This window comes from Variovorax sp. MPBD4-3 (assembly GCF_058809745.1).
The window spans coordinates 86,946-141,810 of sequence record NZ_JBXASW010000001.1 but is presented as its reverse complement, the minus strand read 5'-3'; the positions used below and the strand labels follow the sequence as shown (position 1 = coordinate 141,810).

Annotated in this window: 52 protein-coding genes (1 of these 52 running past the window's edge); 30 read left to right on the top strand and 22 right to left on the bottom strand. The window is 68.2% G+C overall.

Features of this window, described 5'->3' with window-relative positions; genetic code table 11:
• Positions 1–1,512: the 5' portion of a LamG-like jellyroll fold domain-containing protein gene (locus AC1RVW_RS00615; protein WP_493197378.1), read on the bottom strand. Its footprint begins 552 nt before the window's first position; the window shows 1,512 of its 2,064 coding nt (coding positions 1–1,512); its start codon is at positions 1,510–1,512; its stop codon lies beyond the left edge, outside the window.
• Positions 1,513–1,759: 247 nt separating this feature from the next.
• Here AC1RVW_RS00615 and AC1RVW_RS00610 point away from each other — a divergent pair, with 247 nt between their 5' ends.
• The 3 genes from AC1RVW_RS00610 to AC1RVW_RS00600 all read left to right on the top strand — a co-directional run bounded on the left by AC1RVW_RS00610 (position 1,760) and on the right by AC1RVW_RS00600 (position 3,914).
• On the top strand, positions 1,760–2,206 hold the full coding sequence (locus AC1RVW_RS00610; protein WP_155742584.1) for a hypothetical protein: 447 nt from the start codon (positions 1,760–1,762) through the stop codon (positions 2,204–2,206).
• A gap of 70 nt (positions 2,207–2,276) precedes the next feature.
• Positions 2,277–2,600 carry a hypothetical protein gene (locus AC1RVW_RS00605; protein WP_081269536.1) on the top strand — a complete coding sequence of 108 codons (324 nt, stop codon included), beginning with the start codon at positions 2,277–2,279 and terminating at the stop codon, positions 2,598–2,600.
• 177 nt (positions 2,601–2,777) lie between these two features.
• Positions 2,778–3,914 carry a hypothetical protein gene (locus AC1RVW_RS00600; protein WP_493197376.1) on the top strand — a complete coding sequence of 379 codons (1,137 nt, stop codon included), beginning with the start codon at positions 2,778–2,780 and terminating at the stop codon, positions 3,912–3,914.
• A 12-nt stretch (positions 3,915–3,926) separates the two neighbouring features.
• Here the strand turns inward: AC1RVW_RS00600 and AC1RVW_RS00595 are convergent, their stop codons facing one another.
• The 6 genes from AC1RVW_RS00595 to mltG form a co-directional block, all read right to left on the bottom strand.
• Entirely contained in the window at positions 3,927–4,607 is a 681-nt protein-coding gene (locus AC1RVW_RS00595) for an ankyrin repeat domain-containing protein (protein WP_106934495.1), read from the bottom strand.
• Entirely contained in the window at positions 4,604–5,410 is an 807-nt protein-coding gene (locus AC1RVW_RS00590) for a TatD family hydrolase (protein WP_237674258.1), read from the bottom strand. Before AC1RVW_RS00590 ends, AC1RVW_RS00595 begins: the two co-directional genes overlap by 4 nt.
• A gap of 87 nt (positions 5,411–5,497) precedes the next feature.
• Entirely contained in the window at positions 5,498–5,884 is a 387-nt protein-coding gene (locus AC1RVW_RS00585; RefSeq protein ID WP_081269532.1) for a PilZ domain-containing protein, read from the bottom strand.
• Positions 5,881–6,894, bottom strand: a complete 1,014-nt coding sequence (locus AC1RVW_RS00580) for a DNA polymerase III delta subunit-related protein (RefSeq protein WP_493197374.1) — start codon at positions 6,892–6,894, stop codon at positions 5,881–5,883. Before AC1RVW_RS00580 ends, AC1RVW_RS00585 begins: the two co-directional genes overlap by 4 nt.
• The gene (gene tmk / locus AC1RVW_RS00575; protein ID WP_493197372.1) at positions 6,891–7,562 is read right to left on the bottom strand and encodes a dTMP kinase; all 672 of its coding nucleotides are present in this window, start codon (positions 7,560–7,562) and stop codon (positions 6,891–6,893) included. The genes AC1RVW_RS00580 and tmk overlap by 4 nt, the downstream gene beginning before the upstream one ends.
• On the bottom strand, positions 7,559–8,581 hold the full coding sequence (mltG, locus tag AC1RVW_RS00570; protein WP_081269529.1) for an endolytic transglycosylase MltG: 1,023 nt from the start codon (positions 8,579–8,581) through the stop codon (positions 7,559–7,561). Before mltG ends, tmk begins: the two co-directional genes overlap by 4 nt.
• Positions 8,582–8,694: 113 nt before the next feature.
• Between mltG and ygfZ the strand changes: the two genes are divergently transcribed.
• Together ygfZ and AC1RVW_RS00560 are read left to right on the top strand one after the other, a co-directional pair.
• The gene (gene ygfZ, locus AC1RVW_RS00565; RefSeq protein ID WP_493197370.1) at positions 8,695–9,630 is read left to right on the top strand and encodes a CAF17-like 4Fe-4S cluster assembly/insertion protein YgfZ; all 936 of its coding nucleotides are present in this window, start codon (positions 8,695–8,697) and stop codon (positions 9,628–9,630) included.
• Positions 9,631–9,773: 143 nt separating this feature from the next.
• Positions 9,774–10,667 carry a hypothetical protein gene (locus AC1RVW_RS00560; RefSeq protein WP_493197368.1) on the top strand — a complete coding sequence of 298 codons (894 nt, stop codon included), beginning with the start codon at positions 9,774–9,776 and terminating at the stop codon, positions 10,665–10,667.
• A gap of 21 nt (positions 10,668–10,688) precedes the next feature.
• Here AC1RVW_RS00560 and AC1RVW_RS00555 read toward each other — a convergent pair whose 3' ends face one another.
• Together AC1RVW_RS00555 and AC1RVW_RS00550 are read right to left on the bottom strand one after the other, a co-directional pair.
• On the bottom strand, positions 10,689–11,564 hold the full coding sequence (locus AC1RVW_RS00555; RefSeq protein WP_493197366.1) for a YbgC/FadM family acyl-CoA thioesterase: 876 nt from the start codon (positions 11,562–11,564) through the stop codon (positions 10,689–10,691).
• A complete protein-coding gene (locus AC1RVW_RS00550; RefSeq protein WP_493197364.1) occupies positions 11,561–12,541 on the bottom strand; it encodes an alpha/beta hydrolase in 981 nt (326 codons plus the stop codon). Before AC1RVW_RS00550 ends, AC1RVW_RS00555 begins: the two co-directional genes overlap by 4 nt.
• A 135-nt stretch (positions 12,542–12,676) precedes the next feature.
• Between AC1RVW_RS00550 and gbd the strand changes: the two genes are divergently transcribed.
• The 10 genes from gbd (at position 12,677) to AC1RVW_RS00500 (ending at position 27,910) form a co-directional block, all read left to right on the top strand.
• Positions 12,677–13,813 carry a 4-hydroxybutyrate dehydrogenase gene (gene gbd, locus AC1RVW_RS00545; RefSeq protein ID WP_106934487.1) on the top strand — a complete coding sequence of 379 codons (1,137 nt, stop codon included), beginning with the start codon at positions 12,677–12,679 and terminating at the stop codon, positions 13,811–13,813.
• A 139-nt stretch (positions 13,814–13,952) separates the two neighbouring features.
• The gene (locus AC1RVW_RS00540) at positions 13,953–16,295 is read left to right on the top strand and encodes a type VI secretion system Vgr family protein (protein ID WP_493197362.1); all 2,343 of its coding nucleotides are present in this window, start codon (positions 13,953–13,955) and stop codon (positions 16,293–16,295) included.
• An 8-nt stretch (positions 16,296–16,303) separates the two neighbouring features.
• Positions 16,304–16,738, top strand: coding sequence for a hypothetical protein (locus AC1RVW_RS00535; RefSeq protein ID WP_493197360.1), 435 nt, complete (start codon positions 16,304–16,306; stop codon positions 16,736–16,738).
• Positions 16,739–16,756: 18 nt separating this feature from the next.
• Positions 16,757–19,396 carry a DUF2169 family type VI secretion system accessory protein gene (locus tag AC1RVW_RS00530; protein WP_493197358.1) on the top strand — a complete coding sequence of 880 codons (2,640 nt, stop codon included), beginning with the start codon at positions 16,757–16,759 and terminating at the stop codon, positions 19,394–19,396.
• Positions 19,393–20,529 (top strand): pentapeptide repeat-containing protein, encoded by a 1,137-nt coding sequence (locus tag AC1RVW_RS00525; protein WP_493197356.1) that lies wholly within the window; start codon positions 19,393–19,395, stop codon positions 20,527–20,529. Before AC1RVW_RS00530 ends, AC1RVW_RS00525 begins: the two co-directional genes overlap by 4 nt.
• Complete coding sequence (locus AC1RVW_RS00520) at positions 20,526–21,278, top strand: DUF3540 domain-containing protein (RefSeq protein ID WP_493197354.1); 753 nt, start codon at positions 20,526–20,528, stop codon at positions 21,276–21,278. Before AC1RVW_RS00525 ends, AC1RVW_RS00520 begins: the two co-directional genes overlap by 4 nt.
• 32 nt (positions 21,279–21,310) lie before the next feature.
• Positions 21,311–21,697, top strand: a complete 387-nt coding sequence (locus AC1RVW_RS00515; RefSeq protein WP_019652627.1) for a DUF4150 domain-containing protein — start codon at positions 21,311–21,313, stop codon at positions 21,695–21,697.
• A gap of 155 nt (positions 21,698–21,852) precedes the next feature.
• Positions 21,853–23,133 carry an HlyD family secretion protein gene (locus AC1RVW_RS00510; RefSeq protein WP_493197352.1) on the top strand — a complete coding sequence of 427 codons (1,281 nt, stop codon included), beginning with the start codon at positions 21,853–21,855 and terminating at the stop codon, positions 23,131–23,133.
• Between the two features lie 140 nt (positions 23,134–23,273).
• Positions 23,274–24,476 (top strand): hypothetical protein, encoded by a 1,203-nt coding sequence (locus tag AC1RVW_RS00505; protein ID WP_493197350.1) that lies wholly within the window; start codon positions 23,274–23,276, stop codon positions 24,474–24,476.
• Positions 24,464–27,910 (top strand): efflux transporter outer membrane subunit, encoded by a 3,447-nt coding sequence (locus AC1RVW_RS00500; RefSeq protein ID WP_493197348.1) that lies wholly within the window; start codon positions 24,464–24,466, stop codon positions 27,908–27,910. The genes AC1RVW_RS00505 and AC1RVW_RS00500 overlap by 13 nt, the downstream gene beginning before the upstream one ends.
• 3 nt (positions 27,911–27,913) lie before the next feature.
• Here the strand turns inward: AC1RVW_RS00500 and AC1RVW_RS00495 are convergent, their stop codons facing one another.
• The gene (locus AC1RVW_RS00495) at positions 27,914–28,222 is read right to left on the bottom strand and encodes a YciI family protein (protein WP_493197346.1); all 309 of its coding nucleotides are present in this window, start codon (positions 28,220–28,222) and stop codon (positions 27,914–27,916) included.
• A gap of 77 nt (positions 28,223–28,299) precedes the next feature.
• Here AC1RVW_RS00495 and AC1RVW_RS00490 point away from each other — a divergent pair, with 77 nt between their 5' ends.
• Positions 28,300–28,773 (top strand): GNAT family N-acetyltransferase, encoded by a 474-nt coding sequence (locus tag AC1RVW_RS00490; protein WP_493197344.1) that lies wholly within the window; start codon positions 28,300–28,302, stop codon positions 28,771–28,773.
• Here the strand turns inward: AC1RVW_RS00490 and AC1RVW_RS00485 are convergent.
• The 3 genes from AC1RVW_RS00485 to AC1RVW_RS00475 all read right to left on the bottom strand — a co-directional run bounded on the left by AC1RVW_RS00485 (position 28,742) and on the right by AC1RVW_RS00475 (position 31,930).
• Positions 28,742–29,725 carry a tripartite tricarboxylate transporter substrate binding protein gene (locus tag AC1RVW_RS00485; protein WP_493197342.1) on the bottom strand — a complete coding sequence of 328 codons (984 nt, stop codon included), beginning with the start codon at positions 29,723–29,725 and terminating at the stop codon, positions 28,742–28,744. The genes AC1RVW_RS00490 and AC1RVW_RS00485 overlap by 32 nt on opposite strands.
• A 101-nt stretch (positions 29,726–29,826) precedes the next feature.
• Positions 29,827–31,236 carry a sensor histidine kinase gene (locus AC1RVW_RS00480; protein ID WP_493197511.1) on the bottom strand — a complete coding sequence of 470 codons (1,410 nt, stop codon included), beginning with the start codon at positions 31,234–31,236 and terminating at the stop codon, positions 29,827–29,829.
• Complete coding sequence (locus AC1RVW_RS00475; RefSeq protein WP_081269512.1) at positions 31,229–31,930, bottom strand: response regulator transcription factor; 702 nt, start codon at positions 31,928–31,930, stop codon at positions 31,229–31,231. The genes AC1RVW_RS00480 and AC1RVW_RS00475 overlap by 8 nt, the downstream gene beginning before the upstream one ends.
• A gap of 180 nt (positions 31,931–32,110) precedes the next feature.
• Here AC1RVW_RS00475 and AC1RVW_RS00470 point away from each other — a divergent pair, with 180 nt between their 5' ends.
• From AC1RVW_RS00470 to AC1RVW_RS00450, 5 genes are read left to right on the top strand one after another with little or no spacing between them, the layout of a single operon-like run.
• Positions 32,111–33,262: an efflux RND transporter periplasmic adaptor subunit gene (locus AC1RVW_RS00470; protein ID WP_493197340.1), complete on the top strand. Its 1,152-nt coding sequence runs from the start codon at positions 32,111–32,113 to the stop codon at positions 33,260–33,262.
• Complete coding sequence (locus AC1RVW_RS00465) at positions 33,255–36,350, top strand: efflux RND transporter permease subunit (RefSeq protein ID WP_493197338.1); 3,096 nt, start codon at positions 33,255–33,257, stop codon at positions 36,348–36,350. Before AC1RVW_RS00470 ends, AC1RVW_RS00465 begins: the two co-directional genes overlap by 8 nt.
• 20 nt (positions 36,351–36,370) lie before the next feature.
• Positions 36,371–37,888, top strand: a complete 1,518-nt coding sequence (locus AC1RVW_RS00460; protein ID WP_493197336.1) for an efflux transporter outer membrane subunit — start codon at positions 36,371–36,373, stop codon at positions 37,886–37,888.
• Complete coding sequence (locus tag AC1RVW_RS00455) at positions 37,885–38,268, top strand: RidA family protein (protein WP_285410527.1); 384 nt, start codon at positions 37,885–37,887, stop codon at positions 38,266–38,268. Before AC1RVW_RS00460 ends, AC1RVW_RS00455 begins: the two co-directional genes overlap by 4 nt.
• Positions 38,265–38,660, top strand: coding sequence for a hypothetical protein (locus AC1RVW_RS00450; RefSeq protein ID WP_285410528.1), 396 nt, complete (start codon positions 38,265–38,267; stop codon positions 38,658–38,660). The genes AC1RVW_RS00455 and AC1RVW_RS00450 overlap by 4 nt, the downstream gene beginning before the upstream one ends.
• Here AC1RVW_RS00450 and AC1RVW_RS00445 read toward each other — a convergent pair.
• The 6 genes from AC1RVW_RS00445 to AC1RVW_RS00420 all read right to left on the bottom strand — a co-directional run bounded on the left by AC1RVW_RS00445 (position 38,624) and on the right by AC1RVW_RS00420 (position 44,693).
• Positions 38,624–39,709: a phospholipase gene (locus tag AC1RVW_RS00445; RefSeq protein ID WP_493197334.1), complete on the bottom strand. Its 1,086-nt coding sequence runs from the start codon at positions 39,707–39,709 to the stop codon at positions 38,624–38,626. The two genes, AC1RVW_RS00450 and AC1RVW_RS00445, sit on opposite strands and share 37 nt — an antisense overlap.
• Positions 39,706–40,119, bottom strand: coding sequence for a type II toxin-antitoxin system VapC family toxin (locus AC1RVW_RS00440; protein WP_493197332.1), 414 nt, complete (start codon positions 40,117–40,119; stop codon positions 39,706–39,708). The genes AC1RVW_RS00445 and AC1RVW_RS00440 overlap by 4 nt, the downstream gene beginning before the upstream one ends.
• A 7-nt stretch (positions 40,120–40,126) precedes the next feature.
• Complete coding sequence (locus tag AC1RVW_RS00435) at positions 40,127–40,384, bottom strand: type II toxin-antitoxin system Phd/YefM family antitoxin (protein ID WP_081269504.1); 258 nt, start codon at positions 40,382–40,384, stop codon at positions 40,127–40,129.
• Between the two features lie 63 nt (positions 40,385–40,447).
• Positions 40,448–42,823, bottom strand: coding sequence for a Tex family protein (locus tag AC1RVW_RS00430; protein WP_493197330.1), 2,376 nt, complete (start codon positions 42,821–42,823; stop codon positions 40,448–40,450).
• Between the two features lie 80 nt (positions 42,824–42,903).
• Complete coding sequence (locus tag AC1RVW_RS00425) at positions 42,904–43,890, bottom strand: sensor histidine kinase (RefSeq protein WP_493197328.1); 987 nt, start codon at positions 43,888–43,890, stop codon at positions 42,904–42,906.
• Between the two features lie 8 nt (positions 43,891–43,898).
• Positions 43,899–44,693 (bottom strand): LuxR C-terminal-related transcriptional regulator, encoded by a 795-nt coding sequence (locus AC1RVW_RS00420; protein WP_081269501.1) that lies wholly within the window; start codon positions 44,691–44,693, stop codon positions 43,899–43,901.
• 381 nt (positions 44,694–45,074) lie between these two features.
• Between AC1RVW_RS00420 and AC1RVW_RS00415 the strand changes: the two genes are divergently transcribed.
• From AC1RVW_RS00415 to AC1RVW_RS00380, 8 genes are all read left to right on the top strand, one after another.
• Positions 45,075–45,764 carry a hypothetical protein gene (locus AC1RVW_RS00415; protein ID WP_081269500.1) on the top strand — a complete coding sequence of 230 codons (690 nt, stop codon included), beginning with the start codon at positions 45,075–45,077 and terminating at the stop codon, positions 45,762–45,764.
• A gap of 80 nt (positions 45,765–45,844) precedes the next feature.
• On the top strand, positions 45,845–46,708 hold the full coding sequence (locus AC1RVW_RS00410; RefSeq protein WP_493197325.1) for a hypothetical protein: 864 nt from the start codon (positions 45,845–45,847) through the stop codon (positions 46,706–46,708).
• Positions 46,709–46,724: 16 nt separating this feature from the next.
• Positions 46,725–47,051, top strand: a complete 327-nt coding sequence (locus tag AC1RVW_RS00405; RefSeq protein WP_081269552.1) for a hypothetical protein — start codon at positions 46,725–46,727, stop codon at positions 47,049–47,051.
• A 49-nt stretch (positions 47,052–47,100) separates the two neighbouring features.
• A complete protein-coding gene (locus AC1RVW_RS00400; protein WP_493197323.1) occupies positions 47,101–47,616 on the top strand; it encodes a hypothetical protein in 516 nt (171 codons plus the stop codon).
• Positions 47,617–47,672: 56 nt separating this feature from the next.
• Complete coding sequence (locus tag AC1RVW_RS00395) at positions 47,673–48,038, top strand: GIY-YIG nuclease family protein (protein ID WP_493197321.1); 366 nt, start codon at positions 47,673–47,675, stop codon at positions 48,036–48,038.
• Positions 48,035–48,451: an AsnC family transcriptional regulator gene (locus tag AC1RVW_RS00390; protein WP_493197319.1), complete on the top strand. Its 417-nt coding sequence runs from the start codon at positions 48,035–48,037 to the stop codon at positions 48,449–48,451. The genes AC1RVW_RS00395 and AC1RVW_RS00390 overlap by 4 nt, the downstream gene beginning before the upstream one ends.
• 112 nt (positions 48,452–48,563) lie before the next feature.
• Positions 48,564–49,121, top strand: a complete 558-nt coding sequence (locus tag AC1RVW_RS00385) for a DUF2239 family protein (protein WP_106934462.1) — start codon at positions 48,564–48,566, stop codon at positions 49,119–49,121.
• Between the two features lie 41 nt (positions 49,122–49,162).
• Positions 49,163–50,536, top strand: a complete 1,374-nt coding sequence (locus AC1RVW_RS00380; protein WP_172839892.1) for an MATE family efflux transporter — start codon at positions 49,163–49,165, stop codon at positions 50,534–50,536.
• Positions 50,537–50,564: 28 nt separating this feature from the next.
• On the opposite strand, the gene AC1RVW_RS00375 is transcribed toward AC1RVW_RS00380, so the two are convergent.
• Positions 50,565–51,041 carry a VOC family protein gene (locus AC1RVW_RS00375; protein ID WP_493197317.1) on the bottom strand — a complete coding sequence of 159 codons (477 nt, stop codon included), beginning with the start codon at positions 51,039–51,041 and terminating at the stop codon, positions 50,565–50,567.
• Positions 51,042–51,167: 126 nt separating this feature from the next.
• Between AC1RVW_RS00375 and AC1RVW_RS00370 the strand changes: the two genes are divergently transcribed.
• On the top strand, positions 51,168–51,695 hold the full coding sequence (locus tag AC1RVW_RS00370) for an HD domain-containing protein (RefSeq protein WP_493197315.1): 528 nt from the start codon (positions 51,168–51,170) through the stop codon (positions 51,693–51,695).
• Here the strand turns inward: AC1RVW_RS00370 and AC1RVW_RS00365 are convergent.
• Positions 51,692–53,164 carry a flavin-containing monooxygenase gene (locus AC1RVW_RS00365; RefSeq protein ID WP_493197313.1) on the bottom strand — a complete coding sequence of 491 codons (1,473 nt, stop codon included), beginning with the start codon at positions 53,162–53,164 and terminating at the stop codon, positions 51,692–51,694. The two genes, AC1RVW_RS00370 and AC1RVW_RS00365, sit on opposite strands and share 4 nt — an antisense overlap.
• 16 nt (positions 53,165–53,180) lie before the next feature.
• A complete protein-coding gene (locus AC1RVW_RS00360) occupies positions 53,181–54,761 on the bottom strand; it encodes an MFS transporter (RefSeq protein ID WP_493197311.1) in 1,581 nt (526 codons plus the stop codon).
• Between the last annotated feature and the right edge of the window lie 104 nt (positions 54,762–54,865).

Sequence of the window (54,865 nt, the reverse complement as noted above, 5' to 3'; positions counted from 1 at the left end):
GTTGGTCTGCATCAGTCGATAGCCCGACATGCCGGCCGCATTCACGATGCGGTTGTCCACGCGCAGTGCCTTGGCCTTGAAGCTGGGCTTGAAGCCGTCGTCGTCCACCAGCGACCCCGCGGCGGCGTCCACGGCCCAGGGCGCGAGCGTCGATGCGCCGGTCTTGACGTCCAGGGCGGGCAGCGCGTCGAGCGGGTAGTAATTGACCAGGCCGTTGAGCAGCGACGGCGGCAGCGGCACAGGCTTGACGGCGGTGATGGCGAGCGAGGTGTCGCCCGCGACCACCGTGTAGAGATAGCTGAAGTTGCTGTCCTTCACGCCTTGGAGGGTGTCGGTGAACGTCGTGCTGGCCGCCGGCAGGGTGGCGACCGGCTTGCCGTCGCGCAGGATCTGCACCGGCACATTGGTGGTGCCGGCGAGCTTCCAGGAGAGCTCGACGCTGTCCCTGTCGGCACCGATGCCGGCGGAAAGCTCGCGGATGCTCGTGGCGCCTTGCAGCGCAATGCCGCTCCACGCGTAGTTCGCCGGTGCCGGCGTCACGCCCAGGTGGCGCAGCACGGTCGGTGCGATGTCGGTGGCGGCGGCCAGGCGCAGCAATGTGCCGTCGGTGGGCGCGGCCGTGTCGACCGCGGGCAACGCCGGGAGGGTCTTGTTGCTGGCAATGAACACGGTCTTGTCGGCAATGCCCTGCAGACCGGCGCTGGTGCCGAACGCATCGAGCCCGTGGCCCGTGGTGAGGATCACCAGCCAGTCTTCCTTGGAGTCGTTCGCGGTGCGTTGAGAGATGCGCGCGAGCAGCTTGCCGACGGCGGCGGAGGTGTCGGAGATGGCGCGTTGATAGTCCGCGCCCTTCAGGCCGCTGTTTGCAACCACGGCGGCTGGCGCGCCGTATTGCGCCACCAGCAGGTCGTAGCCGGCGTCGATGAGTTGAGAGGTGCGCTCCGTCACGCAGGCATCGGCGCCCGCGCAGTCGACGGCGGCGTCGATTGCGCCGGGCTCGTTGCCCAGCAGAGCAGGGTAGAGCGCATTCGCGGTGACCGCGCCGGTCTTGTAGCCAGCCGAGGCGTTCTGCTTGGCGACGGCGAAGATCGAAGGCGCGAGCTTGGCGTCGATGCGCTGGGCGGCGCCGTTGCCGCGCACGCCGTGGCGATTGGCCCAGGTGCCCGTCAGCAGCGTGGCCCACCCCTGGCTGTCAAAGGTGGGTTGCTCGCTGAGCGTGCCCACCATGCCGCCGGTCCATGCGGGAGGGATGCGAAGCGACTGCAGCGCGGGCACCTTGCCCTGTGCGACTGCATCGCGCAGCGCCGCATGCGTGAGGCCGTCGATCTCCACCACCAGCGCCTTCGGGCCGCTCTTGCCCTGGTTGGCCGAGGGAGCCGGCGTGCTGCCGGAGACCGGCGGAATGAATGCGCTCCCACTGCTCGCGCCGCCCCCGCCGCAGCCGGAGAGCAAAAAGACGGTGGCGGCCCCCAAAGCCGCAAGCCCGCCGCTTGCGGTCGTTCCTCTGATCATGTCGTTCCCTCAAAAAGTTGAAATTCGTCCGCGACCTGAAGTGCGTTTGCTCGTGCTTGGGCGTGAAACTGTTGTTTGCATAAATTGCCACAAACACAAGGAATGCCACCGATATTGCGATTGCTAGGTGACATCTCGTTGACAATGTTTGCGGGGCTAGTCGCCTGGCGTGCGCCATAGATGGCGGTGCCGCCGCGCGCTTTTTTTGCGCGCCGTCCTACGCATGGCAGAGGCGGCAGAAATTCAGATGGCACTCATGCAAGGCTTTCTGAATCGCGCGCTACAACTTCTTCAGCAACTGGCATATGCCCGTGTGTTGTGCGAGTTCCATCGCATTCAGGACCTGCGTTGTCAGGCGTCCGATATCTGCAGCCACGGGTTGGTGACGGCGCAGGAACGACTGGCGGCCTGCGAACAGCGCCTGGACGAGTTCCAGCAGACGCTCGACAACAAGGACAAGGTGGCCGCCATACGCCTGGCGCGCGCGCTGTACCTGCGCATGCTGCTTGGCAGCGCCAACAAGCGCCTGCAACCGTGGAGCGACGGGGAAGACATCACAAACATGCCGCTGTCGCACATGTTCGAATGGATCTCGCACGACTTCGAACGGCTTGAACTGGCCGCGCTGGAAGATGCAATGACGCCGGCAGAGATCGTGATGTATGCGCGCTCGATCGAAGGCGTGCACGGGTAAATGGAGCGTACGCTCGGCAAGCGTAGAAAAAAGGTTTCACCCTTCACTGGATTTTCGGTAGAGTCTTTCGATGCCCACCGTACTTTCTTTCCCCGCACAAGCGCGCGCGGAAGAACTCGCCTCGAGTCTGGAAGGCTGCAAGGTCCTCGAGGTTTCGTTCGCCAACGGCCCACCGATGCCGGCGATCAAGGGCGGATGCTTTCAGTTCGCCACCGTGTTCAAGGCGTTCGGCGGTCAATGGAACCATGCGCGGAAAGTGCATGTTTTCTACGACTGGAGCGCGGTTGCCGCGTCGCTGGAGGCGGCGCTGCGCAGGCAGGTGGATGGCGCAGAGGGCTCAGAGCAGGACAAGCAATGGGATCAGGATTCGGGACTTCGGGTCAGGGCAGGCTGAACCTGCCAGAAGCGGGAAACCGCTCGTCCACTTTATTTAACATAATGCACATTGTGTGAATTGAAGATACCCGACGTTCCAGCACAACAACCCACATGAACATGGGACTTTCGTCTCATGCGATCCCCACGCATCCCACCTAGCATCGACCATCCCCCAGACCCTTGGAACTTTTTGATGCTCGACATTCCACAGACCGCGTTCGATGAAGTGGGCAAGAACCTGTCCCAGTACTACGAAAAAGAAATGGCGGCTGGCGCCCGTGTCCTGTTAGACCGCATGCGCACCAAGGACTGGGGCGTGGTGAGCGCGGCCTTCGCCCAGAAATCCGACATGGTCGAGCGCACCTGGGATTCGTTCCGCGCCAAGTCCAACGAGAGCTTCAGCGTCCCGTACAAGAAAAAGCTGACCGTGCTGCTCAGCGAGTACTGCGGCAACACCGCCGACGTGCAGCGGCTGGTGGTCAAGGGCGTGGCGGCCCTGGCCCGGGCCGGATTGGGCAAGATTCCGATTCCTGGCGCTTCGGTCCTCAAGACGCTGGTGACCAAGAGCGTCGGCGCTGGCGTCTCCGCGGTCAGCGGCGTCGAAGGCGGGATCGACGGCTATCTGCACGGCAAGAGCATCAGCGAAGCCGACACCGTGCTCACCAACCGCGGCAACCAGGAAACCGCCGCGCTCTTCCGCGACGACCGCGAGGCCATGGAGGCCGCCGAAGCTGCGATGAAGCAGTACAAGCACATCGCCAACCTGATCAACTCCATGCCGGACCAGATCACCGACCTCAACGACGCGGTGCTGTACCCAGGCGTTGCGGCTAAAGTGCGCATCTCCGCTTCGGACTTGCGCCAGCAGCTGATCAAGATCACGACCTTCGTGGAAGGCATGCAGATGCGCGCCGAGCGCGTCGCGGAGCTGATGCACAAGGACTCCGACCAGATCGCGGCGCGCATGGTCGACGTCGCCAGAGACGTGGTGCTGAACGCCTACCACTCGGCCCGCGCCGATGGCAGGCAGGCCTTGTCGGGCACGGCCGCCAAGGGCAAGCCTTACGAGTACGTCGCCCGGCCGATGCTCAAGCCGTTGTCAGGGTCCGAAGGCGGCATGACCCAGCTCGCCAACCTGGTCGCCTATGCACTGGCCCTCGGACAACACGACGCACTGGAGATCTCGCAGCCGACGCTGGTGAGTTCGTCGAACCCCGCCGTGCCGGTCGGCCGCCCGCGAAGCAACGCGGTGGTTTCGATCGGCGGATATCGCCCGCCGGTGCCGCCAAGGCCGGTGCCGCCTCCCCTGCCCCCGCGGCCGATCAGATAAGCCCTCAGCCGCTCACCACTTGCCGTCCTTCGGCACGGCCTTGGGTGCATTGGCTCGGGCGCTGGCTGCCGCGGTGATCATCGAAGCGGCCTCCGAGCGGCTCGCCTTGTTCGCGAAGTCGACCGCCGTCATGCCCAGCTGGTTCTTCATGGTGATGTCCGCGCCCTCGTCCAGCAGCAGCTTCACGGCGTCGTTGGAGCCGTACATGGCCGCCATCATCAGCGGCGTGGTGCCATTGGGCGACTGTGCGTCGATGAACGCGTAGTTCTCGAGCAGCAGCTTCATGATGGCGATCTGGCCGCTGCTGGCCGCGTAGTGCAGCGGCGTCCAGCCGGTCTTGTTGACGGCTGCGTCGCGCTTGAGCAGTTGCGCCACCACGTCCTGCTGGCCCTTGATCGCGGCCAGCATCAGCGGGGTTTCGTCCTTGGGGCTGGCGATGTCGACGTTGGTCTGCGGCGCGTCGATCAGCACCTTGATGACCTTCGGCGAAGGCTCGCGCAGAGCGATCAGCAGGCCCGTCTGTCCATGCTCGTCCAGCGTGTTCGGGTCGAAACCGCGCTGAAGCAGATTGCGCACGCCGCTGGCGTTGTCGCCGCGCACGGCCCGGAAGAAGTCTTCGAAAGAACCTGCATGTGCCGCAAAAGATGCAGCAATGACAATGAGATAAATCGATTTCTTGAAGTAGTTTTTCATGATTTGACTTCCCTGAACAATGTTTCGAAGTTGTCGCTCGTGGCCTTGGCGACGGCTTCCACCGGCAGCTTGCGCAGCTCGGCGATCTGCTGCGCCACGTAGGGCACGTACGACGGGTTGTTGGTCTTGCCCCGGTACGGCACCGGCGCCAGGTAGGGGCTGTCGGTCTCTATCAGCATGCGGTCGAGCGGCACGAAGGCTGCCACGTCGCGCAGGTCCTGCGCCTTCTTGAAGGTCAGGATGCCGGAAAACGAGATGTAGAAACCCAGGTCGAGCGCGGCGCGCGCCACTTCGGCGGTCTCGGTGAAGCAATGGAAAACGCCGCCGGCCGCCTTGCCGGCGCCATCCTCGCCCTCCTCCTTGAGGATCGCCAGCGTGTCGGCCGAGGCTTCGCGCGTGTGGATCACCAGCGGCTTGCGCGTTTGCTGCGCGGCACGGATGTGCACACGGAAGCGGTCGCGCTGCCATTCCATGTCGGAAATGCTGCGGCCGCCCTTGCGCTCTTCCATCTGGTAGTAGTCGAGGCCGGTTTCACCGATGGCCACCACGCGCGGGCGGGCCGACAGGCGCACCAGGTCTTCGACCGTGGGCTCGGCGATGTCCTCGTTGTCGGGGTGCACGCCCACGCTGGCCCAGAAGTTGTCGTAGCTGGCCGCCAGGGCCTGGACGTCGTCGAATTCCTCGAGCTTGGTGCAGATGCACAGGGCCCGGTCGACCTGCGCGGCGGCCATGGCTGCGCGGATCTGCGGCATCTGGTCCGCGAATTCGGGAAAGGTGAGGTGGCAGTGGGAGTCTGTGAACATCGGAAATAGGAAGGTGCGCGGCACCGGCCCGGGTTGTGGGAGACGGTGCCGTGTACGGAGTTCCGCGTCACGAGGACGGCGGGGAACTCAAATGGTTTGTGTCGGACGGTCGGAGGCCATGGAGCCACCCAGCGCCGCTTCGATGCGTGCCTTGAGCTGGCGCGACTTCTCGTCGGAAGGAAAACGGATGCCCACGCCCGGAGCACGGTTGCCGGCGGCACGCGGCGGCGTGATCCAGGCCACCTTGCCCGCGACGGGGTAGCGCTGCGGGTCTTCGGGCAGCGTCAGCAGCACGTAGACGTCGTCGCCCAGCCGGTATTCGCGCGAGGTCGGAATGAAGATGCCGCCCTCCGCGAACAGCGGGATGTAGGCCGCATACAGCGCGCCCTTCTCCTTGATGGCGAGCTGGATGACGCTCGGCCGGGCCGGTGATGGGGCTGCTGCGGGCGCAGCGGAGGCGGCGGGTTGGTTCATGTTCGACGAGCGGCAGAGTTTAGGGTCGTTCGCGCTTCGCTCACAAGCGCTTCGAGCATGAGGCCCGCGTTGAACGGATGTTCCGCGGTCCTTGCGGCACTGGCCAGGGACTTCGACCAGCGCGCCAGCGCCAGCCGCGAAGGCGCCGCCGGCAGGTCGGCCGCGTCGAAAAACCGGGGTTCGGCACCGTTGCCGACCGCCATCAGGTCGTGGCAGAGCTTCTGCAGCGCGCCCACGGCCTGGGCCGGCGCGTGGTCGGCCAGCGCGCCCACGTCGCCGCGCGTCATGGCCTTGGGCAGCAGCGACCAGGCCTTGGGCGACTGGCCGGAGCGGGCCAGCTTCAAGGCATCGCTGGGCCGGCCGCCGGCCGCGCGCAGCAACGCCGCGGCATCGGCGGCGGGCACGCCCTGCGCCGCCAGCCACGCTTCGGCCTCCGCGGTTTCCGGCCACGGCAACGTGAAACCCAGGCAGCGGCTGCGGATGGTCGGCAGCAGCTGCCACGCTGCTTCGCTGGCGAGCACGAAGCGCACGTCGCCCACGGGCTCCTCGAGCGTCTTCAGCAGCGCGTTGGCGGTGATGTTGTTCATGCGCTCGGCCGGGTACACCAGCACCACCTTGCCGCGGCCCCGCGCGCTGGTGCGCTGGGCAAAACCGACCGCGTCGCGCATCGCCTCGACGCGAATCTCGCGGCTGGCCTTGCGCTTCTTGTCGTCGATGTCGGACTGGGCTTTTTCGTCGAGCGGCCAGCCGAGCTCCTGCATCGCGACTTCGGGCATCAGCACGCACAAGTCGGCATGGGTGCGCACCTCGATGGCATGGCAGCTCGCGCAGCGGCCGCAGGCGGTGCCTTCGTCCGTCGGCTGCTCGCACAGCCAGGCGGAAGCCAGCGCCAGGGCCAGTTCGTACTGGCCGATGCCGGACGGGCCCTGCAGCAGCCACGCATGGCCGCGCTGGCGCAGCAACTCGGCCAGCGGCCGGCCGAGCCAGGGAGACAGCATCTGCGTACTCATCGTGCGGTTCCGCCCAGCGGCAGCAGAACGCCGCGCGCCAGCAGTGCGGTTTCGACCTGCTGCCAGACCTGGTCGCGCGCCTGGCTGGCGTCGATGCGCACGAAGCGCTTGGCATCGGCGGCGGCACGGTCCGCGTAGCCCTGGGCCACGCGGCGGAAGAATTCGACCGGCTGGGCTTCGAACTTGTCCGGCACGCGCGCCCCGGCCAGCCGCTGCGCGGCAATTTCGGGAGCCAGGTCGAACCACAGCGTGACCTGCGGCTGCAGCAGCGTGGACGCGGGCAGCGCCGCCCTCCCCGCCTGCACCCATTGTTCGAGCGTCGACAGCACGGCCGCGTCGAAGCCGCGGCCCGCGCCCTGGTAGGCGAAGGTGGCATCGGTGAAGCGGTCGCACAGCACGACGTCGCCGCGCGCCAGCGCCGGCTCGATGACCTGCGCGACATGGTCGCGGCGCGCCGCGAACACCAGCAGCGACTCCGTCAGCGGGTCCATCGGCTGCTCCAGGATCAGCCCGCGCAGCGTTTCGGCCAGCGGCGTGCCGCCGGGCTCGCGCGTGCGCACGACCACGCGGCCCTGGGCCTTGAACAGCGCTTCCAGCGCGTCAAGGTGGCTCGACTTGCCAGCGCCGTCGATGCCTTCCAGCGTCAGAAACAGACCTTGGTCGCTCATTGGTTTGCCTTGGGTTTGGGGTCGCCGCCCCCGCGCTGGTAGCGATTGACCGCGCGGTTGTGGTCGTCGAGCGAACTGCTGAACTGGCTGGTGCCGTCGCCGCGCGAGACGAAATACAGCGATTTGCTTTGCGCCGGCTGCACCGCAGCCAGCAGCGCGGCCTTGCCCGGCATCGAGATCGGCGTGGGCGGCAGGCCGCCGCGGGTGTAGGTGTTCCAGGGCGTGTCGGTCTGCAGGTCTTTCTTGCGCAGGTTGCCGTCGAAGGCGGTGCCCATGCCGTAGATGACGGTCGGATCGGTCTGCAGCGGCATGCCGATGCGCAGCCGGTTGGTGAAGACCGCCGCGATCTCGGCGCGATCGTTGGCCTTGCCTGTCTCCTTTTCGACAATGCTGGCCAGAATCAAAGCCTCGTCAGCCGACTTGAGCGGCAGGTCGGAGGCGCGGGCGGCCCAGGCGGCTTCCAGCTTCTTGTCCATGGCCCGCATCGCGCGCTGCAGCAGGGCGATGTCGGTCGAGCCCTTCGAGTAGGTGTAGGTGTCCGGAAAGAAGCGCCCCTCGGGGTGCAGGCCGGGCTTGCCGAGCCTGGCCATGAGCGCCTCGTCGGTCAGGCCGACGCTCTCGGGCTTCAATTGGTCGGCCTTGGCCAGGGCGGCACGCACCTGCCGGATGTTCCAGCCCTCGACCAGCACCAGGCTGCGCGTGGCTTCCTCGCCCCGCACCAGGATGTTGAGCAGCAGCTTGGGCGTGACGCCGCGCTCCAGCTCGTAGCTGCCGGCGCGCATCTGGCGGTCTTGTCCCGACACGCGGAACCAGAGGTAGAGCAGCTGCGGCTGCACATCGACGCCGGTGTCGGCCACCGCCTGGGCGATGCCGCGCGGCGTGGTGCCGGGCTCGACCGACAGGTCGACACTGGGTGCGGGCAGCTTGAGCGGCTGGTGCACCCACCAGAGACCGGCCCCACCGAGCGCGAGCACGGCCAGGGCGGCGAGCAGGAAGAGCGTGAGGAAGAAGCTGCGCACGGATCCGATATGGGGGAAGACGGAAGAAAGAAGAAAAAGAGGTGGTCCCGCGAGCCGCAGGGCGGGAACCCCTGCCGCTCCGAAGGAACAGGCCCGGCCATGATAATTCAGCGATGACCACTGTCGTTCTCAATGGCGTGACCGCCCTTTCCCCCGCCGGCCACCTCGGCGTGATCCGCGCCGAGGGCCCCGACGCCGCCAGCTTCCTGCACGGCCAGCTGACACAGGACTTCTCGCTGCTCGGCTCCGGCGACGCCCGGCTGGCCGCCCTGTGCACCGCCAAGGGCCGTGTGATCGCAAGTTTCATCGGCATCAAGCCGCAACCGGAGCTGATCCTGCTGGTGTGCAGCCGCGACATCCTGGCCGCCACCCTCAAGCGCCTGTCGATGTTCGTGCTGCGCGCCAAGGTCAAGCTGACCGACGCCACCGATCAATTCGCGCTCTACGGCCTGGCCGGCACCGCGCTGGCGGACAACGGCATCGACGCCGCGCTGCCCCCCGGCAAGCGCATTGCCGTGGGCGACGATGTGAGCGTCGTCTCGCTCTATCCGGCCGATGGCGTGCCGCGCGCGCTGTGGATCGCCCCGGCCGGCCATCCCGCCCCGGTGGGCCCGGCGCTCGACGACAGCCTGTGGCAGTGGAGCGAGGTGCGCAGCGGCATCGTGACCCTGACCACCCCGGTCATCGACGCCTTCGTGCCGCAGATGATCAATTACGAGTCGGTCGGCGGCGTCAACTTCAAGAAGGGCTGCTACCCCGGCCAGGAGGTGGTGGCGCGCAGCCAGTTTCGCGGCACGCTCAAGCGGCGCACCTACCTCGTGCAGGCAGATGCGCCGGTGAGCGTCGGCCAGGAAGTGTTCGCGGCCAACGACGCCGAGCAGCCCGTGGGCACCGTGGCACAGGCCGCGCCCGCGCCGGGCGGCGGCTGGGCGGCGCTGGTGTCGATGCAGATCGCCGCGCTGGAAGCCCGTGGCCTGCGTGCCGGCGCGGCCGACGGGCCCGCGCTCACGGTCGAGCCGCTGCCCTACCCCCTGCTCGAAGACATCTGATCTTTCGGACCCCCAACGCCCCGCGAAGGGGCGTTTGGCGCTGTCGAACAGGCAGCGCCATTTTTTTTGCGCGTCGTCCAACCCCGTTTTCGAAGCTGCGCCGTAGAAGCCTGCACCGATCAACTCCCGGCAAGGAAGACACCATGCAGCGCAGACTTTTCTCCACCGCCCTGGCCCTGGGTGCCATGGCTGCTTTCGCGAGCGGCGCACACAGCCAGGAGCGGCCCTACATTCCGATCCCGCCCACCCTCGTCGGCTCGCTGATGCAGGTCGGCTTGGTCGACCGCAGCACCGGCGCCGAGCTGACGGTCTACCGCCATCGCGGCGAGTACTGGGTGGCCGGCCGCCCCGGCGCGCGCTACGCCATCCGGGTGCGCAATGCAATGGGTGAACGCATCATGGCCGTGATGTCGGTCGACGGCGTGAACGTCGTCACCGGCGAGACCGCGAGCGTGGGTCAGAACGGCTATGTCTTCGGCCCGCGCGAGCGCAGCGACATCGCGGGCTGGCGCAAGAGCGACTCGCAGATCGCGGCGTTCCAGTTCGCTGCGGCCGGCAACTCCTACGCCAGCCGCACCGGCCGCCCCGACGACGTTGGCGTGATCGGCGTCGCCCTGTTCCGCGAGCGCATGCCGGAGCCGCCGCCGCCGCCCGTCATGCCTTCCCCGCGCCGCGACGAATACGGGGAGCGCGAGCGGCGCAGCGATTCTTCCTTGGCCAAGGCCGCGCCGGCCCCGAGCGCGGACGTTGCGGCTTCAGCCGAGGCCCCGGCCGGCAGCATGGCCCGCCAGTCTGCGCCGAGCCCGAGCCTGGGCACCGCCCACGGCCGCCGCGAGACTTCCTACGTCGGCAAGACGACCTTCGAGCGCGCGCAGTCGTCGCCCGACGAGGTGATCCGCATCCGCTACGACAGCCGTGAAAACCTCATTGCCGCCGGCGTGATCCTGCAGCCGCGGCAGTGGCCGCGTCCGGCCGGGCCCTCGGCGTTCCCGGGGTCCGACAACGGCTACGTGCCCGACCCGCCGCCGCGCTACTGAAAGCAATGGGCCGCGCGCCGCTCAGCGCAGCGCGCGACGCATCTCGATGTGCGGAATGCCGGCTTCCTCGAAGACCTCGCCGTGCGCCACATAGCCGCGCCGCGCATAGAAGCGCTCGGCGCTGCGTTGTGCATTCAGCGCCACCACCCGATCGCCGCGCGCGCGGGCCGCATCTTCGAGCACCTGCATCACGGCCGCGCCGTGTCCGCCGCTGCGCAGGTTGCGGTGGACCGCCATGCGGCCGATGTGCGAGACACCGTCTTCCGCGTGCAGCAGCCGGCCCGTGGCGATGACCTGCCCCAGCCGGTTGCGCGCCACCGCGTGCAGCACCGTCGCGTCGTGTTCGTCCCACTCCAGCGATTCGGGAATGTTCTGTTCCTCGACGAACACCGCGCGCCGCAGGGCACCGGCCGATTCGCCCAGCGTGGCCCAGTCGCCGGTTTCCACGGTGCGCATCGGCTCGCCTGCCTCGTAGCCGGTCAGCAGGCTGCGCAGCTTCTCGGGCACCGGCTTGGAGGTTTGCGTGGCCGGGTCCGCGAACACATAGACCAGCTCGCAGCCGACCAGGAACTGGTCCTGCCGGAACAGCCCGCCCTCGAACACCATCGACGAATTGCCGATGCGCGCACAGCGCATGCCCACGTCGAGCATGTCGTCCATGCGCGCAGAGCCGCGGAAGTCGATCGTCGCCTTGCGCACGTACAGGTCGCCGGCCAGCGAGTGCATGGACTCTTCGTACGGCAGCGCCAGCGCACGCCAGTAGTCGGAGATGGCGGTGTCGAAGTACATCAGGTAGTGCGCGTTGAACACGATCTTCTGCATGTCGACTTCCGCCCAGCGCACGCGCAGGCGGTGGAAGAAACGGAAATTCTCGCGTCTTGTGGCTGTCTCGCTCATGGTTGCAGTGCTTCCTTGATGGCCCGGGCCGCGTCGTCCTGCGCCTTCAGCGCTTCCGGGATCGCGCGGCCCATCTTGATGAATTCGTGTATCACGCCCCGGTAGATTTCCAGGTCGACCGGCACGCCCGCGGCGCGCAGCTTGTCGGCGTAGGCGATGCCTTCGTCAACCACGGCGTCGCACTCAGCCAGCCCGATCCATGCGGGCGCGACGCCGTCGACGTCGTCGGCCAGCAGCGGCGCGAAGCGCCAGTCGTCCCGGTCGGCCGGCGTGCGGACGTACTGCGCGAAGAAGAAGTCGATCATCGCCTTGGTCAGCAGCGGGCCGTGCGCGTGGCGCTGGTGCGAGGCGGTGTCCTGGTGGGCGGTGGTGCCGGGGTAGATCAGCAGTTGCAGCGCCAGCGGCAGGCCCGCGTCGCGCGCCATGATGGCGCACACCGCGGCCAGCGTGCCGCCAGCGCTGTCGCCGGCCACGGCCATGCGCGACGGGTCGAGGCCCAGGCTCGCGCCCTGCGTGGCAATGAACTCGAAGGCGTCCCAGGCGTCGTTCGACGCGGTCGGGAACTTGTGCGCGGGTGCGAGCCGGTAGTCGACCGACACCACCGCGCAGCCGCTCTTCAGGCTCAGCACGCGGCACAGCGTGTCGTGCGTGCGGATGTTGCCCACGGTGAAACCGCCGCCATGAAAGTACACCAGCACCGGCAGCACCTCGGCCGACGGCGCATACAGCCGGGCTGGCACTGCATGGCCGTCGCGCGCCGCGATGCTGAAGTCTTCGATGCGCGCGATTTCGGGCTTGGGCACCTCGAGCACGCCGGCGCCTTTTTCGTAGGAGGCCTTGGCCTCGTCGGGCGTGAGCTGGTCTAGCGTGGGGTGGCCGGCGCGCGCCATGCGCTCGACCACGCTGGCCATCTTGGCGGTGAGCGGGTGTTGCTGTTGCTGCTTTTGCGCCTGTGTCGTCGGGGGAATCGTCGTCATGTCTGTAGGAAAGCGGCCGTTGCGTGCGGTGTGCCGTGCGCGACAGCGGCAAGGGTTTCTTGCGTGGGCAAGAAATGCCCCTGTTGGTAGATTTGCACAGTCCGCAATCGTACCGCCCTGCGCATCACCACCCCCATGGCACTCATTCAATACCTCACCCAGATCCAGTTCGAATTCGGCGCGATCAAGCTGCTGTCCAGCGAATGCGCGCGCATCGGCATCAACCGCCCGCTGATCGTGACCGACGCCGGCGTGCGCGCCGCGGGCGTGCTGCAGAAGGCGCTGGACGCCATCTCGGACCTGGAAGTGTCGGTGTTCGACCAGACGCCCTCCAACCCGACCGAGGCCGCCGTGCGCGCCGCCGTCGAGCTGTACCGCAGCGGCCGCTGCGACGGCCTGATCGCAGTGGGCGGCGGCTCGGCCATCGACTGCGCCAAGGGCGTGGCCATCGCGGCCACGCACGAAGGCCCGCTCAAGACCTACGCGACCATCGAGGGCGGCTCGCCGCGCATCACCGAGCGCGTGGTGCCGCTCATTGCCGTGCCCACCACCAGCGGCACGGGCAGCGAGGTGGCGCGCGGCGCCATCGTCATCGTCGACGACCACCGCAAGCTCGGCTTCCACAGCTGGTTCCTGATGCCCAAGGCCGCCATCTGCGACCCTGAACTCACGCTCGGCCTGCCGCCCAAGCTCACCGCCGCCACCGGCATGGACGCCATCGCGCATTGCATGGAGACCTTCATGTCGGCCGCCTTCAACCCGCCGGCCGACGGCATCGGCCTCGACGGGCTGGAGCGCGCCTGGGGCCACATCGAGCGCGCCACCAGGGACGGCAGCGACCGCGAGGCGCGGCTGAACCTCATGAGCGCGTCGATGCAGGGCGCAATGGCTTTCCAGAAAGGGCTGGGCTGCGTGCATTCGCTGAGTCACAGCCTGGGCGGCGTCGATCCGCGCCTGCATCACGGCACGCTCAACGCCCTCTTCCTGCCGGCGGTGATCCACTTCAACGCGGGCGCCGATTCGGTGCGCAAGGAGCAACGCCTGCAGCGCATGGCGCAGGCCATGCACCTCGATTCGGCCGGCGACCTCGGCGACGCCATCCGCGACATGAACGCGCGCCTGGGCCTGCCCAAGGGCCTTGCCGAGGTGGGCGTGACGCCCGCGATGTTCGAGCAGATCATCGACGGCGCCATGGCCGACCACTGCCACAAGACCAACCCGCGCCTGGCCACGCGAGACGACTACAAGGCGATGCTCGAAGCCTCGATGTAATGGCTTTTTCTACGCCTGTTTCAGAGGGAAACAGGCGCGCATCGGCGGCTTGTGCGTCATGCATGTGACATGAGGGATTCCTAGACTGGTCACAAAGGGTTTGCATTTGTGCACACCCGCAGAGTCAGGGAAGTTCCGAATGCCGCGTACCGTCCAAGTCCACACCGTGCTCGGCGCCGAGCAGCTCAAGTTCCGCGCAATGCGCGGGCAGGAGGGCCTCTCGCAACTCTTCGAGTTCGAGGTGGACATGGTCGGCACCAGCTTCAACATCGAGCTCAAGCAGCTGCTGGGCACCTCGCTCACGCTGGAGCTGGCCGACGACGGCGGCCCGCGTTTTCTCAACGGCACCGTGGTGCGCTTCGAGCTGGTGGGCCGCGCCAACGAAACCGGCCGCCACTACGTCTACCGTGCGCTGGTGCAGCCGTGGCTCTGGTACCTCACGCGCACCACCGACAGCCGCATCTTCCAGAACAAGAGCGTGCCCGAGGTGCTCGACGAAGTGCTGGGCAAGTACGGCTTCGAGTTCGAGAAGCGCCTCACGGCCAGCTACCGCCCGTGGGAAAACTGCGTGCAGTACCAGGAGAGCGACTTCGCCTTCGTGAGCCGGCTCATGGAGCACGAAGGCATCGCGTACCACTTCGAGCACGGCAACGGCACCCATCTGCTGGTGCTGTGCGACGACGCCGGCGGCTACACACCCCTGCCCGGCCACGCCACCATTCCCTACCGCCCGCGCGACCGCGTGCTCAACGCGATGGAGCCCTGCATCGACCAGTGGCGCGTGTCCGAGCAGATCACCTCGGGCCGCGTGATGCTCGACGACTTCGACTTCAGGAAGTCGCGCGCCTCGCTGCAGAGCGTGCAGCAGGACCCGAAGGGCCACGACCATTCGACCTACGAGGTGTACGAATGGCCCGGCGGCTACAGCGAACACGAGCAGGGCGACGCCTATGCCAGGGTCCGCCTGCAGGAACTGCAGTGCTCGCACGAACTGGCCAGGGGCCACACCAACGTCGTGGGCATGGCGCCCGGCTACCTGTTCCAGATGACGCACTGCCCGCGCGAGGCCGACAACCGCGAGTACCTCGTCACCGAGACCCGCTACGACCTGCAGGAGCCTGAGTATTCCAGCGGCGGCAGCAGCGAATCGGTGTGCGAGTTCGACTTCACCGTGCTGCCTTCGAGCGTGGCCTACCGCCCCGCGCGCAAGACACCGCGCCCGCGCACCAACGGCCCGCAGACCGCCACCGTGGTCGGCCCGGAAGAAATCTGGACCGACCGCTTCGGCCGCGTCAAGCTGCAATTCCGCTGGGACCGCTACGGCCAGTCCGACGAGAACAGCTCCTGCTGGGTGCGCGTGTCGAGCAGTTGGGCCGGCGCCAACTTCGGCACCATGCACATGCCGCGCGTGGGCCAGGAAGTGATCGTCGATTTCATCGGCGGCGAGCCCGACCGCCCCATCATCACCGGGCGCGTCTACAACAGCGACCAGATGCCGCCCTGGGAACTGCCCGCCAACGCCACGGCCAGCGGCATCCTCACCCGCTCCAGCAGCGGCGGCGCGGCCAACCAGGCCAATATGTTGCGCTTCGAGGACCGCACCGGTGCCGAGCAGATCTGGCTGCATGCCGAGCGCAACCTCGACGTGGAAGTGGAGGCCGACGAGACCCACACCACCGACGGCACCCGCACCACGCTCATCAAGGGCCACGAGTCGGCCACCTACCAGGACGGCGAAACGCGCGACATCACCGCCGGGGCCAGGGAAACCATCACCGGCGGCGACACCCGCAGCGTGACCGGCGGCTTCACCGAGACCGTGACCGGCGGCGTGAACCAGACCATCTCGGGCGGCAAGACGCGCATGCTCAGCGGCGGCCTGCAGGACACCATCACGGGTGGCGTCAACTCCGCCATCACCGGCGGCTACCACGGCACCATCAACGGGCAGGAAGTGCGGTTCGTGAGCGCGGGCCGGCAGGACACCATCGACACATCGAACACGGTGCTGGTCAACGGCCCCTCGACCACCACCGTCACCGGCCCGACGGTGCACACCTCGCCGGACGTGACCTTCAACACCACCAACCACATCCACAACACGACGCAGCACGTCATCAACACCACCGTCTACAACACGACGTCGAACACGTACAACAACCTGGCGGTGAGCTACACCAACAACTCGGTCAGCTACACCAACAACTACGCCAAGAGCAGCGACTGGCGGCTGACGCGCTCCGGCGGCGCGGGTTTCCGCTTCGGCGCGGTGGGCATGTCGCTCGACTTCTGGGGCGTGCGCCAGCAGTTCTACGGCATCAACTCGCAGTACGCGGTGCTCAAGGTCGACTTCCTGACCTACAAGATCGCGAACAAGGGCATCGACATCACCAACCAGGCCATGGAAGTCGGCAGGACCGCGGTCCGCTTCTACATGGACGGCATGGCGGCCTATGCGCAGGCCATGCACCTCGTCATGTGACGCCCGGCATGGAGTGGGAGACGCTTCTCTGGGGATTCTTCGGTGTCGTGATGACCGTGGTGGTGCTCGGCGGCATCGGCGCCGTGGGCTACATGCGCAAGGAGAACGGCCGCTACACGGCCGAGGCCAGGCGCTGGGCGGTGCTCGGGCAGTCGGGTCAGCCCGCTGAAGCCGTGGTCCGCAATGTGCGCATGCACCCGAACAACATGACGCGCGGCGGCTCGCGCGGCCAGACGGTCTGTGCGCTGGTGCTCGACGTGGCGTACACGGATGCCACTGGCACGGCGCGCACGGCCTCGATTCCCACCTTCGTGGAAGACGCGCTGGTGCCGCAGTTCCTCGCGCCCGGGCGCATCGTCCACTTGCGCTACGACCCGAGCGACCCGGCCTCGGTGGCCATCGACCGCACCCGCACGCCGCTGGAGCTGCCGCGTGCCGACTGAGCATTCCTTTTCCTGCCAATGAAAACCGTCAAGCCGCTGCGGCTGAGCGTGATCACGCGTCCATTCCTGCGCCAGGCCGAGCAGCGCCTGGCCGTCACCACGCTGTGCATGGTCTCCATGAACGGCCAGCCGGTGCTCACGCCCGAGCCCGAGTTCTGGAAGACGCTGTCCGAAGAGCTGGGGCCGGCCGCGGCCATCGACCTCGGCATTCCCAAGGTTCGCGCCGAGATCCTCGCGACCGGCTACGCCTACACCGCGCACCAGGAAGAGAAGACGCTCTGCGCCGCGCGGCTGCAGGTCGGCAATCTTGAAAAAGACCTCGCGGTGTTCGGCGACCGCTTCTGGATCGGCGCACGCCCGTCCCCGCCCCAGCCCTTCGAGGCCATGCGCATCGACTGGACGCGCGCCTACGGCGGCCCCGATTTCGCGGACAACCCGCTGGGCCGGGGCCATGGCATGGAGACTGTCAACGGCCATGAAGTGCAGCGCCTGCCGAACATCGAGGACCCGGCGCACCGCCTGCACCATCCCGGCGACCGGCCAGAGCCGGCGGGCTTCGGGCCGGTCGACATCGCATGGCCGCGCCGCCTGAGGCTCATCGGCAAGCAGTACGACGGTCACTGGCGAGAGAACCTGTTCCCGGGTTTCGCCGAGGACATGGACTGGCAGCTCTTCAACGCCGCGCCTGCCGACCAGCGCTTCGAGGACGCGGCCGAGATCTCGCCGGCCACGCCCTTCGCGGTCTGGAACATGCACCCCGGAACGCCGGTCCAGCAAGGCCGGCTGCCGAACTGGCGCGCCCTGGCCGTCATCGCACGGCAGCGCCTGCCCGGCCAGATAGAAGAAGTGCCGCAGCGCCTGACGACCGCATGGTTCTTTCCGCATCTGGAGCGCGTGGTGCTGGTATTCCATGGCGAAACGCGCATCGACGAAGACGACGCGTCCGACATCTCGCACGTGATGCCCGCACTCGAAACCGTCGGCCAGCCGCGCGGCCTGGCCCACTACGCCACCGTGCTGCACCAGCGCTGCGATCCGGAAAAGGGCGCGCTCTACATGTTCCGCGACGACGATCTCGTGCCCGACGAAGCCATCGGCCCCTGGCTCGACCAGCCCGGCACCGGCGACTCGGCACTGGTGCGCAACATGCGCGAGCGCGGCGCGCAGGCCCGCGAAGACCTGAAGCAGAAGGCGATGGCCGCCGGCCACAAGGCGCGGCACTTCAACGAACGCCGCCTGCCCGAGCCCTTCACGAAGATGCCGACGCTGCGCGAGCTGCCGGACTTCGTCGACCAGGCCGACCGCCATGCGCGCGCCCAGCGCGAACAGGGCGCCGTCGAGCGCGAGCGCCTGCAGCGCGAGGCCGATGCCAACGCCAAGGAATCGATGAAGGTCGGCTTCGACACCGGCAAGCTGGTGCGCGAGCACGACGCCACGCGCCCCAAGGGCCCGCCGCAGGTCGACAGCGCCGGACTGCTGCGCGGCTTCGAAGGCATTCCCGCCGCGACCGGCACCGCACCGCTGCCCGCGCAGCAGGTCGAGTCGATGCGCAAGCTGGCGCAGGACGCCGAGCGCGGCCTGCTCGCGCTGTACCGCGGCTCGGCGCAGCACCAGTCGCCGGTCGATGAACTGAGCAGCGAACGGCAGGCCGCGCTGCGCGAAAAGGTCTTGTCGATCCTCCGGGGCAGCCGCGATTTCACCGGCATGGACCTGACGGGCGCCGACCTCTCGGACATGGACCTGCAAGGCGCGTGCTTTCGCCGCGCGCTGCTCGAAGGCGCCGACCTGCGCCGCGCCCGCTGCGAAGGCGCGGACTTCAGCGAAGCCGTGCTGGTGCGCGCACGCCTGTCGACCGGCGACTTCAAGCGCGCCGTGTTTCGCGACACCAACCTCGCCGGCATCCATTGCGAGCAGGCCGGCTTCTCGCGAGCCCTCTTCGAAGGCACGACCTTCGAGAAACTGAAGTTCGTGCGCTGCGACTTCTCGTCGGCCCGCATGCATCACCTGCACGTCATCGAATCGCAGTTGCTGCATTGCAACTTCGACGCGGTCGATGCGGCCAGCATCGGCTTTCTTTCCGACGTGGCCATCGAAGACTGCAGCTTCCGCGGCGCGCGACTCATGAAGACGGGCTTCCTGGGCTGCCGCGTTGCCGGGCTCGACTTCACCGGCGCCGAGCTCGAAGCCTGCGCCTGGACCCACATGAACTGCGACGACCGCATGGTCTTCGCGCGCGCCTTGCTGCGCACCACCTGCTTCGCGGGCAACAGCAGCCTGCGCGGTGCCAGCTTCGAAGAAGCCACGCTCGTGCAATGCAGCCTGCGCGAAATTCCGATGGAGGGCGCGCGCTTCGTGCGTGCGACCCTCGACACCTGCGACCTTTCCTCGTGCAACCTCACCGCCGCCGACCTGAGCGCGGCGCAGACGCCCGAGTGCCTTTTCATCCGCAGCAACCTGAGCCGAGCTTCGCTGCGCGCCGCCAACCTCATGAACGCCAATTTCAACAAGGCCCGGCTGCTGTCGGCCGACCTGCGCGAAGCCAACCTCTTTCGCGCCGACATGTCGCAGATCGTGATCGACGACGTCACCGAGACGCGCGGCGCCTACATCGTGCACACCAAGACCGTGCCGGCCGCCCGGGCCGCCGCCGTCGAATGAGCCCGCAGGCGCTGGTTGCCAAAGTCCGCAGCGGCGAAGCATTGCAGGGAGGGGACTTCAGCGAAATGGCGCTCGACGGCCTCGACCTGTCCGGCGGATTGTTCAGCGAATGCCGCTTCACGCGCTCCAACATGGCGGGCGTTCAGCTGGCGGACTCCGTGTTCGAGCGCTGCGTGTTCGACGGCGCGGTGATGGATCGCGCGCAGCTGGGCAAGACCTCTTTCCTGCGCAGCAGTTTGCGCGACGCGCGCATGCATGCGGCCCGGTGGGAAGGCACTGTCGTTGCCGAGTCCGACCTGCATGGCGCGCAGGCCGACGAGTCGGTACTGCAGGAGGCCGCCTTCCACGACTGCGACTTCGGCGGCGCGCGCTTCTTGCGCGCATCGGTCGCCAGGACGATCTTCAACGACAGCCGCATCGGCAATGCCGACTTCGGCGAAGCGGCCTTCACGACCGGCGTGTTCTTCCGCTCCGACCTGAGGCAGGCAAGCTTTCGCGGCGCCAGCTTCGACAACGCGATATTCACGGAGGCCGACCTGCGCGGCCAGTCGTTCGCAGGCCAGTCGTTCGAGCGCTGCCAGTTCATCGACGCGCGGCTGTCGGACTGCGTGTTCGACGACGCCCGGCTCGTGCAGTGCAACTTCAAGGGCGCGGCGCTCGACGGTGCCCGCATGCGGCGCGTGCACGCACCGCAGTCGCTGTTTCCGCAGGCCGACATGCGCCGCGCGGATTGCCGCGCGGGCGTGTTCGACCAGTCACTGTGGATCGATGCGCAGCTCACCGACGCCGACTTTTCCGACGCGCGGCTCGAGCAGTGCGTGTTCCACCGCGCACGCTGCGAGCGTGCGTTCTTCGTGCGCAGCCGGCTGGTGTACGCCGACTTTTCGTACGCCGACCTGCGTGCCGCCAATTTCGAGAAAGCCCTCTTCCAGCGCACCCAGATGCACCGCAGCCTGCAGACGGGCACGCGCTGGAGCGACCGCATCGGCGTGCTCGATGCCGACCCCGAGCTCTTCGAGGCCGAGCGCGTTGCGTGGCAGCGCCCGCACCGCGCCGTGCGCCTCGACCGCGACGCGCACGGGCTGCTGCGCGCGCAAGACCTCCCCTCCTCCCACCTGAAGGACTCCGCATGACGATGGCATCCAGGACAACTTCCGGCGCGCCCGCCGTGCCCGCGGACGTTGGCGACGAAAGCGAACTCGCGCCGCTGCTGCGCAAGGCGGCGGCCGCGAAACAGCAACCTGGGCAGCAACCAGGCGGCATCGTCATGGCCACGGTCACCGCTGCAGAAGCCGAGGACGGCTTCTGCGAAGTCACGCCGATGGACGGCCACCGCACGCTGCGCTGCCGCCGCGCCGCCAGTTGCCTGCTGCTGCCCGCGCCGGGCGACACGGTGATGGTCGCCGGCCCTCACGAGGAAGCGCTCTACCTCATCGCCGTCGTCGCGCAGGCCGACAGCAGCCAGGCGACGCTCGCGGTGGACGGCGACCTGCGCCTGCAGTCGCGACAGGGCGGCATCGCCATACAGGGCGCGGGCGCGATCGAGCTTCAATCGGACACCGCCGTCGCCACCCGCTCGCCGCAATGGACGCTCGCTGCCGAGCGCGCCCAGTGCACCGTGTCCGAGCTGGACTACCAGGGCGCAGAAGTGCGCTTCAGCGTGCTGGTGTCTCGCTTCGTCGGCCGGGCTTGCGAGGTGGTGCTCGACAGGCTGCACCTGCTCACGCGCTCCAGCTTTCGCATCACCGAGGAAGTCGAGCAGGTGCGCGCGGGGCAGATCGACATGCAGGCCTCGCGCGCGCTGCGCCTGCATGCGAAGAACACGCTGGTCACCAGCAAGGAGCTGGTGAAGGTCGACGCCGAGCAGATCCACATGGGCTGAACCGCCCACAACCGATTGAAGGAGCTTCACGCATGTTCGCCAACGCACAGATGATGGGCATGGACCTGGCCTTTCCCGATGTCTGCAAGACGCCGCCGGCCGTCCCCATTCCCTACCCCAACTTCGCGCTCGGTCCCACGGCCATTCCCAACGCCTGGAACATCCTCTACGGCGGCACGCCCGCGCACAACCTGGCAACGACCACGCCCATCACCAACGGCGACAACGCGGGCGTGCTGATGGGCGTGGTGTCGCAAACGGTGATGGGGCCGTCGCGCCACATCACCGGCGCTTTCACCGTGCTGCTGAAGGGCTCGCCCTGCACACGCATGACCAGCCTCACGGTGCAGAACCGCAGCAACATCGTCGGCATGCGCATCGTGCCGAGCCAGTTCAAGGTGCTGGTGCTCGCACCCTGAATGCACATTCGGTTGCCTTTGTAAGCAAAAATAATTCACTTTTGGCATGTGTATTGCTGCATTGCAGCAAAGCAGATGGCATGCCCCAATGATGTGCCACGACAGAGGAGACGCTGGTCCTGAGAAGTCACCACGTCATCGATTGCGAGGCACGAATGAATGCAAGCACTGTCCAGGAATCGCACCTCATTGCGAACGCGGAAGCATCTGCATGGCATGAACGCCTGAGACGATGGCGCGGTGGCACCACGGAGTCGCTGGTGCCGCGCATCGCGGGGTATGCGCTGCTTGCTTTCGTGCTGTGGCTCGTCGTCACCACGCTGATCCAGCCGCTGGTTTCCAGGCAGGCCACGCGCTCCGTGCTGCAGGCCCCGGTGACGCTGGTCACCTCGCCCATCAGCGGCGTGGTCACGCACATGACGCTGCGCGCGCTCGACAAGGTCGAGGCCGGCGCGGTGGTGGCCACGGTGCAGAACCCCACCATCAACCGCGACATCCTCACCACGCTCACCACGCAGCGTCTCGCGCTGCAAAGCCAGGTGGCGCAGCTGACGAACCAGCTCAATGCATCGAGCGAAGAACTGCAGTTCGTCGAGCAGCAGGTCAAGCTGTACCGCACGGCCTCGATGGCGCAGACACGCGATGCGTGGCAGATCGCGCAACGCCAGCGCGAAGTGGCGCAGTCCAGCGTGGCCGAGCAGGAGCAGAAGGTGCGCCGCACCGCCGCCATGCTCGACGAAGGCGCCGTGAGCCCGCAGGCCATGGACGCCGCGCAGGCGCAGCTGAGCATCTCGCGCGCCAACGCCGCTGTTGCCGAGCAGGCCTATTCGGGACTCGGCCAGAGCATGGCGAGTGCGAGCCGCGGCGTGTTCGTGGGCGGAGGTGGCGCCAGCGTCTACCAGACTCTTGCGAGCCGGCGCGAAACGCTGAGCGGCGCCATCGAGCGCGCGCAGCACGACAGCGAAGCCTTGCGCCAGCAGCTGCGCGAGGTGACCGCGCTGGAAGCCGAGGAGCGCAGCCGCATCGACCGCATGGCCGCCTTCGAGGTGCGTGCGATGCAACCGGGCCAGGTGAACTCCGTGCTGATGCCGCAGGGCAGTTTCGTGCCGCAGGGTGCCACCTTGGTGCGCATGACCGACTGCAGCCGCATCGAAGTGGTCGCGGTCTTTGCCCCGCGGGTGGCCAGGAAGCTCAACATGGGCTCGACCATTGCCGTGAAAACCGATGACGGCGGCGCGGAAGTGTCGGCACGCGTTACCCAGTTGCTGCCGGTTGCTCCAGACGATTTCCAGAGCCGCTACGCGGTGCCCTTCCCGTATGCGGAACAAGGCTCGGTCTACGCGGTGGCGCGTGTCGAATCGGACAACCCGGCGTGGATGGCGCAGCGCGGGCTGTGCGCGCCCGGCAAGGTGGTATCGGCGAGGCTGGCTTCCTAGCACGCGGCATGAATCCTCGAAGCCGATGGAGGCAGACGATGGCTCACGCGAACCTTGCTCGACGATGCGCGCTGGCGATAGCCACGGCGCTGTGCCTTCATGCACCGCAAGCACCGGCAGCCGAAAGCCCAGCGCAACAGATGCTCGCGCGCCAAAGCTGCGATGGCCTGCGCCGCGCCGTCGCGTTCAGCAGCCGGGGGGATTCCTCGGCCCCGCTCTTCCTGCCGAGCTACCGCACTGACGCGCAGATCGACGGCGTGCCCGAACTCGCGCCGAGCCTCGCGAACGTGGCCTTCGTGTACGACAACGCGCTGGCCGGCATCGCGCTGCTGGCATGCGGCGACACCGCATCGGCAAGGCGCATCGCCGACGCGATGGTGCTGGCCGTGGCGCATGACCCGCACTACCCGGACGGCCGCATCCGCAACGCCTACCGCGCGGGCCTGCTGGCCGATGCGAAACCGGTGCTCTCCGGCTATTGGGACGCGGACAGGAACCAGTGGATCGCCGACGCCTACCAGGTCAGCACCGCGACCGGCAACGTGGCGTGGGCCGCGCTGCTGCTGCTGAACGTCGACCAGGCGGCGCCCTCCCCGCGCTATGCCGATGCCATCGCCAGGCTGCTGGCATGGATCGAGCAACGCACGCACTCGAGCGTCGCGCCCGACGGTTACATCGGCGGCTGGTATGGCTGGGACGACCGGCAGGCCGCGCAGACCTGGAAATCGACCGAGCACAACATCGACATCGCCATGGCCGCCGCATGGGCCGCCCGCTCCAGCGCACACCCGGAACAGAAGCGCCAGGCCGCCACCGCGCTGGCCTTCGTCGAACGCATGTGGAACAAGGCCGAGCAGCGCTTCCACATCGGCACGCAGGCCGACGGCGCCACCGTTTCCACAACGGCCTCGGGCCTCGACGCGCAACTGTGGCCCCTGCTGGCCGCGCCGCCGGGCCGCTGCGCATGGCAGGCCGGCCTCGCATGGGTCGATGCGAACCATCGCGTCGGCGCCGGCTACGGCTTCCCGCGCCAGCCCGACGGCATCTGGACCGAGGGCAGCGCGCAGGCCGCCGCCACGCTGGTGGCCGTCAAGGGCGCGGCGCCCGAGGCGCTGTGGCAACTGCTGGCCTCGCAGCGCGCGCCCAACGGCCTGTACTACGCCACGCCCAGCCCGCGCATATCGACCGGGCTGGCCATAGGGCCGGACTCCAAGGGCCCCGACTTCTTCTACTACCGCTGGCCCCACCTGGGCGCCACGGCCTGGATCGCACTGGCCGCCAAGGGCTGGAACCCGTTCACCGGAACAACCACCGTCGCAGGAGCAAAGCCATGTTCGAACTGATCGATACGCCCGAATTCAGGGTCAATCTGATGGTCGTGGGCCTGGCCCTGATCATGGTCTTCCATGCGCGCGCCGACCGTGCGTCGCACCGCGTGCTGTTCGGCTTTCTCACCGCGCTGGTGCTGGTGCGCTACGTGGCGTGGCGGCTGGCCGAAACGCTGCCGCCGGCGGACCTGGGCTTCGGCACGCTGATGGGCTGGGTGTTCCTGGTGTTCGAGATGGTGTCGATCGTCTACACCCTGCTGTCGATACAGATGCTCTCGCGCCGCCGCGACAACCACGCCCAGGCGGACGCTGGCGAGGCCATGCTGCGCAAGCGCGGCGCCGGCGTGCCCGCCGTCGACGTCTTCATCTGCACGTACAACGAAGAGATCGGCGTGCTCGAGAAGACCATCCTCGCCGCGCAGGCCATCGACTATCCGCATGTGAATGTCTGGGTGCTGGACGACACGCGGCGCGACTGGCTGCGCGACTACTGCGCGCGAAAAGGCGTGCACTACGCGCGACGGCCGGACAACGCGCACGCCAAGGCGGGCAACCTCAACAACGGCCTGCGGCAATCGGCCGGTCTCACCAACGCGCCCTACATCCTGGTGCTCGACGCCGACTTCGCGCCGCATCGCAACATCGTCTACCGCGTGCTCGGCCTGTTCGACGACCCGAAGTCGAAGGTGGGCCTGGTGCAGACGCCGCAGTTCTATTACAACGCCGACCCGATACAGCACAACCTGCGCGCCACCGACAGCTGGGTCGACGAGCAGCGCGTGTTCTTCGACGTGCTGCAGCCGGCCAAGGACGCAGCCGACGTGGCGTTCTGCGTGGGCACTTCTTTCATCGTGCGGCGCGACGCGATCACCGCCGCCGGTGGCTTTCCCACCGGCAGCGTGTGCGAAGACATCTACACCACCTATACGCTGATGCGCTCCGGCTGGGTCACGCGCTGGCTCAACGAGCGGCTGTCGAACGGGCTTTCGGCCGACAGCATCATCGACTACATCAACCAGCGCAGCCGCTGGTGCCTGGGCACGATCCAGGTGGCGCTGCTGCGCGACGGCCCGCTGCGCGGCAAGGGCTACAGCTTCACGGCGCGCCTGCATTACGTGCACGGCCTGCTGCACTGGCTCACCAAGCCGTTCATCCTGCTGATCCTGGCGGCGCCCGCGCTCTACTGGTACACGGGCGCCTCGGCTTTCCATGCCACGCCCCGGGCCTTTGCCATGTACGGCCTGCCGCCGCTCGTCATGTTCTGGGGCTACACCTACTGGATCAGCCAGCGCCGCTGCCTGCCGGTGTTCACCGAGGTGACGCAGATCGTGGCCGCGATGGCCGTCACGCGCACCATCGTCTCGGCGCTGATACGGCCCTTTGGCCGGCCCTTCAAGGTCACGGCCAAGGGGCAGGACCGCAGCAGGACGGTGGTGCACTGGAACCTGGTCGCCGTGTTCGGCGCGTTGATCGCCGCGATGGAGATGGGCGCGCTGGGCGCCATCGGCAGCGCCATGACAACAGGCGACGTGCTCAACGTGGTGTGGACCTTCATCGCCACCGTGTACTGCCTGGCCGCGTTGATCGCCTGCATCGACCGCCCGCGCCCCGAGCATGACGAGCGCTTTCCGTACGACGCCGCGACCACCGTGCGCAGCGCCGCCGGCGTGGGTGCGGCACGCTTCGCCGAGATCGCGGGCGACGGCGCGCGGCTGCTCAACAGCACCGCGCTGGGCCGCATCGGCATCGGGCAACCGCTGGACATACACGTCGATCATGTGGGCTGGGTTTCGGCCACGGTGACGGGCCGCTCCGGCGCCGGCACCGAACTGGCCTTCGTGCACGACGACGCGGTGCACGACCGGCTGGTGCGCCACGTCTTCAGCCTGCCGCCCAGCCATGTCGCCACGCAGGTGAAACCGGCGCGCGCCGTGCTGGCCTTCATGGACAGCGCCGGCTGGCGCTGGCCCCGCGTGCCGAGGATGCCGCGCATGTTCGCGAGCAGCGCGCCGATGCTGGCGGTGCTGCTGGTCGCCGTGCTGGTGCTGTCCGGCTGCAACCTCACGCCGCCGCTGAAGCCGGCCGATGTCGAGGTGCCCGCGCAATGGGCCGATGGCAAGGCCGGCACCGACGTCGCCCCCATGGCATGGCAGGCCTTCGTGCGCGACGACGAGCTGCGCGGCCTGATCGGTACCGCGCTGTCGCGCAACCGCGATCTGCGCGTGTATGCCGCCAAGGCCCGGGAAGCCCGCGCCGTGTACGCCGGCACGCGCTCCAGCCTGTTCCCGGAGATCGGCCTCGTGGGCTCGGCCGGGCGCGGCAACCAGGTCACGTCGCTCAGCTCGACCGGCGTCGTCACCAACAGCCAGGCGGTGGGCCGCGTGGGCAACACCTATGCCGTGCAGGCCGGCATCATGGCCTATGAACTCGACTTCTTCGGCCGCGTCGATGCGGGCGTGCAGCAGGCGGGCTCGCAGGCCACGGCCAGCGAGCGCGAGTTCGCCGCCGCGCGCATGAACCTGGTGGGCGAGGTGTCGAACGCCTACCTCACGCTGCGCGCCGACCGCGCACTGCTGTCGCTGGCCGAGTCGGACCTGGCCATCCAGACCGACAGCACGGGCGTGATGCAGCGTGCCCGCAAGGCGGGCGGCACGTCGGACCTCGACCTGCTGCGCTCGCAGTCGCTGGTGCAGCGCGCGGCCGTTCAGCGCGAGGAATTCCGCATGCGCGTGGGGCAGGACCTGCAATGGCTCACGGTGCTGGTCGGCCAGCCGGTGCCGGCCACCACAGGCGCGCAGCGCCCGTGGCCGGAGCGCTCGGTGGCCGAGGTGCCCGTGGGCCTGCCCGCGAGCCTGCTGCAGCGCCGGCCCGACCTGCTGGCGGCGCATGCGCGCGTGGAGGCCGCGAACTCGGGCATCGGCGCGGCCAAGGCGGCGTTCTATCCGAGCTTTTCATTGACCGCCGTGGGCGGCGGCCTGAGCGGCGAGTTCTCGAGCCTGCTGAACTCGGGCAACCGCAGCTGGGCCACGGTGCTCGGCGTGTCGCTGCCCATCTTCGACTGGGGCCGCCGCTCGGCCAACCTGAGCGCGAACGAAGAGCGCCTGGCCGCCGCAATGGCGAGTTATGAATACTCGGTGCAGCAGGCATTGCGCGAAACCGCCAATGCGCTGATTGCCGACAGCCACCTGCGCCCGCAGCTCGAAGCCCAGCAGGCGCGCGTGCAGTCGCTGCAGCGGGTGGCGGCGATCTCGCGCACGCGCTTTCGCAACGGGCTGGAAGACTACTTCGCCGGGGCCGATGCGCAGCGCGAGCTGTACATCGAGCAGCGGCAGTGGATCGAGCTGCAGCTCAAGCAGGCCGTGAACACCGTGAGCCTCTACAAGGCGCTGGGCGGCGGCTGGGAAGATGCGCCGGCGCCAGTGGCTAGCGCCGCAACCGCGCCGCGGTAGTCGTCAGGCCGCCGGGGTTTCGGCGAACCACGCCTCGGCCCAGCCCTGCCGCTTCACCGGGTTGAACTCGCTGAAAGTGAAGCTCGCGAGTTTCTCGGTGTGGAAAGGGTCTTGCGCGAAGAACTCCTGGAGCGCGGCCAGCGATTCCGCGCGGGCCAGCATGAACCCGCCGGTCGCCGGCACTTTGGGGCCGGAGCAAAGCAGCAGGCCGGCGTCGTAGCCCAGTTGCAGATAGGCGCGGTGCGGCGCCACGGATTGCTGGACTCTTTCGAGCGGAACGAGGTAGTTGATTTCGACGATGAAGTGCTTCATGAGGGGGCATGCGGGTCTGAGTACCGAGAGGCGTAGCAGCGACCGTGCCTGTTATGTTCGGCGCGAAGGACCTCACCATGGAATGGCATCAAGAAAACTTCGACGCATTGAGTACGCGTGACCTGTACCTGATCCTGTCGGCGCGCAGCGAGGTGTTCGTTGCGGAGCAGCGCTGCATCTACCTCGATCCGGACGGCAAGGACATGCAGGCCCATCACCTCTACGCGCTCGACGGCGGGCAGCTTGCGGCCTATCTGCGCCTGCTGCCGCCGGGTGTGTCGTACCGGGAAGCATCGATCGGGCGCGTGCTGACGGGTGCGGCGCATCGCGGACGGGGGCTGGGCCAGGAGCTGCTGGCACGCGGCCTTGCCTGCGCCGGGGCGCTGTGGCCCGGCGCCGCGCTCCGCATCGGCGCGCAGCTCTATCTTCGGAAGTTCTACGCGTCGTTTGGGTTCGTCGAGGCCGGCGAGCCCTACGACGAAGACGGCATCCCGCACATCGAGATGCTGCTGTCGCGCCCTACTCCGCCTTCACCCCTGCCGTGCGAATGACCTTGCCCCACTTGGTGGTCTCCGACGCGATGAACGCATCGAACTCCTCGGGCGTGCCGCCGGCCGGAATGGTGCCCATCGCGTCGAGCCTGGCCCGCGTGTCGTCGCTGCGGATGATGCGCGCCACTTCGTCCGACATGCGCCTGACGATGTCGCGCGGCGTGGCGGCCGGCGCCAGCATGCCCGCCCAGGTGCTGCCGGTGAATCCCGCGAAGCCCTGCTCGATGAAGGTCGGCACCTCGGGAGCGGCCGCCAGCCGCTTGTCGCCCGCCACGCCGATCAGCCGCACCTTGCCGGCTTTCGCCTGGTTGATGAGGCCCGTGGGCGCATCGAAGAAAAGCTGTATCTGCCCGCCCATGAGGTCAGTCAGCGCCGGCACAGCGCCGCGGTACGGGATGTGGATCATGTAGGTCTGCGTCAGCGACTTCCACAGCTCGGTGGTGAGGTGCGCGGCCGAGCCGTTGCCCGAAGAGCCGAAGCTCACCTTGCCCGGGTTGGTGCGGGCGTAGTCGATGAGTTCGCGCGCCGTCTTGAAAGGCGACTCGATGTTGACCGCCGCCAGCAGCGGCGACACGCCCATCAGCGACACGCCCGAGAGGTCTTTTCGCGGGTCGTAGGGCAGCTTCGGGTACAGCGTGGTGTTGGCCGCATAGGCCGCGATGACGACACCGAAGGTGCTGCCGTCGGGCGGCGCCTTGGCGATCGCGTCCACGCCGATCAGGCTGTTGGCGCCGGGCTTGTTGTCGATCAGCACCGGCTGGCCGAGCCTGGTCTGCAAGCCCACCTGCACCAGCCGCGCCATCTGGTCGGTGAAGCCGCCCGGCGTGTAGGGCACCACGATGCGGATCGGCTTGTTCGGCCATGTGCCCTGCTGGGCGAGCGACGGCAAGGCAATGCTTGCGGCGGCCGTGGCAAGCGTGAAACGGCGGCGTGACAGCGTGGCGTAGAGCATGGTGGCGGGGGCCCTCTTCGTTGGTCCGGAATGGATCGGGCCATTCTCGAAGCGGCGGTCTTTCGCGCGGTCAGGGTTTGCCCGCCGGGCCCGCCCGCTCCTCAGCGCGCCAGCCGCAACCGCATGTCGAAGCGCGCCCCACCCCCCGCTTCGTTCGCCGCCTCGATGCGCCCGCCGTGCGCATGCACCACCGCCTGCGACAGCGCCAGGCCCAGGCCGAGCCCGGGCGTCTTCTCGTCCGAGCGCGCGGTGGCACCGCGATAGAAGCGCTCGAACAGGTGCGGCAGTTCGTCGCCCCGGATGCCGGGCCCGTGGTCCGACACGCTGATGATGGCTTCGTCGGCCTCCAGGTCGGCGCGCACGCTCACGCTCACCACCGTGCCGGACGGCGAGAACTTGAGCGCGTTGTCCAGGAGGTTGGCCAGCGCCAGGCTGGCCGCGCCGCGCGCCACCCGCGCGGCCACCGGCGGCGCGGGCTCCAGCACCAGCGACAGGCGGCGCTCCCGGGCCATCGGCTCCAGGCGGCGCACGGCGTCCTCGGCCAGCATGTTGAGCGACACCTTCTCGGCCGCGTCGCGCTCCTGGCCGGCGTCGATGCGGGCGAGCACCAGCAGCTCCTCGACCAGCAGCGTGAGCGACTCGACCTCCTCCAGCGACGATTGCAGCGTTTCGACATACGCCGCCGGCTCGCGCGGCCGGCGCAGCGCGAGTTCCAGCTCGGTGCGCAGGCGCGACAGCGGCGAGCGAAGCTCGTGCGAGGCGTCGGAGGTGAAGCGGCGCTGCGCTTCCATGCCGTTCTCGATGCGGCTCAGCATGTCGTTGAGGGTGTCGACCAGCCGGCCGATCTCGTCGCGCGTGCCCGGGTGCGGCAGCCGTTCGGCGAGATTGGCGTCGCCGATGTGCCTTGCCTGCTGCACCACGTCGGCAATGGCGCCGAATGCGCGCCGCGTGATGAGCGCGCCCGCCGCGGCCAGCGCCAGCAGCAGGGAAACGCCCAGGATCAGGAACAGCACGCTCGCCATGCCCACGGTGCGGTTCACGTCGTCGAGCGAGCCCGCGACCTGCACCGCCAGCAGCTTGCGATGTCCCGGCACGGGCACCGACACCATGCGGGTCGGCTCCTCGCCGAAGCCGTCCAGCGTCTCGAACACGGTCTCGCCGGCGGCCAGGCGCTCGCGCAGCACGGGCGGAATGGGCAGTTGCGCTTCGCCGAGGTTGCTGCTGCGCGCCAGCACGCGGCCTTCGGTGTCGACGATCTGCACCAGCCGGTCGAGCCGCACGAACGAAGGCGCGGCCGGGCCGGGCGGTGCCTCGTGCACGATGACCGCGTCGCCGGCATTCGCCGACAGCAGCATGCCGAGCTCGGTCTCGGCCAGCGCGAGCAGCGCCGCGTCGAGTTCGCCGTGCACGTTGCGCGAGAACACGAAGTACGAGCCGAGGGCGGCGATCGTCATCACCACCACGATCACGCTGACATGCGCCAGCGCCAGCCGCCTGCGGAAGCTAAGCAGCATGGCTGCCGCCGGGGTTGTCTTCGGCCAGCGCGAGCCTGAAGCCGCGCCCGCGCACGGTCTGGATCAGCGGCGGCGCCGGCGGTGCGTCGACCTTGCGCCGCAGGTTGCCGATGTGCACGTCGATCAGGTTGTCGATGGCGATCAGGTCGTCCTTCCACACCTGCTCGGCCAGGCGGGAGCGGCTCACCACCTCGCCGGCATGGCGCAGCAGGATCTGCAGGATGGCGAACTCCTTGTGCGTCAGGTCGAGCACCATGCCGCCGCGCATCACGCGCTGGCTCAGCGGATCGAGGCTCAGGTCGGCCAGCGCGAGCACCACGGGCCGCATGATCTCGGAGCGCCGCAGCAAGGCGCGCACGCGCGCCAGCAGTTCGTCGAAGGCGAATGGCTTGGTCAGGTAGTCGTCAGCACCGGTGTTCAGCCCGGCGACCCGGTCGCTCAGGGCGTCGCGGGCGGTGAGCATCAGCACCGGGGTCTTGCAGCCGCGCTGGCGCAGGTCGCGGCACAGGGTCAGGCCGTCCTTGCCGGGCAGCATCCAGTCGAGCACGATCAGGTCGTAGGCGATGACGAAGGCTTCCTCGTCGCCCTCCTCGGCCGTGTGCACCACATCGACCACGAAGCCCTCTTCCTGCAGCCCGCGGGCCAAAAGGCGGGCGGCCTTGCGGTCGTCTTCGATCAACAGAATTCTCATCGGGGTGGATCATGCCGCGCCCGGCGGGCGCCGTGCCCCCGATTCTGAAGAAAACTTCAGGATTTCTTGGGAGCTTCTTCAGTCGCGCTTTCTTAACCTCCTTTGGGGTGACGGGGGCGGATCAAGGGCACGGAAAGGGATTCCGTGCGCAGCGCGTCCGGCCCCAACGGATGTCCTGAGATGAAGAAAAAATCCCTCTACCAGATCACGCCAGCACGAATTTTCTTCGGCGTGCTGACCTGCGCGGCGCTGTGCGTCGACTCCTTCGACAACACCGCCCATGCGGCCACCGTGGCCGCCGCCCCGGCGCCGATGCTTGTTCGCCAGGGCAACCGGCTGAGCGTGCCCGACGGCTCGCCGCTGCGCGACCGGCTGCGCGTGGCCACCGTCGGCGAGCAGGCCTCGCCGCACGACGTGAGCCTGCCCGCCACGGTGGAAGCCAATCCGGCCAGCACCGTCAACGTGCTGCCGCCGCTGACCGGCAAGCTGGTCGAGCTGAAGGTGCGCCTGGGCGACACGGTCAAGCGCGGCCAGGTGCTGGCCACGATGACCTCGCCCGACCTGGCGCAGGCCGTGTCCGACGCGCAGAAGGCCCGCGACGCGCTCGAACTGGCGCAGCATGCGCTGGTGCGCGCGCGTGGCGTGAACGAGGCCGGCTCCAATGCAACCAAGGACGTGGAAGCGGCCCAGAGCGCCGTCGCGCAGCAGACGGCCGAACTGCGCCGCAGCGAGACGCGCCTGCGCAGCCTGGGCGCGGACGGCAGCGGCGCGCAGGCCGGCCAGCTGCTGAAGATCGTCGCGCCCATGTCCGGCACGGTCACCGCGCTGAATGCCGGCGCAGGCGCCAACCTGAACGACGCCACGGCCACGCTGATGACGGTGGCCAACCTCGACTCGGTCTGGGTGACGGTGAACGTGCCCGAGAACGTGGTGGGCGCGGTGGCGCCCGGCCAGAACGTGACGGTCACGCTGGCCGCCTACCCGGGCCGCCGCTTCACCGGCAAGGTCGGCTTCGTGAGTTCGGTGCTCGATGCCGACACGCGCCGCGCCAAGGCGCGCATCGTGTTTCCCAACCCCGACGGGCTGTTCAAGCCCAACATGTATGCGACAGCGGTGCTGGGGGTGCCGCAGGCGGCGCAGCCGCAGGTGCCGGCCTCGGCGCTGCTGATGAACAACGACGCCGTGAGCGTGTTCGTCGAGGCGGAGCCCTGGACCTTCGTGCGTCGCGTGGTCGAACTGGGCCGAGAAGACGGCGACCAGGTGCGCATTCGCAGCGGCCTGAATGCCGGCGAGCGTGTGGTGGTGCGTGGTGGTGTGCTGCTGAATGATTAATCTCATCATCACCCAGTTCTTTCGCCGCAGGCACCTGGTCTGGGCGATGTCCATCGCACTGGTGCTGCTCGGTGCCTGGTCGTGGACGCAGATGACGGTCGAGGCCTACCCCGACCTGGGCGACGTGACGGTGCAGGTCACGACCCAGGTCAACGGCCTGGCTTCGGAAGAAATAGAGCAGCAGATCACCACGCCGCTGGAGCGGGCGCTGAGCAACACGCCGGGGCTGGCCTCGATCCGCTCGAGCAGTACCTTCGGGCTCTCGCTGATCACGCTGACCTTCAAGGACGGCACAGACGACTATTTCGCGCGCCAGCGCGTGACCGAGCGTATCGGCCAGGTCTCGCTGCCTTCGGGCGCACAACCGGGGCTGGACCCGGTGGCGGGCCCGGCGGGCGAGATCTACCGCTACACGCTCGAGTCGGACATCAGGAACCTGATGGAGCTGTCCGAGATCCAGCGGTGGATCGTCATTCCGGGGCTGCGCCAGGTGGCCGGAGTGGTCAACATCACCAACTTCGGCGGCTTCACCAAGGAGTTCCAGCTCGAGCTGGACCCGGCAGCGCTGCAGAAATACGGCCTGGCGCTGAGCGACGTGGTGACGGCCATCAACAACAACAGCGCCAACGCCGGCGGCGGGCGCATCGCGCGCGGCGAGCAGAGCTACGTGGTGCGTGGCATCGGCCTCATCACCTCGCTGGACGACCTGGGCGCGGTGGTGGTGTCGCAGTCCGGCGGCTCGCCGGTGCTGGTGCGCGACCTGGGGCGCCTGCAGTTCGGCCACCAGGAGCGCGGCGGCATCCTGGGCAAGGACAGGAACCCCGACACCATCGAAGGCATCGTGCTGATGCTCAAGTACGAGAACCCGTCGCGGGTGCTAGAGGGCGTGCACAAGAAGATCGACGAGCTGCAGGCGCAGCTTGCGCCCATGGGCGTGAAGATCGTGCCCTACATCGACCGCGACGACCTGGTGAAGCTCACGGTCGACAAGGTGACGCACACGGTGCTCGAAGGCATGGCGCTGGTGTGCTTCGTGCTCATCCTTTTCCTGGGCAGCCCGCGCAGCGCGGTGGTGGCGGCGGTGGCGATTCCGATGTCGCTGGTCACGGTGTTCATCGTGATGCACTTCACCCGCATGCCGGCCAACCTGTTCTCGCTGGGCGCAATCGACTTCGGCATCATCGTGGACGGCGCCATCGTGGTGATGGAAGCCATCCTGCGGCGGCGCGAGGAAGAGCCCCACGCCACGCTGACCGAGGGCAACATCCTCGAGACGGTGAGCCATGTGTCGGGGCCGATCTTCTTCGCCACGCTGATCATCATCACGGCCTACTTTCCGCTGTTCGCCTTCGAGCGCGCCGAGGGCAAGCTGTTCAAGCCGATGGCCTTCACCGTGGGCTACGCGCTGGTGGGCGCGCTGCTGTGCGCGATCACGCTGATTCCCAGCCTGGCCTACGTGGCGCTGCGCAAGCCGATGAAGCCCTTCGTCAACAAGCCGCTGGTGTGGCTCACGGGCGCCTACCGGCGCGTGCTGGGCCACCTGCTGCGGGTGCCGGCCATCGCCTATGCGCTGAGCATCGCCGCGCTGGCCGCGGTGGCGATCCTGGGCGCCACAGCCGGGCGCGAGTTCCTGCCCGACATCGACGAAGGCGCGCTGTGGCTGCAGGTGCAGCTGCCGTCGGGCCTGTCGCTGGACAAGGCCAGCGAAATGACCGCGGAGCTGCGCCACGTCCTGCTCGAGTACCCCGAGGTTTCCTACGTGGTGACGCAGCTGGGCCGCAACGACGACGGCACCGACCCCTGGACGCCTTCGCACGTGGAAGTGCCCGTGGGCCTGAAGCCCTACAGCGAGTGGCCTGCGGGCGTGAACAAGGCCGCCTTCGTGCGCACGCTGAACGAGCGCTTCTCGAAGATGCCGGGCTTCGACGTGGGCATCAGCCAGCCGATCATCGACGGCGTGAACGACGCCGTGGGCGGCGCGCACAGCCCGCTGGTGCTGCGCATCTATGGCGACGACCTGAAGGAAAGCCGGCGCATCGGCAACGAGATCGTCGACCTGCTGCACACCGTGCGCGGCACCGCGTCGGCGTCGCTGTTCCAGGAGCCGCCGATTCCGCAGGTGGTCATCAAGCTCGACCGCGAAGCCGCGGCCCGGCTGGGCGTGAACGCGAACGACGTGGCCAGCCTGGTGCAGACCGGCATGGGCGGCGCGCCCGTCATCACCGTGTACAGCGGCGACCGCACCTACAACGTGACCGTCAAGCTGCCGAAGTCGGCCAAGAGCGGCACCGAGGCCATCGGCTCGCTGCTGCTCAATGGCGCGGGCGGCGCCAAGGTACCGCTGTCGCAGGTGGCCAGCGTGAAGCTGCAGACCGGCGAGAGCACCATTTCGCACGAGCTCAATTCGCGCCAGATCACGGTGCGCATCGACAACCGCGGCCGCGACCTCGCCTCCTACCTGGTGGAAGCGCAGGAGCGCATCGCCAAGGACGTGAAGTTCGACCATGCCAAGTTCCGGCTGCAGTGGGCCGGCCAGTTCGAGAACCAGCAGCGGGCACAGGCGCGCCTGGCGGTGTCGCTGCTGATCGTGGTGTCGATCATGGCGGTGCTGCTGTTCTTCCAGTTCGGCAAGATCCGGCACGTGGCGCTGATCCTGGGCGTGGTGCCGATGGCCACGCTGGGCGGGTTGATCGCGGTGCACGTGGCGGGAGAAACGCTCAACGTGGCCACGGCAGTGGGCTTCATCGCGCTGTTCGGCGTGTCGATACAGAACGGGATCATCATGGTCGCGAACTTCCGGCGCGTGCGCGGCGAAGGGCTGGCGCTGGAGGCCTCGGTGCTCGAAGGCGCGACCGAGCGGCTGCGGCCGGTGCTCATGACGGCCACCGTGGCGTCCATCGGCATGCTGCCGGCGGCGCTGGCCACGGGCGTGGGCACCGACGTGCAGCGCGGCCTGGCCACGGTGGTGGTCGGCGGTCTGGTGGTGTCGACGCTGCTGACGCTGTTCATCCTGCCGACGCTGTTCTTCGCGCTGGAGCGCCTGTTCGAGCGCAAGGGCTGGGGCCTACGCTCGCGCCGCGACCGTTGAGCAAGGCGAGGAAAAAAATCATGACCAAGAAGACAAGCCTTGCAATGCCCGTGGCGGCCGGCATCGCGCTGCTGCTGGCCGGCTGCGCGGCAGGGCCCGACTATGCGCGTCCGCCGCTGAACCTGCCGGCGCAGTACACATCCGCGCCCGCCGGCAGCACCGAAGCCGAGGGCGTGCCGCTGCCCCGCTTCTCGCCCGAGCTCGACGTGCCGGCCCAGTGGTGGCAGGCCTTTCGCTCGGAACCGCTGAATGCGCTGGTGGCGCAGAGCCTGGCCGGCAACCCGACCATCGAGGCCGCCGATGCCGCGCTGCGCGTGGCGCAGGAGAACGAGGCCGCCGACCGCGCCGCCTTCTGGCCGAGCGTGGCGCTGGGCTACTCGCCCACCCGGCAGCGCGTGGCCGGCGCGGTGGCGAGCCCGGTGTCGTCGAACGCGAACCTCTACACGCTGCACACGGCGCAGGTGACCGTGTCCTATACGCCCGACGTGTTCGGCGCCACGCGCCGGCAGGTCGAAGGTGCGCAGGCGCAGACCGAGCAGCAGCGCTTCCAGACGCTGGCCGCCAGGCTCTCGCTGAGCAGCAACGTGGTGGCGGCGGCAATCACCGAAGCCTCGCTGCGCGCCCAGCAGCGCGCCACGCTGGCGATCATCGCGGACCAGAAGGAAGTGCTGCAGGCCTACCGCAAGCAACTGGGCCTGGGCCAGGTCGCGGTGGCCGACGTGGACGCACAGGAAGCCTCGCTGGCCGCCACCGAGGCCACCCTGCCCCCGATCGACAAGCAACTGGCGCAGCAGCGCAACCTGCTGGCCACGCTGGCCGGCCGCTATCCCAGCGAAGGCGTGGCGGCGCATTTCGAGCTCGACGCGCTGCAGCTGCCCGGAGAACTGCCGCAAACGCTGCCGTCCACGCTGGTCGAGCACCGACCCGACGTGCGCGCCGCAGAGGCGCAGCTGCAGGCCGCCAGCGCCGCCATCGGCGTGGCGGTGGCCGCGCGGCTGCCCAATGTGACGCTGGGCGCGAGCTACGGATCGTCGGCCTACACGCTGTCGCAGCTCTTCAAGTCGTCGTCGCTGTTCTGGAGTCTGGCGGGCAACGTGACGCAGACGGTGTTCGACGGCGGTGCGCTCAAGCACCGCGAAGCGGCCGCCCGCGCTTCGTTCGACCAGGCGGCAGCGCAGTACCGCGCCACGGTGCTGAGCGCCTTCCAGGACGTGGCCAATGCGCTCGAAGCCATCGACGCGGACACCCGCGCGCTGCAGGCGGCCCTGAAGGCCGAGCGCACCGCATCGCAGAGCCTGGCGCGCACGCGCACGCAGGTGCGGCTGGGCGACGCCAGCCCGCTGGCGCTGCGCATCGCCCAGCAGGCCGAGCAACAGGCGCAGCTCAACCTCGTGCAGGCGCGCACGCTCCGGCTGACGGATGCGGCGGCGCTCTTCCAGGCGCTGGGCGGCGGCTGGTGGAACGCACCGCCTGCGCGGCTTGCCGATTCTTCTTCGTCCTCCGCTCCCTTCCCCGCATCGAAACCCGCATTGCCATGAACATCATTCGCCATGAGATGGGTCCCCGCTTCAGCGAGATGGTGACCGTCGACCTGGGCACCGCCCGCCTGATCTATCTGTCGGGCCAGGTGGCGGAAAACCCGTCGCTCGACATCACGGGCCAGATGCGCGAGATCCTGCACCACATCGACGACATGCTCGCCACGCAGGGCGCCACCCGCAAGGACCTGGTGAGCGTCACCATCTACCTGCGCACCGTGGGCGACTACGAGGCCATGAACTCGGTGTGGGACGAATGGGTGCCCGCGGGCCACACGCCGGCGCGCGCCACGGTCGGGGCCAGGCTGATCGACTCCGAATACCGCGTCGAGATCCAGGCCACCGCGGCCATCGGCGCCGCTGCGGGGTCGGCGCCGTGACGCCCGCTGCGCGCGCCGTGGTGCTGTGCGCACTCGCGCTCGGCGGCTGCACCGCATTCGATGCCCACTCTCTGGACCACGCAGCGCACGCGTCAGGCTGGCGCGCCGCGCAGGTCGTCGACGTGGGCCGCGCGGCCGATCTGGCGGGCACGGTCGACCGCGACTGCGGCACCGGCGACGGGCCCGATGCGCCTTACGCCGTCGTGCGCTACCGCAACGGCGGCGTGCGCTCGCGCTCGCTGGGCACCGGAAGGCTGCCCGCCGGGCCGGTGCCCAAAGTGGGCGACAGGGTGGAAGTGAACATCCTCGACTGCGCGGCGCCGCTGGCGTTCGCCGGGCAGGCAGGGCCGGCGGATCAGAGCGGCAGCGTCCCGGGCACGCCGTCGCGCTGAAGCCAGTCCTCGAACTCGTCGGACAGCCGCTGCGCCTCGCGCGTGGCCTGGCTCCAGGCCGCGATGCGCGCCGGCGCGTCGCTGGCGAAGCGGATGAAATCCTTGCGGTCGGGCAGCTTGCCGTTGGGCAGCTTCTTCACCCATTCAGGGTCGGGCGCGAGCACCACCATGCGGTCGAGGAAGCCGCTGGCCTTGTGGCGCCAGCGCAGCCCCTTGTCGAGCCAGCCCGGCACCACCGCCTGCTGGAAATGCGGGTAGAGCACCAGGCCGTCGTCGGCCCCGTCATGTGCAGATTGGTAGTCCAGGTGCAGGTGGTAGTCGGTGATGCCGCCGTCCCAGTAGGCGCCGCGCGGCGCGCCCGGAATGTCGTGCACCGCCGCCAGCAGGAACGGAATGGAGCACGAGGCCTGCAGCACCATGTTGAAGTTGGCTTCGCTCAGCGCATGCTGGCGCGTGCGGAAGTCCCGCGTGCCGAAAGGCAGCGCCGCGCCCGGCGTGGAAAACACGCAGCGCTCCAGCCACGCGCCCAGCCCCTTGCGGTGCAGGCTGTTGGTGGCAAAGGCACCCAGGTAGCCCACCGGCGTGCGCGCCCTGCCCTCGCGCCCGAGGATGTGGCGCCCGCGTGACGTCACCACGTGCAGGCGGTAGCGCGGATGGTTCAGCACCTCGGCGATGCGTCCGCCGTAGAAATCGTCGAGGCTCTCGGCAAAGCGCTCGCTCAGCTGCCGCGGGCTGAGCCGCTTCTGCCCCGGCGGCACCTCGAACTGCTGGCGCACGTAGTCGTGCTCGAATCGCTGGAACGCCGCCTCGGGGTCCGTCAGGCAGGCCGTCGACAGCCGCCACGCGCCGATGGAGGCGCCCACCAGGTGCACCTGCTGGCTGCTCCGCGTGAGCCAGCGGCCGAAGATGAAGCGGTCGAGCGGCCCGAGGATCAGGCCCTTGGGCCCACCCGCCGCGCCGGGGATGGTGCGCACGTCCTGCGGGCGCAGGCCGTGTTGCTCGATGTGCTTGCGGCCCGCGGGGCCGGCGTAGATGCGCAGTGCTTTCATGCCCGCGTGTATTCGAAGGGATTGAGTATTTCGACACCGAACCCCGCGAAGTCATTCACGTTGCGGGTTACCACGGTCAGCGCGTGCTGCTTTGCCGTGGCGGCAATCATCGCGTCCTCGTACAGCGTGTTCGAGCTGCGATGCATCAGTTTCGCCCAGAGCCTGAAGGTCTCCGCGTCCATGGGAAGCACGTTGTACGACGCAGCGACCAGCGAGGCCCATTGTTCGATCTCGCTGGCCTTCGCAGCGTCCTGTTCGCGCGTGAGTTCGATGCCGGCCTGGATCTCTCCGAGCGTCACCGCCGCCAGATGAAGGTCGCTGTCTGCAACAGGCGTGAGCCACTCGAGTACCGCCCCATGCGGACGAGGCCGGCGAAGCTCGGAAATCACGTTCGTGTCCAGCAGGTACATGCCGGCCTCAGCGCATGGGAGTGACGCTGCGCCTGCGCGCGGCGCCCCGTTGCGGGACCAGGAACTCGGTGCGTGCGTCCGCCGAAAGAAGCAGCTCCTTGAGCGACGGCTTGGCAGTCGCATGCAAACGCCGCCATTCCGCTGCCGGAACGAGCACGGCCACCTCGGCGCCTCGCTTCGTCACCATTTGCGGCCCCTCGACCAGGGAGGCCTCGAGGAACTCGCTGAAACGCGCCTTGGCGTCCTGCACCGGCCAGGTTTTCATGACAACCACCCATCAAACTAGTTAGATGACTAGTTTAACAGGCGCATTTCACTCGGCTTCTGCTTACTTGCGCAGCCCCTGCAGCTTGGCGAACGCGCTGGCCATCTGGCCTGCCGGCTGCGGCGAGTTGTCGCGGCGGCCTTGCTGCTGCTGGCCGCGTCCCGCGCCTTCGAAGCGGTTGTCGCGCGGGCCGTCGCGGCGCGCGGGCGCCGCATCGAGCTTCATCGACAGGCCGATGCGCTTGCGCGCCACGTCCACTTCCATCACCTTGACCTTGACGATGTCGCCGGTCTTGACGACTTCGCGCGCGTCGTTCACGAACTTGTGGCTCAGCTGGCTCACGTGGACCAGGCCGTCCTGGTGCACGCCGAGGTCGACGAAGGCGCCGAACTGGGCCACGTTGCTCACGGTGCCCTCGAGGATCATGCCTTCCTTCAGGTCGGCGATGTCGTCCACGCCGTCGTTGAAGCGCGCCACCTTGAAGTCGGGGCGCGGGTCGCGGCCGGGCTTCTCCAATTCGCCCAGGATGTCCTTGACCGTGATGACGCCGAATTTCTCATTGGCGAACAGCTCGGGCTTCAGCGTCTTGAGCATCTCGGCGCGGCCCATCAGCTCGGCGATGGGCTTGCCGGTCTTCACGATGATCTGCTCGACCAGCGGATAGGTTTCAGGGTGCACGCCGGTCACGTCCAGCGGATCGGTGCCGCCGCGAATGCGCAGGAAGCCCGCGCTCTGCTCGAAGGCCTTGGGGCCGAAGCCGGTCACGTCCAGCAGTTGCTTGCGGGTGGCGAAGGCGCCGTTGGCCTCGCGCCAGCGCACCACAGCCTTGGCCACGCTGGCCGACAGGCCCGAAACGCGGCTGAGCAGCGGCACGCTCGCGGTGTTCAGGTCCACGCCCACCGAGTTCACGCAGTCTTCGACCACGGCCTGCAGGGTGCGGGCGAGTTCGCTCTGGTTCACGTCGTGCTGGTATTGGCCCACGCCGATGCTCTTGGGGTCGATCTTCACGAGCTCGGCCAGGGGGTCTTGCAGGCGCCGCGCGATGGAGGCGGCGCCGCGCAGGCTCACGTCGACGTCGGGCATTTCCTGCGAGGCGAATTCGCTGGCCGAATACACCGAGGCGCCGGCCTCGCTCACCACCACCTTGTCGACCTTGATCTCGGGCGCGCCGGCCTGCGCGGCCATCCTGGCCAGCAGCTTGATGAGGTCGGCGGCCAGCTTGTCGGTCTCGCGGCTGGCGGTTCCGTTGCCGATGGCGATCAGGTTCACGCCGTGCTTGGCGCACAGCTTGCCCAGCGTATGCAGCGAGCCTTCCCAGTCCTTGCGCGGCTCGTGCGGGAACACGGTGGCGGTCTCGACCAGCTTGCCGGTGGAATCGACCACGGCCACCTTCACGCCGGTGCGGATGCCGGGGTCCAGGCCCATCACGACGCGCGGGCCGGCGGGCGCGGCCAGCAGCAGGTCGCGCAGGTTGTCGGCGAACACCTTGATGGCGACCTTCTCGGCCTCTTCGCGCAGGCGGGTGAACAGGTCGCGCTCGGTCGACAGGGCCAGCTTGACGCGCCAGGTCCAGGCCACGCACTTGCGCAGCAGGTCGTCCGCCGGGCGGCCGGCATGGCTCCAGCCCAGGTGCAGCGCGATGCGGCCTTCGGCGATGCTGGGCTTGCCCGGCTCGGGCTCGACCGGCAGCACCAGCTTGGCGTCGAGGATGTCGAGCGCGCGGCCGCGGAACACGGCCAGCGCACGGTGCGACGGCACGCGGCCGATGGGCTCGTCGTACTCGAAGTAGTCGCGGAACTTGGCCACGTCGGCGTTGTTCTCGTCCTTGCCGGACATCAGGCTGGACTTGAGCAGGCCTTCGGCCCACAGCCATTCGCGCAGGCCCTGCACCAGGGCGGCGTCTTCGGCCCAGCGCTCGGAAAGAATGTCGCGCACGCCGTCGAGCACGAGCGGCACGGTGGAGAAATCGGGACCCGGCTTGCCGTCGTCCAGCGTGGTGGCAGGCTGCAGGAAGGCCTTGGCTTCCACCGCGGGGTCGAGCGTGGGGTCGGTCAGCAGCTTGTCGGCCAAGGGCTCGATGCCGAATTCGCGGGCGATCTGGCCCTTGGTGCGGCGCTTCTGCTTGAACGGCAGGTAAAGGTCTTCCAGCTCCTGCTTGGTCGGCGCGAATTCGATCGCGGCACGCAGCTCGGGGGTCAGCTTGCCTTGTTCGTCGATGGCCTTGAGCACCGCCACGCGGCGGTCTTCGAGTTCGCGCAGGTAGGAAAGGCGGGCTTCCAGCTCACGCAGCTGCGTGTCGTCGAGGCCGTCGGTGGCTTCCTTGCGGTAGCGGGCGATGAACGGAACCGTGGCGCCTCCGTCGAGCAGTTCGACGGCGGCCTTCACCTGGTTCTCGCCGACCTTGATTTCGGCGGCGAGCTGGCGAATGATTTTCTGCATGTCTTGAGCGCGTCCCTGGCAAAGCGCGGGAGTTTGCCATAGGCGCGAATGCGGGCCGCCCGCCCGGCCCGGCGGGGGTGTTACAGCATGCTTTCGGACTCGGGCCGGTTCCCGGCCTGCGTGGCTTCCTTGCCGGGCTCGCAGGGCACCAGCAGGCGCACGCTGAGCCCTTGCGGCGCGACATCGGTCACGACCAGTTCGCCTCCGATGGCTTCGGCGCGCGCATGCATGCTGCGCAGGCCCTTGCCGAGGTGCTCCGGCCGCTGGCCGGCCGCGGCGCCGATGCCGCGTCCGTTGTCGCGCACCTCGAGCACCAGGCGCCGGGGAGTGACTTGCAGCCCGAAATGCAGTTCGACGCGTGTCGCTTGCGAGTGGCGCAGTGCGTTCGAAAGCGCCTCCTGTGCCACCCGGCAGATCTGCATCGTGGCTTCAGGCGGCAGAGGCTGGTCATGCGCCGCATCGGCGATGTCCCATACCAGGGCGACACCCAGCCTGTCGAAGGCGGGCCGCAGCCGGTAGCGCAGGTGGGCCAGCCGCTCGACGGCGGTGGCGGTGGTCTGGTCGTCCAGGTCGTCCACCGTCATCTGGAGTTCGAGCAGGCAGGCCTGCAGCGCCATCGACAGGCTGTCGGGGGCCGTGGCGGCCTTCGGGTCCTGGCTGGCCAGCAGCGCCACCAGCCGGGAGCCGACGCCGTCGTGCAGGTCGTTGGCGATGCGCCGGCGCTCGGCCAGCACCGCGTCCATCAGCCGGCCGCGCGCCACGCGGCGCTGGGAGAAGTACCAGATGCTCACGATCGCGCCCAGCACCGCCACGTTGAGCGCCTGCAGCGCCCAGAAGGCGGCGGGCATGTCGTGCGCCATCACGGTGATGGTGGAGGTGGCCCGCAGCACCTGCGCCGTCACCGGTGTGAGATGCATCGCCGCTGCCAGCCCGGCCCACATGAGCACCCGGCGGCGGGGAATGCGCGGCCACAGCCAGGTCAGCAGCGTGCACCACGAGGCTATCGACAGCCACACATACTGGTCTTCCAGGAAGTGCGGTAGGTGAAAGACCTGCGGCGTGAGCATTGCGCCCCCTAGAGCAGGCCCCGGTGGGACGCGAAGCTCACCGCCTGGGCCCGGGTGTGTGCGTGCAGCTTGCGGTAGATGTTCTTGACGTGGGCGTTAACCGTCTGGGCACTGATGGTGAGCTGCAGTGCGATCTCTTCGGTGACATACCCTGTCGCAACAAGTCGCAACACTTCGCGCTCCCGTGCCGATAACGTCGCCTTGCTGTCCGGCGGGCGCACAGGGTTGACGTTGGAGCGCTTGTGATCGAGGTGCACGAGCAGCCGGCGGGCCAGCCGGGGGGTGATGGCGGCGCCCCCGTTGACCACCTGCAGCACGGCCTGGGCATAGCTCTGGAACCATGCGTTCTTGACCAGGTAGCCCGATGCGCCGAGCTCGAAGGCGTGCAGCACTTGGGGTTCGTCCTCGAGCGCAGAGATGACGATGATCTCGGCCGCGCTGCGGTGTTTCTTGGCCTCTTCGATCAGCTCGAATCCGCTGCCGTCACCGAGGCGGATGTCCACCATCAGCACGTCGAATTCATGCTGCATCAGCAGGCGCCGTCCTTCGCGCAGGGTGCCGGCCTGGCCTTCGAGCTGGATGCGCAGGTCGCTCAGCAATTCCTGTGCGATGACGCGTCTCACGAAGGGGTCGTCGTCGACCAGAAGAACCCGCACCGGCTTGGTCTCCTGACCGGTCAGAAAGTCAGGCCATGGAAGTGTGTCGGCGGACGGTGCGAGCAGCCCGCCGAACTGTCCGGGGGTGGCATATTTCCTAGCCCCAGTTCCGATGTCTGTCAATGAAATGTCGAGTTCGCTTTCCATTCCAACCCCTTTGTGACAAATGGACTACCGTGTTCGTGACCAAAAGTTAATTCATTTCTACTCAAAATCTCGAACTAAGTTTTTTTGTTTACTTTGGTTGCATTCTGTTGCGAGTCTGCTCCGGTGTCCAACGAAAGTTGTATTTTTTGGGTTTGCCGTCGCATGTGGAAGCGGTTTCAGGCACCTGTTCCGCAAGGCCTCATCCACTCCTTTCGCTATAGCCTCGCATTACCCAGCCTGAGGCATTTTTCTATCCCTCCTCGACGCTGAAACTGCCCTCCGGTCGCCACGGAAACATTTCATTCCGCGTTCACAGACCGCTAGTTGATAGCCGGATGGTCCGGCGATCAGGTTCGTTTCACACACTTTCGAGGAAGCATCATGAAGAAGACTCTCATTGCCATCGCAGTGGTTCTGGTTGGAAGCGTTGCCTCGGCAACCAGCACGACCGCACTGGCCGCCACAAGCACGTCCACCGGCTCGTCCAGCTCCGCTGGATCGACGGCAGCCAGTTCCGGCACGGGCAGTGCATTGAGCTACAACGCAGCCAATTCCAGCTCGTCGGCCAGCGCCAACGCAGCAGGCGGCGCAGTCAGCTTCCCCGGCATCCGCCTCGGCGGTGCAACGGCCGGCGGCACGGCAACCACGCAAGGCTCGGTCACCAGCATGGCCGTGACGACGGGCAACGGCCTCGCAATCGGCGGCGCCAACGCTTCGGCCAATGCCGGCGCGGCTTCCAACGCCAACTACAGCGCTGGCGGCTCGAACCCCATCAGCGGCAGTGCAGGCGGCAGCGCCAGTTCGGTCACCAACAACACGGCCGCGACAGCTGCCGGTCCTGGCGGCGGCCTGGCCATCGTGACCCGCACTTCGGGCACGACCTCGGGCTACAGCGCTTCCTCCGGCGCTGTCAACGGCTTCGTCAACGGCACCACCACGTCGGCCACCGCAGGCTCGACCGGCGGCTCCTTCGGCGTGACGAACATCCACCTCGGCAACGCCGGCACCTTCAGCAACGGTGGCGGCACCGGCGGCCTGGCCGGCTCCACCGCGACCGCATCGGCACCCTGAACTTCAGATGTAGCGTTTGCTGGACTCGGAAATGGGGAGGGGCTGCGGCCCCTCCCCCGGCCTTCAAAGGAGTTGAGAAAATGAAAAAATTGCTTTTCCTCGCATTGCTGGCGGTCTCGGCGGCGGCAATGGGTCAGACGACGGCAGGCGGCGCGAACAACGGCTCGAGCAGCTCGGCCACCACCTCTGCCCAGGGCAACAACCAGGCCGTGACGTTCTCCGGCCCCGCGAACACCACATCGAGCGTGACGAGCACCCAGAACGTCAACAGCAGCGGCACGACGGGTGTCGAGTACGGTGGCAGTTACACGATCAAGAACGTGCCGTCGGTCAACGGCCCCAACCTCACCACCAGCAACGACACCTGCATGGGCAGCACCAGCGCGAGCGCCAACGGGCCCGGTGTCGGCCTCAGTTTCGGCACCACCTGGACGGACGAGCACTGCAAGCGCCTGAAGATGAGCCGCGAGCTCTGGAACAAGGGCATGAAGGCGGCATCGCTTGCAATGGACTGCATGGACCCGGCGGCCCAGGCGGCGCTGGAGATGACCGGCACCAAGTGCCCGCAATCGATGACAGCGGACGAACGCGTGAGCGCCTACGGCCCGCAAGCCTCGTCGGCGGGCGCGCCCACGGTTTCCTCGACGCGCCCCGCAGCCCCTGTGGCCCCCGTCGCTTCCGCGCCCACGCCTCCTGTGGCGATGGCACCGCCGGCGTCGGTGACCGCCCCGCCACCAGCACCCGTCGCGGTCGTGCAGCCGGCCGCGCCTCCGGTGGCTGCGGCCGAACCTGCGGCCGTGGTCTCCATGCCGGTCTCCAGCGCGACGGTGACGGCCATCGACGCCAATGAGGTGGCGGCCGCCCTGCGCGCGCAGCGCATCCTGTCGGCGGAGCCGGTCGGCGACATCGCCGCCGCGCCGCAATCAGCGGCGTACCCGCAGTGAGCGCGCGGAGTCCATGATGACCAGGACCGTATTTCTCTGGACGGCCGCCTGTTGCCTGGCAACAGCCGCGGCGGCCGCACCGCCGCCCTTGGACACGCTGCGCATCCAGCGCATGAACATGGGCAGCGGCCTGCAGAACGCGCCCGGCACCGACAGGGCCCAGCCGGTAGGCGACCTGGGCGTGTGGCATGTGCCGCAGTACATGCCCGGCTACCCGACGGCAGCGACCATCTGGCCGCGCGTCGTCATCATCCAGTGCGAAGGCGACGTGTGCCCCGGCTACGAGGTGACGCCGGAGCTGGGCCGCGGCGAATATCTGTTCTTCCTGCCGACGCGCAAGTAGCGTCGGCGGCAGGCGCCGCGTGAGCCGCGCCTTGCCTTAACCTTCGCGGATGACACCTTTCGCGAGCCTTCTGCGCGTTCTCCGTGCCCTTGTTCGGGCCCTGGGCACCGCGCTCCTCGTTCCGCTGCTGCTTTTCGAGGAATGGGGCTGGGAGCCGCTGGCCGCGCTCATGGCTCGGCTCGCGCGGCTTCCCCTCTGGGCGCGCCTCGAAAACCAGCTGCGCCAACTGCCGCCCTGGGGCGCGCTGCTGGCCTTCTTCGTGCCGGTGCTGTTGCTGCTGCCGGTGAAGGTGCTCGCGCTCTTCCTCTTCAGCCGCGGCCATGCCGCCACCGCGCTCACCGTGCTGGTGCTCGCCAAGCTGGTAGGCACGGCCATCGTGGCGCGGATCTTCCAGCTGGTCGAGCGGCCGCTGATGCGCATTCCGTGGTTCGCGCGCTGGTATCCGCGCTGGAAAGCCTGGAAAGACCGGGTGCTCACGGTCGTTCGGCAGAACCGGCCGTGGCGGATCGTGCGCGCGCTCAAAGGACGCATCGCGCGGGGATGGCGGCGCTTCAGGGAGGATTGATCTAGTTTTACCCGGGTTTATTGCCGACTTAATTTAATCCGGGTAATATTCGGCGCATGAACCTGTCATCCGAAAGCAGGCGTGCGCTGAGCCGCCAATACAAGGAATCCGTGCGCCCGGCAGGCGTCTTCGTCGTGCGCAACACTGTGAACGGCCGTGTCTACGTGGCCGGCAGCCTCGACGTCGAGGGGGCCATGAACCGTGCGCGCTTCGAGCTCGGCTTGGGCTCCCACCGCTGCAAGCCCCTGGGGCAGGACTGGGCCGCGCAGGGTGCGGCGCATTTCAGCTTCGAGGTGATGGACAGGGTCAAGGAGCGCGAGGACGACCCCGCCTTCGATCGCAAGGCCGAGCTCGAAAAGCTGCTGGCGCTCTGGCAGGAGGAACTGCAGTGCTTCGGCGAGAAGGGCTACAACAAGCCATGAGCACCGACGCCCTCTCCTTCTGCCTGGACCTCGGCCATGCCCACGCCCGTCTGGCGCTGAAGCTGGACGACGACCTCGGTGCTTTCCACGGCTTGAATTTCGCCGACTTCACCCTCCTCTATCTGTTGTTGCGCGCGGAGCAAGGCCGCATGCCGATGGCAGACCTGGCGCGCACGCTCGGGCTGCCGATGTCGGCGCTGATCCGCAGGATGCTGCTGCTCGAGAAAACGGGCCTGGCCGAACGCGCGACCGGTGCCGGCACCGACCACCGCCGCCATGCCGCACTTCGCTCCGGCGGTCGGCAGCTGGTGCGCGATGCGGTCGTCACAGTCGAGGCGCACTGCAGGCAGGCGCTCCGCGCCATCGATCAGCGGCAGTTGTCCGACGCCCACGCCGCGCTGCGGGCGATATGAGAGATGCCGGAGGGACAGCGCGGCGCACACGTGGGCGCCGCAGCGGGTAGATTACGCAACTCGTTTCTCCCGGCCTCCTCTTTCGACAGGAATCAGGAAACACAACATCCGCATGTCACCAGACACCCCTCCCACCATCCTCACGGTGTTCTTCGATTTCCGGCGCATCGCACGCGGCACCCGAGCCGAAGTGCTCGACCAGCTTCGTCGCCGCGACGACCCCGGACCCTATCTCGTGTTCGACGACCAGACCGGTGCGCAGCTCGACCTCGACCTGCGCGAACTGCCCGACCCCGAAGCCGAACACCGCGACGAAGCGCCACGCGGCGTCGGCCGCCCCAAGCTCGGCGTGGTCGCGCGCGAAGTCACGCTGCTGCCGCGACACTGGGACTGGCTCGGCCGCCAGCCCGGCGGCGCCTCGGTCGCGCTGCGCAAGCTGGTCGACGAAGCGCGCCGCGTGCATGCCGACCGGGACGTCGTGCGCGCCACGCGCGAAACCACCTATCGCGTCATGACCGCCATCGCAGGCAACCTGCCCGGCTTCGAGGAAGCCACGCGCGCCCTGTTCGCCGGCGAGGAGCAACGTTTCGGCCACCTGATCGAACCCTGGCCCGCCGACCTGCGCGCCTACCTGCAGGAACTGTCCGCGCCCGGCTGGAGCCATGAATGAGAGTACCCACTGAAGCCCCCGGCACCACGGGCCCCAGCGGCATGAAGGGCGTGCCGGTCGCGCCCGCCGGCGCCGCGCGGCCTTTGTGGAAGGTCTTTCTTTTCTTCCTTGCGCCGATGTTGCTCAGCAACATCCTGCAATCGCTTTCGGGCACGCTCAACAACATCTACGTCGGGCAGATGCTCGGCGTGAGCGCGCTGGCGGCCGTGTCGAGCTTCTTCCCGGTGATGTTCTTCTTCATCGCCTTCATCATCGGCCTGGGCGCCGGCGCCTCGGTGCTGATCGGCCAGGCCTGGGGCGCGCGCGACGCCGCCAAGGCCAAGGCCGTGGCCGGCACCACGCTCACCGTGGGCGTGCTGGCGGGCCTCGTCATCGCCGTGTTCGGCGGCGCCTTCACCACGCCGATGCTGGCTTCGCTCGGCACGCCGCCCGACGTGCTGGCCGACTCCACGCGCTACGCCCGCATCATGCTGATCGCGATGCCGGGGGTGTTCGTGTTCCTGCTGGCCACCGCCATGCTGCGCGGCGTTGGGGACACCGTCACGCCGCTGCTCACGCTGATGATCTCGACGCTGATCGGGCTGGTCGTCACGCCCGCGCTCATCCGCGGCTGGGGCGGCCTGCCGCAGCTGGGCGTGGCGAGCGGCGCCTGGGCCTCGGTGCTCTCGTTCGCGGTGGCGACCACCTGGCTCGGCTTCCGGCTGCGCCAGCGCAAGAGCCCGCTGGCGCCCGACGCGGAGTTCCTGCGCCACCTGCGCATCCAGCCGCAGCTGCTGAAGGCGGTGCTCAAGATCGGCGTGCCCACGGGCGTGCAGATGATCGTGGTCGCGCTGGCCGAAGTGGTGCTGCTGTCGATGGTCAACAGCTACGGCTCCAGCGCCACGGCCGCCTACGGCGCGGTGAACCAGGTGGTGGCGTACGTGCAGTTCCCGGCCATCTCGATCGCCATCACCGCGTCGATCCTCGGCGCGCAGGCCATCGGCGCCGGCCGCGCCAACCGGCTCGGCGACATCGCCAAGACTGCGCTGCTGATGAACGTCGTGCTGACCGGCAGCCTGGTGGTGCTGGGCTACCTGTTCTCGCGCCATTTGATGGCGTTCTTCATCACGAGCGAGCCGGTGCTCGAGATCGCGCAGACGCTGCTGCACATCATGCTATGGAGCCTGGTGATCTTCGGCATGGCTTCGGCGCTGTCGGGGATCATGCGCGCCAGCGGCTCGGTGCTGGTGCCGACGCTGATCTCCATCGTCTGCATCCTGGGCGTGGAGGTGCCGGTGGCGTATGCCATGAGCCACCGCATCGGACTGGACGGCATCTGGATCGCCTATCCCGTAACCTTCGGCGCGATGCTGCTGCTGCAGACCGCGTACTACCAGCTGGTCTGGCGCAAGAAGGCGATCCACCGGCTGGTGTAGCCGCCGGCAGGGCCACGGCGGCGGCGGATCACTCCCCGTCGTAGGCCTTGCGCACCTCGGCGATGTCGAGCTTGACCATCTTCATCATCGCCTGCATCGCACGCGCGGCCTTGGCCGCATCCTTGTCCTGGAACATCTGGACCAGGCCGTCGGGCACGATCTGCCAGGACACGCCGTAGCGGTCGGTGAGCCAGCCGCACTGCACCGGCTCGCCGCCGCCTTCGAGCAGCCTGTTCCAGTAGTTGTCGACCTCGGCCTGGGTCTTGCACCGCAGGTACATCGAGATGGCCGGGGTGAACTTGTATTGCGGCCCGCCGTTGATCACCATGAACTCCTGGCCTTCGAGTTCGAAGGTCGCGGTGAGCAGTTGCCCCTTCAGTGCGGGGTTGGTGTCGCCCCAGAGCAGTTTGTCGGTCACGCGCGAGTCCGGAAATATGCCGGTGTAGAACTTCAGCGCGTCTTCGCCGTTGCGGTCGAACCATAGGCAGGGAACGATCTTTTGCATGCGGGTCTCCTTTGCTTCAACGATGAACCGGAGAGTTCAATATCGACGCGGTGCGTGCGCCCTGTCAACCCGGCCAACGCCTGCCGGCCCGCGCACGAAGGCAGAATGGAAAACCAAAGGACGCCCATGACCACGACCAACCCGTCGACACCCGAAGCCGCCCGCGCCTATGCCGTCGAGATGCACGGCGACCAGAAATACGGCGTGCACCCGTACGTGCACCACCTCGACGCCGTCGCCGCCCTGCTCTTGCCTTACGGCGAGCAGGCACGCGTCGTCGGCTTCCTGCATGACGTGGTGGAAGACACCGAAGCCACCGTGGCCGACGTGCAATCGCGCTTCGGCGACCTCGTCGCCCGATGCGTGGCGCTGTTGACCGACGCGCCCGGCGCCAATCGCAAGGAGCGCAAGGCCAAGACCTATGCGGCGCTGGCGAAAGTGACCGGCGACGAAGAACTGGCGCTTGTGGTGAAGGCAGCCGACCGGCTTGCCAATGTGCGGGCCTGCGTGGCGGACGGCCACCGGACGCTGTGGGAGACGTATCACGGCGAGCACCCCACCTTCAAGGCGGCAGCGTTCAGGGCGGGGCAATGCGATCCGCTGTGGGCGGAGCTCGACACACTGCTCTCGCCCGCGCACATGCCCGCGGCCTAGACGCCCCTGCGCGGGTTCGAAAACTCCATCACCCCATCCGCCACCGACCCGAAGCGCAGGCTCATCAGATCGCCCGCGTAGTTCTGGTACAGCCGCCACGGCGCGCGCGAACCCTGCTTCGGGAATTTGCCGATCGAGCGCTGCACATACCCTGAAGAAAAATCGAGCCACGGCTCGGCCACCAGCGCGGGGTCTGTATTGCGCGGCGTGCATTGCCGCCAGCCGTGTCTCTCCATGTGGTTGAGCAGCCGGCAGACGTATTCGCAGGTCAGGTCGCACTTCAGGGTCCACGAGGCATTCGTGTAGCCGAACGACAACGCGAGGTTGGGCACGTCGCTGTACATCATTCCCTTGTAGTTGAAGGTCGCGGCGGGATCCACGGGAACGCCGTCGACATCGAGCGCGACGCCGCCGAGCACCTGCAGGTCGAGACCCGTGGCGGTGACGATCAGGTCGGCCTCCAGCTCCCTGCCCGATTCCAGCCGTATGCCGCGCGGCGTGAAGCGGTCGATGTGGTCCGTCACCATCGACGCCCGGCCCGCCTTCAGCGCCGCGAACAGGTCGCCATCCGGCACGAGGCACAGCCGCTGGTCCCACGGGTTGTAGCGCGGCGTAAAGTGCGTGGCGATGTCGTAGTCCGGCCCCAGCGCCTGGCGCACGCCGCCCAGGATCATCCGCTTGATGCTCTGCGGCTTGCGCTTTGCAAGACGAAAGAACAGCATGCTCAGCAGCACGTTCTTCCACCGCGTGATGCCATACGCCATGCGTGCCGGCAAGAGGCGCCGCAACCGGTTGGCCAGCGGATCTTCGGCCGGGCGCGACACCACGTAGGTCGGCGAGCGCTGCAGCAGCGTGACGTGCGCGGCAGTCTTTGCCAGCGCGGGCACCAGCGTCATGGCGGTGGCGCCGCTGCCGATCACGACCACGCGCTTGCCGGCGTAGTCCAGGTCATCAGGCCAGTGCTGCGGATGGACGATGCGGCCGGTGTAGTCGGCGGCGCCCGCGAACTCCGGCGTGTAGCCGGCCGTGTAGTTGTAGTAGCCGCTGCACATGAAGAGGAAGTTGCAGCTCATGCGAAGCCGCTCGCGCCCGGGGCCGCGCTCGATGTCGACCCACCACCGTGCTTCAGGCGTCGACCAGGAGGCGCGCACCACGCGATGTTCGAAACGGATCTTCCGGTCGATGCCATGTGCCTGCGCCGTCTCGTGCACGTACTTCAGGATCGACGGGCCATCGGCAATGGACTTGGCCTGCGTCCACGGCCGGAACGAATAGCCGAGCGTGTACATGTCGGAGTCCGAGCGGATGCCCGGGTAGCGGAACAGGTCCCAGGTGCCGCCGCTGCGCTCGCGCCCTTCGAGGATCGCGTAGCTGCGCCCCGGGCAGTTGGCCTGCAGGTGATAGCCGGCACCGATGCCCGAGAGGCCGGCGCCGACGATCAATACGTCGACGTGTTGTTCTTCCTGCACCGGACTGTCTCCTTGCTCAAGGTTCCGTGCGCCGGATCATCACCCAGGCACTGGCCGCGCTCAACACCGCCAGCCCCGCACCCAGCAGCATCACCCACCGGAACCCGGCCACGAAAGACTCGGCCACGGCCCGCTTGAGCGCCGCCGCCGTGGCCGCATCGACACCCGGCGGCAGCGCCGCGCCGGCCAGCTTGCTGCGCTCGCCCTCGAGGAACGCCGACACCTGCGCCGACGCTCCCATCTCGCGCAGCCGATCCGCCAGCGCCACATCGAACACGGCCGCCATGACCGCGCCGAACACCGCGATCGCCAGCACCGCCGCCGCGCGCGACACCGCGTTGTTCACCCCCGAGGCCACGCCCGCCAGGTCGGGGCCGACCGCGTTCATGACCGTGGTCGTGAGCGGCGCCACCGTCACCGCCATGCCCAGCCCCAGCACCACCACGGCCGGCAGGAAGCCGCTCCAGTAGCTCGCGCCCACGCCCGGCAGCGCGAACAGCGCGAAGCCCACGGCGGCGATCGATGGCCCGACGACCAGCGGAATGCGCGGCCCGAACCGGTCGACCAGTTGCCCCGCCCAGCCCGAGAGCGCGAACATGATGAAGATGAACGGCAGCAGCGCCGCGCCGGCCACCGTGGCCGAGTAGCCCTGCACCTGGATCAGGTTGAGCGGAAAGAAATACAGGCTGCCGCCCAGCGCCGCGTACAGCAGCAGCGTCAGCAGGTTGGCGCCGCTGAAATTGCCTATGCGCAGCAGCCCGAGCGGCAGCATGGGCGCGCGCACCTTGCGCTCGGCGAAGAAGAAGCCCGCGCTGCCCAGCACGCCGACGGCCAGCGCAGCCAGCACTGCCGGTGCATGCCAGCCCTGCGTCGGCGCCTCGATGAAGGCATAGACGATGCCGCCCAGCCCGGCAGTGGCGAGCAGCGCGCCCCAGATGTCGAGCCCTCCGCCGGCCGAGGCGCCGCGGCTTTCCGGCACATGGCGCCACACGATCCACAGCACCAGCAGCGCCATCGGCAGGTTGATGAGGAAGGCCCAGGTCCATGAGAAGTGGTCGACCAGGAAACCGCCGAGCACCGGACCCACCGCCGCGGTGATGCCGCTGAAGCCCGACCAGGTGCCGATGGCCTTGCCGCGTTCCTTCTCGGGAAAGGCGGCGCTGATGAGCGCGAGGCTGCCCGGCACCAGCAGCGCGCCGCCGATGCCCTGCACCGCCCGCGCCGCAATGAGCTGCTGCACGCTGCCCGCGAGCGCGCACGCCACCGAAGACAAGGCGAAGAGGCCCACGCCGATCGCGAAGATTCGGCGCCGCCCGTAGAGGTCACCCAGCGCGCCGCCCACCAGCAGCAGCGCGGCGAGCAGCAAGGCATAGGACTCGACCACCCACTGCGCCTGGAACGCGGTGGCATGCAGGTCGGACTGGATGGCCGGCAGCGCGACGTTGACCACGGTGCCGTCGATGAAGGCCATGCTGGAGCCGACGATGGCGGCGGCCAGCACCCAGGGCTTGGAGGCTTCGGGGCAGGTGCCTTCCTGCGGCCTGGCTCCGTGCAGGATCAGCGTGTCGTCGCAGGGCGCCTTGCCGATCTGTGCCATGGGGGTCTCCTTTCTTGCTCCTTCCCCCTCCGGGGGACGGTCGGGATGGGGGCTGCCCCGGCACGATACGCCATGTTCTTGCAGACGCCGTGATGGGGGGGGGG

What these genes read in the sequence shown, in the direction of transcription:
- AC1RVW_RS00385 (WP_106934462.1), top strand. Translation starts at nt 48,564, where the DNA reads ATGTCACCAGACACCCCTCCCACCATCCTCACGGTGTTCTTCGATTTC.
- AC1RVW_RS00605 (WP_081269536.1), top strand. Translation starts at nt 2,277, where the DNA reads ATGCCCACCGTACTTTCTTTCCCCGCACAAGCGCGCGCGGAAGAACTC.
- AC1RVW_RS00455 (WP_285410527.1), top strand. Translation starts at nt 37,885, where the DNA reads ATGAACATCATTCGCCATGAGATGGGTCCCCGCTTCAGCGAGATGGTG.
- AC1RVW_RS00475 (WP_081269512.1), bottom strand. Translation starts at nt 31,930, where the DNA reads ATGAGAATTCTGTTGATCGAAGACGACCGCAAGGCCGCCCGCCTTTTG.
- AC1RVW_RS00520 (WP_493197354.1), top strand. Translation starts at nt 20,526, where the DNA reads ATGACGATGGCATCCAGGACAACTTCCGGCGCGCCCGCCGTGCCCGCG.
- AC1RVW_RS00485 (WP_493197342.1), bottom strand. Translation starts at nt 29,725, where the DNA reads ATGCTCTACGCCACGCTGTCACGCCGCCGTTTCACGCTTGCCACGGCC.
- tmk (WP_493197372.1), bottom strand. Translation starts at nt 7,562, where the DNA reads ATGAGCGACCAAGGTCTGTTTCTGACGCTGGAAGGCATCGACGGCGCT.
- gbd (WP_106934487.1), top strand. Translation starts at nt 12,677, where the DNA reads ATGGCACTCATTCAATACCTCACCCAGATCCAGTTCGAATTCGGCGCG.
- AC1RVW_RS00465 (WP_493197338.1), top strand. Translation starts at nt 33,255, where the DNA reads ATGATTAATCTCATCATCACCCAGTTCTTTCGCCGCAGGCACCTGGTC.
- AC1RVW_RS00500 (WP_493197348.1), top strand. Translation starts at nt 24,464, where the DNA reads ATGTTCGAACTGATCGATACGCCCGAATTCAGGGTCAATCTGATGGTC.
- AC1RVW_RS00535 (WP_493197360.1), top strand. Translation starts at nt 16,304, where the DNA reads ATGGAGTGGGAGACGCTTCTCTGGGGATTCTTCGGTGTCGTGATGACC.
- AC1RVW_RS00490 (WP_493197344.1), top strand. Translation starts at nt 28,300, where the DNA reads ATGGAATGGCATCAAGAAAACTTCGACGCATTGAGTACGCGTGACCTG.
- AC1RVW_RS00510 (WP_493197352.1), top strand. Translation starts at nt 21,853, where the DNA reads ATGAATGCAAGCACTGTCCAGGAATCGCACCTCATTGCGAACGCGGAA.
- AC1RVW_RS00505 (WP_493197350.1), top strand. Translation starts at nt 23,274, where the DNA reads ATGCTCGCGCGCCAAAGCTGCGATGGCCTGCGCCGCGCCGTCGCGTTC.
- AC1RVW_RS00585 (WP_081269532.1), bottom strand. Translation starts at nt 5,884, where the DNA reads ATGAACCAACCCGCCGCCTCCGCTGCGCCCGCAGCAGCCCCATCACCG.
- AC1RVW_RS00610 (WP_155742584.1), top strand. Translation starts at nt 1,760, where the DNA reads ATGGCACTCATGCAAGGCTTTCTGAATCGCGCGCTACAACTTCTTCAG.
- AC1RVW_RS00555 (WP_493197366.1), bottom strand. Translation starts at nt 11,564, where the DNA reads ATGAGCGAGACAGCCACAAGACGCGAGAATTTCCGTTTCTTCCACCGC.
- AC1RVW_RS00380 (WP_172839892.1), top strand. Translation starts at nt 49,163, where the DNA reads ATGAAGGGCGTGCCGGTCGCGCCCGCCGGCGCCGCGCGGCCTTTGTGG.
- AC1RVW_RS00495 (WP_493197346.1), bottom strand. Translation starts at nt 28,222, where the DNA reads ATGAAGCACTTCATCGTCGAAATCAACTACCTCGTTCCGCTCGAAAGA.
- ygfZ (WP_493197370.1), top strand. Translation starts at nt 8,695, where the DNA reads ATGACCACTGTCGTTCTCAATGGCGTGACCGCCCTTTCCCCCGCCGGC.
- AC1RVW_RS00360 (WP_493197311.1), bottom strand. Translation starts at nt 54,761, where the DNA reads ATGGCACAGATCGGCAAGGCGCCCTGCGACGACACGCTGATCCTGCAC.
- AC1RVW_RS00580 (WP_493197374.1), bottom strand. Translation starts at nt 6,894, where the DNA reads ATGAGTACGCAGATGCTGTCTCCCTGGCTCGGCCGGCCGCTGGCCGAG.
- AC1RVW_RS00590 (WP_237674258.1), bottom strand. Translation starts at nt 5,410, where the DNA reads ATGTTCACAGACTCCCACTGCCACCTCACCTTTCCCGAATTCGCGGAC.
- AC1RVW_RS00550 (WP_493197364.1), bottom strand. Translation starts at nt 12,541, where the DNA reads ATGACGACGATTCCCCCGACGACACAGGCGCAAAAGCAGCAACAGCAA.
- AC1RVW_RS00400 (WP_493197323.1), top strand. Translation starts at nt 47,101, where the DNA reads ATGACACCTTTCGCGAGCCTTCTGCGCGTTCTCCGTGCCCTTGTTCGG.
- AC1RVW_RS00420 (WP_081269501.1), bottom strand. Translation starts at nt 44,693, where the DNA reads ATGGAAAGCGAACTCGACATTTCATTGACAGACATCGGAACTGGGGCT.
- AC1RVW_RS00600 (WP_493197376.1), top strand. Translation starts at nt 2,778, where the DNA reads ATGCTCGACATTCCACAGACCGCGTTCGATGAAGTGGGCAAGAACCTG.
- AC1RVW_RS00540 (WP_493197362.1), top strand. Translation starts at nt 13,953, where the DNA reads ATGCCGCGTACCGTCCAAGTCCACACCGTGCTCGGCGCCGAGCAGCTC.
- AC1RVW_RS00460 (WP_493197336.1), top strand. Translation starts at nt 36,371, where the DNA reads ATGACCAAGAAGACAAGCCTTGCAATGCCCGTGGCGGCCGGCATCGCG.
- AC1RVW_RS00445 (WP_493197334.1), bottom strand. Translation starts at nt 39,709, where the DNA reads ATGAAAGCACTGCGCATCTACGCCGGCCCCGCGGGCCGCAAGCACATC.
- AC1RVW_RS00410 (WP_493197325.1), top strand. Translation starts at nt 45,845, where the DNA reads ATGAAAAAATTGCTTTTCCTCGCATTGCTGGCGGTCTCGGCGGCGGCA.
- AC1RVW_RS00425 (WP_493197328.1), bottom strand. Translation starts at nt 43,890, where the DNA reads ATGCTCACGCCGCAGGTCTTTCACCTACCGCACTTCCTGGAAGACCAG.
- AC1RVW_RS00370 (WP_493197315.1), top strand. Translation starts at nt 51,168, where the DNA reads ATGACCACGACCAACCCGTCGACACCCGAAGCCGCCCGCGCCTATGCC.
- AC1RVW_RS00415 (WP_081269500.1), top strand. Translation starts at nt 45,075, where the DNA reads ATGAAGAAGACTCTCATTGCCATCGCAGTGGTTCTGGTTGGAAGCGTT.
- AC1RVW_RS00375 (WP_493197317.1), bottom strand. Translation starts at nt 51,041, where the DNA reads ATGCAAAAGATCGTTCCCTGCCTATGGTTCGACCGCAACGGCGAAGAC.
- AC1RVW_RS00395 (WP_493197321.1), top strand. Translation starts at nt 47,673, where the DNA reads ATGAACCTGTCATCCGAAAGCAGGCGTGCGCTGAGCCGCCAATACAAG.
- AC1RVW_RS00405 (WP_081269552.1), top strand. Translation starts at nt 46,725, where the DNA reads ATGACCAGGACCGTATTTCTCTGGACGGCCGCCTGTTGCCTGGCAACA.
- AC1RVW_RS00440 (WP_493197332.1), bottom strand. Translation starts at nt 40,119, where the DNA reads ATGTACCTGCTGGACACGAACGTGATTTCCGAGCTTCGCCGGCCTCGT.
- AC1RVW_RS00595 (WP_106934495.1), bottom strand. Translation starts at nt 4,607, where the DNA reads ATGAAAAACTACTTCAAGAAATCGATTTATCTCATTGTCATTGCTGCA.
- AC1RVW_RS00530 (WP_493197358.1), top strand. Translation starts at nt 16,757, where the DNA reads ATGAAAACCGTCAAGCCGCTGCGGCTGAGCGTGATCACGCGTCCATTC.
- AC1RVW_RS00560 (WP_493197368.1), top strand. Translation starts at nt 9,774, where the DNA reads ATGCAGCGCAGACTTTTCTCCACCGCCCTGGCCCTGGGTGCCATGGCT.
- AC1RVW_RS00390 (WP_493197319.1), top strand. Translation starts at nt 48,035, where the DNA reads ATGAGCACCGACGCCCTCTCCTTCTGCCTGGACCTCGGCCATGCCCAC.
- AC1RVW_RS00470 (WP_493197340.1), top strand. Translation starts at nt 32,111, where the DNA reads ATGAAGAAAAAATCCCTCTACCAGATCACGCCAGCACGAATTTTCTTC.
- AC1RVW_RS00525 (WP_493197356.1), top strand. Translation starts at nt 19,393, where the DNA reads ATGAGCCCGCAGGCGCTGGTTGCCAAAGTCCGCAGCGGCGAAGCATTG.
- AC1RVW_RS00515 (WP_019652627.1), top strand. Translation starts at nt 21,311, where the DNA reads ATGTTCGCCAACGCACAGATGATGGGCATGGACCTGGCCTTTCCCGAT.
- AC1RVW_RS00435 (WP_081269504.1), bottom strand. Translation starts at nt 40,384, where the DNA reads ATGAAAACCTGGCCGGTGCAGGACGCCAAGGCGCGTTTCAGCGAGTTC.
- AC1RVW_RS00430 (WP_493197330.1), bottom strand. Translation starts at nt 42,823, where the DNA reads ATGCAGAAAATCATTCGCCAGCTCGCCGCCGAAATCAAGGTCGGCGAG.